Genomic DNA, 56,696 nt, shown 5'->3' with positions numbered 1-56,696 from the left:
GGTGCTGACGGCAGGGCAGGGCGACACGTCCCTCCGACTGGGGAATACCGTCAGCAGACCGCGATCAAAGCCACTTCCTGCGGCGGCTGAGGAATCCTGCCAGTCCCATCGTCAATCCGGACAGCAACAGCAGGCCCATGTCGGAGAGCGTCGGAATCGGCTGCTTGGTGGCGGGAGCGGGCGGCGCCGTGTAGGTACAGGCCAGGTCGGCCGTGGCTTCTCCGTTCAGTTGGCCCAGCGCCGTGGTGAACTGCGCTGGCGAGGTGATGGTGTTGCGCGCCGGGTTGCCGGTACGGCACGCCTGGATGCCGGCCGTGTCGTCGGGCCAGCGCACCTGGGCGGTAATGGTGCAGCCGGCGACGGGCATGGTCGCGCCGCGCAGAGAGATGGTGCCGCTGGTGGTGTTGGTGGTCAGCGCACCGCCCGTGCAACTGTGCTGGGCACTGACCAGTTTCAGCGGAGCGGGCAGCACGTCCGTCACGTTGACGTCCGGTACGACGCCGTTCAGGTCGGGATTTTTCAGTTGGATGGTCAGGGTGCTGGTGCCGCCGGGCGTGGTGCTGGCTGGAGCGAACGTCTTGCTGACGCTGGGAGCGTCTGCCATGAAGATGTCGCCGAAGGATGCGTCCACGCCGCCCGAACCGTACGCCGTCATCGTGATTTCACGGACATACGGGGGCAGATCGATGTAAGCGCCGTTGCTTTGCCGTCCCGAATCCGGGGTGTAGATGGTGAGCACCTTGGCATTCGAGTCCCAGGCGAACTGAGTGATGGAGTTGTAGAAGCCGGTGCCAGGGGCATTGCGTGTGCGTGGAAACCGGCTCTCGTCGCCGAAATCACAGGCTTCGACGATCTGGGTGGCAGGGTTCAGGCACTTGGCACTGATGTTCCGATAGGTCGAACTGCGCTGGTCGTTCGTGCTGATGCGGCTGGGAACCTTGGTCGAGGAAGGGGTCACAACGATGGTGACACCCTGACCGGGCAAGCTCACAAAGCTGGTGTGATCTGTCGGTACGTCAAAACCTCCGCCACCGGGCGGGGAGACGGCCATCGTGCCTGCACTGTTCGAATAGGTAGCCAGGTTGTTCGGCTGGCCGACGTACAAAAGCATGGCACTGTTTTCATAAGCCTGCGCTGTGCCCAAGGAAACGGAGCCAGCCAGCGCCAGTGACAAAGAGCCGGCGTGTGAGAGTTTGAGCATGGTGGCGGGGTGTTGATCGATCAGATGCCCGCAAGTTATCATTTACAAAAACTATTAGATATTGGTTAAAGATTTGGTTGGCCTTAGTTAACAATTGAGTTGACAGTCCCGGCTGTCAGAGGCGGCGGGCGATCGTTGGGGTCACCAGCGCCAGTCACGTTGGATGGATCGCTGGAACAAATCTTTGCGTGACGGCGGAGCACTCTCCGGCTTCCGCGCTGCGTGGTTCCTTTGCCACTGATGTCTTGCAGGTGGACCTGGAGCGGTGAGTTAGCCCCTAAGATGCCCGCCAACCGAGTTCTTCGTCTGATCGAGGACTAGTGAGCGCGCCTGGAAAGCGCCCGCCCAAGCACCTGCCCCGCTATTGTTTGATTGGCCTACCACCCCAAAGCACTCCTTCGCCATGCTGCGCTTCTTCGCACTCTTCCTCTTCCTGCAGCTGTCGCTGTTCGGGCTGAACATCCTGAACTGGGTGCAGGAGCACATCGTGCTGCCGTGGACGGCGTTGCTGGCTCACATCTGCGCCACGCTGGTCACGACCTTCGACAGCACGGCGGCCTCGCAGGGCAAGGTGCTGTGGAACCAGGCCACGGGCTTCGGCGTCTCCATCGAGGCCGGCTGCAACGGCATCGAGGCGTGCATCGTGCTGTTCGCCGCGATCATGGCCTTTCCCTCCACGTGGCGGCACAAGCTGGTGGGCATCCTGGCGGGGTTCGCCGCGGTGCAGGCGCTCAACGTGGTGCGGGTCATCAGCCTGTTCTACCTGGGCCAGTGGAACACGGCGGTGTTCGACTTCGCCCATGAATTCCTCTGGCAGGGGCTCATCATGCTGGACGTGCTGGTGGTCTGGCTGCTGTGGGTGCGCGCCGGCGCCCGCAAGGCACGGCTGAATGCGCCGCCGCCGCCTCCCGAGGAGCCGCCGGCGCCGCCGCTCGCGCCGCGTGCCCCGGTCCGGCCGTCCGGTGGCCCGGGTCAGGTCAGCTCGTCGCTCGATCTGTCCCCGCACGCCAAGCCGTCGGCCTGACCCCGAATCCCATGCGCGGCGCGCGTCGATGAACGAACGAGCACATGGTGCATTCGTCCACGCACCGACCCCGCCGCGCGCAGTGCCCCCCACCCCCCCTTTTGCCTGAACCCAAGGAATGCCATGCGACGCCCCTCGGTGCTGGTGACTTTCGCTCTCTCCGCCTTCTTGGGCGTGCTGGCGCTGACCTTGCTGTGGACCAAGGTCTCGCCGTGGACCTCCTACCCGGTGGCCGCGATCTCGCACGTGGTGCTCGAGCGCGTGACCCCGATGTGGGTGCGCACGGTGCGCACCTCTCCCGGCCACATCGAGGTGGACACCACCGTGGAGGTGCCGGTGGACAAGGCGGGCGGCCGGCGTGCCGAGGTCACGCTGGACGCCGACCCCGGCCGCTATGCCTATGGGCTGCCGATCTTCCTGGCGCTGCTGCTGGCCGCGCGCGTCTCGGCCAAGGCCGGGGGCCGGCTGCGCCGTGCCGTGATGGGCTACCTGCTGCTGCTGCCGGCGCAGGCGGCCAGCCTGGTGATGTTCCTGCTGATGCAACTGGCGCTCACGGCCCGCATGGACATGGCCGCGCTGCGGGTGGAGGGCTGGGAGCTGAACGTCATCGTCTATGGCTACCAGCTCGGCGTGCTGGTGCTGCCCACGCTGATGCCCGTGCTGGTGTGGCTCTGGCTGGACCGCCAGTTCTTCAAGACCGTGATCGTGCAGGGCTGGAAGGATTCGATGGCCCGGCGCTGAAGCGCCCCGCCCGGGCCCGTACCGGGCATGCCTCGGCGCACCGGGGCTTCAGGCCGCCAGCGGCTCCTCGCCCATCGCCTCGATCTGCTCGTGCAGCTGGTGCACCTGCCCGCGCCAGTAGTCGCTGCTGCCGAACCACGGAAAGTTGATCGGGAAGATCGGGTCGGCCCAGCGGCGCGCCAGCCAGGCGCTGTAGTGGATGAGCCGCAGCGTGCGCAGCGGCTCGATCAGCGCCAGCTCTCGCCGGTCGAAGGGGCGGAACTGCTCGTAGCCGTCCAGCAGGGCCGACAGCTGCTGCGTGCGCTGGCGGCGGTCGCCCGAAAGCATCATCCAGAGGTCCTGCACCGCCGGGCCGGTGCGGGCGTCGTCCAGGTCGACGAAGTGCGGCCCGCCCCGGCCGTATTCGTCCAGCGGCGTCCAGAGCACGTTGCCGGGGTGGCAGTCGCCGTGCAGGCGGATCGGAGTGGCCGTGTGCAGGCTGAATTTGGAGTCAAAAATGCCTCCGGCGCTTGATACATAAGCGCCTGATGCTATCAATTCAATAGCTTGCGCGCACGCGTCGCGCCAGGCGGATTGCTGGTCCAGCGGAATGATCCCCTGCTCCAGCAGCCAGGCCGACGGTTCGCCCGCCAGCGTGCGCACGTCGATGGCGGGGCGGTGCACGAAGGGGCGCGCCGCGCCCACGGTGTGGATGCGGGCGAGAAAGCGGCCGATCCATTCCAGCACCTCGAAGTCGTCCAGCTCCGGCGTGCGGCCGCCGCGCCAGGGGCTGACCGAGAACGCGAACCCCGCGTGCGTGTGCAGGGTGCGGCCGTCGATGGCGAGGGGCGCCACCATCGGCACCTCGGCCGCCTCCAGCTCGGCGGCGAAGGCGTGCTCCTCCAGGATCTGCGCCTCGTTCCAGCGGCCGGGGCGATAGAACTTCGCGACCACGCGGGCGCCGTCGTCCTCCAGCGTGGCCTGGTACACCCGGTTTTCGTAGGAGCCCAGGGCCATCAGCCGGCCATCTCCGTAGAGGCCCACGCTGGCCAGGGCGTCCAGCACCAGATCGGGCGTGAGCGTGGCGTAAGGGTGGGCGCCGCCCGGCGCGTCGGGGCCGAAAGGGGAGGGAGAAGATGAAGGAACTGAAGGCGTCTGCATGCGCGCATTGTCGGCGACCGGCCGGGCCGCCCCATGCCGCCGACCAGGCCGGGCCGGCAGCACGATACCCCATGAAAAAAGCCGCCAGCGCTGGTGGAAACGGCGCGGGCAGCTATGGTTTCGATAGCTGCCGCAGGGCGGAAGCGTCGAAACGGTGGGGCAGGGCTCAGACCAGCGTGATCGTCACGTCGATGTTGCCGCGGGTGGCGTTGGAGTAGGGGCACACCTGGTGGGCGGCGTCCACCAGTTGCTGGGCCTTGTCCTTGTCCAGGCCCGGCAGGCTGACGTTCAGGCGGGCGGCGATGCCGTAGGCGTTGGGGATCTGGCCCAGGTCCACTTCCGCATCCACCGACACGTCCTGCGGCACGGCGATGCCCAGCTTGCCGCCGACGGCCTTCATGGCGCCGATGAAGCAGGCGGAATAGCCGGCGGCGAAGAGCTGCTCGGGGTTGGTGCCGGTGCCGCTGGTGCCGGGGGCCGACAGCTTCACATCCAGACGGCCATCATCGGTGCGCGAGGCGCCGTCACGGCCGCCGGTGGTGTGGGCGCGGGCGGTGTAGAGAACTTTGTCGAGCGTGGTCATGGTGCGTTCCTTCAAGGGTGGGTTGCGGGAAAGGTGGCCGTAGCCGGGATGAAATCGGTGCGAATGGCTCAGCCTGCCGGCGCGGGCGGCCGGGCCAGCCGGTCGCGCAGCGTGGTGAGCTGGCGGGTGAGGGCGGTGAGCTCGGGCAGCGTGCATTGCGCGCTTTCCAGCACGCACTGCGGGATCGATTCGGCCTGCCGGCGCAGCGCCCGGCCCTGCGGCGTGAGGGTGATGCGCACGCGGCGCTCGTCCTGCACGTCGCGAAGGCGGGTGAGGTGGCCCGACGCCTCCAGCCGCTTGAGCAGCGGGGTGAGCGTGCCCGAGTCGAGGAACAGCCGCTCGCCCAGCTCGGACACCGTAAGGCCGTCGCGCTCCCACAGTGTGAGCATCACCACGTATTGCGGGTAGGTCAGGCCCAGGGCGCCGAGCAACGGCGCGTAGAGCTTGGTCATCGCCAAGGACGCGGAGTACAGCGCGAAGCAGACCTGGTTGTCCAGCCTCAGCAGTTCGGCGGCGGTGATGCCGTCGAGGGGCTGGAGGGCGGGGCGTGTTGGCATGGGTCGAATTGTGACTCGCAATTTAATTGCGTGCAATTCAATTGCTAAAAACACTGGCGCTGCAGTGGTTTTGCGGTGCGCCCTGCGGCAGGCAGTGGGCCTTCGCTCCGTTTGCTATTAAAATGATAGCTATCTGCGATTGCCGCACAAGCGCTGCAGGCCGTTTTGCTCTGAAATCGGGCTGCAGCGCGGAGGCGTCGGTCAGTAGCTGTACACACCCTGGCCCGTCTTGCGGCCCAGGCGCCCGGCCGCCACCATTTCCTTGAGCAGCGGGCAGGGGCGGTATTTGCTGTCGCCAAACTCTTCAAGGTAAACGTTCATCACCGCCAGGCACACGTCCAGGCCGATCATGTCGGCCAGCGCCAGCGGGCCGATGGGCTGGTTGCAGCCGAGCTTCATGCCGGCGTCGATGTCCTCCGGCGTGGCCAGGCCCTCGGCCAGCACGAAGAAGGCCTCGTTGATCATCGGCACCAGGATGCGGTTCACCACGAAGCCCGGCGCGTTCTTCACCGTGATGGGGCTCTTGCCCAGCGACTCGGCCAGGGCCTTCACGGCGTCGTGCGTGGCGTCGCTGGTCTGCAGGCCGCGGATGATTTCCACCAGCGCCATCATCGGCACCGGGTTGAAGAAGTGCATGCCGATGAAGCGGTCGGGCCGCGAGGTGGCGGCGGCCAGTTGCGTGATGGAGATCGACGAGGTGTTCGACGCGATGATGACGTCGGGCGCCGCGATCGCGTCCACCTGCTTGAGGATCTTCACCTTCAGCTCGTGGTTCTCCGTGGCGGCCTCGATGATGAGCTGCGCGGCCTTCAGGTCGTCGTAGTTCGTCGAGGTCTTGATGCGCGCGAGCGCCGCGTCCTTGTCGGCCGTGGTGATCTTGTCCTTCTTGATGAGCCGGTCCAGGCTGCCCGCCACCGTGGAGAGGCCCTTTTGCACGGCCGCGTCGGAGATGTCCACCATCACCGCGTCGATGCCGGCCACCGCGCAAGCCTGCGCGATGCCGTTGCCCATGGTGCCCGCGCCGATGATGCCGACGGTCTTGATCGTCATGTGATGTTCCTTGTGGTGAGTTGGAGGGTGCAGGGGCGCTGCAGAGCGCTGCCCGCGATGGTAGGGCCAATCGCCGCCGGGGCCTTCGTGGCCGTCGCCCGGGCGGTGGGCGCGGCGTGGGACGGTCGTGCAGGCGGCTCTGTGGCACGCGCGTTGCTTGGGGCCTGGGGCCCCTTCTTCACAGGAATCTTCTCCCCATGAACCGCAACGACGTCACCGAAAAGATCATCGGCACCAAGGTCGCCAAAGGCCTGCAGTGGCACGACATCGCCACCCAGGTCGGCCAGTCCAAGGAATGGACGACGGCGCTGTGCCTGGGCCAGATGACCGCCTCGCCCGAACAGGCCCGGGTGCTGGGCCGCATCTTCGATCTGACCGACGAAGAGCAGAAATGGCTGCAGGTGGTGCCGTACAAGGGCTCGCTGCCCACGCCCGTGCCCACCGATCCGCTCATCTACCGCTGGTACGAGATCGTGAGCGTCTATGGCACCACCATCAAGGAGCTGATCCACGAGGAATTCGGCGACGGCATCATGAGCGCCATCGACTTCAGCATGGACATCACCCGCGAGGCCGACCCCAAGGGCGACCGCGTGAACGTGGTGCTGTCGGGCAAGTTCCTGCCGTACAAGCAGTATTGAGGGCGGGCGGGACGAACGCCCCCGACTCTGGCTGGGCGGGCTGGACGCCAGCAGCCTGGCGAGGCCCGTGCCGCAGCGTGCCGGCGTGGCCTGCGCTGCGCCAAGGGGGATTGCGTTCGCGGGGCCGGCAAGCGCGGGAGCGCAGCGGCGCGCAGTCGCTCTATCATCGCCGGCTGCAGGGCCCGCATGCCGGGCCACTTTCCCGCCCACTTCACACCTTGCTCGTTCCGCCCATGACCACTCTTGGCACTCCCCTCTCGCCTTCCGCCACCAAAGTGATGCTGCTCGGCAGCGGTGAACTGGGCAAGGAAGTCCTCATCGCCCTGCAGCGCCTGGGCGTCGAAACCATCGCCGTGGACCGCTACGAGAACGCGCCCGGCCAGCAGGTGGCGCACCATGCGCGCACCATCACCATGAGCGATCCGGCGCAGCTCAAAAGCCTGATCGAGGCCGAGCGCCCGCACCTCGTCGTGCCCGAGATCGAGGCCATCGCCACGCCCATGCTCGAAGAACTGGAAGCCGCCGGCACCGTGCGCGTCATCCCGACGGCCCGCGCCGCGCGCCTGACCATGGACCGCGAAGGCATCCGCCGACTGGCGGCAGAAACCCTGGGCCTGCCCACCAGCCCGTATCGCTTCTGCGATTCGGCCGAAGAGCTGCAGGCCGCCATCGACGGCACCGACGGCCAGCCCGCCATCGGCTTTCCGTGCGTGGTCAAGCCCGTGATGAGCAGCTCCGGCAAGGGCCAGAGCAAGCTGGACGGCCCGGCCGACGTGCAAAAGGCCTGGGACTACGCCATGGCCGGCGGCCGCGTGAGCCATGGCCGCGTCATCGTCGAAGGCTTCATCGATTTCGAATACGAGATCACGCTGCTCACCGTGCGCGCCAAGGCCGCCGACGGCAGCATCCAGACCTCGTTCTGCGAACCCATCGGCCACAAGCAGGTCAGCGGCGACTACGTGGAAAGCTGGCAGCCCCAGCCCATGCCCTCGGTCGCGCTGCAGCGCGCCCAGGACATCGCCCGGGCGGTGACCGACGACCTCGGCCGCGGCCTGGACGGCCAGCCCTCGGGCCTGGGCCTCTTCGGCGTGGAACTGTTCGTGAAGGGCGACGAAGTCTGGTTCAGCGAGGTGAGCCCGCGCCCGCACGACACCGGCCTGGTCACGCTGGCCACGCAGCACCAGAGCGAATTCGAACTGCACGCCCGCGCCATCCTGGGCCTGCCGGTGGACACCAGCCTGCGCAACCCGGGCGCCAGCGCCGTGATCTATGGCGGCGTGGATGCGCACGGCATCGCCTTCGACGGCGTGGAGGAAGCCCTGGCGGTGCCGGGCACGGACCTGCGCCTCTTCGGCAAGCCGGAGAGCTTCACCAAGCGGCGCATGGGCGTGGCGGTGGCGCGGGCGGAGTCGGTGGACACCGCGCGCGCCAACGCCAAGTTGGCAGCGGGCAAGGTCAAGCCGCGGGTGGCTTGATCCCTCCAGAAGTGGGCATCTGATTTCGGGATCGCTGAAGCATCTCTGCGTCGTCCGAACGCATCGAAAGCGGCGGGAGATGGTGGGTCTCTCCGCTCATCCACAGCAGACGCTCGCCCATGGGCCTGCGTCTCAGCGCAGGCAGCGGCAAACACCCGGCCTTTTGCCCCTTCGCGGGCCATCCAGCGGGTCACGTGGTCGTTCTGCGTGAGACGAGCACGCGCGGAGTCGAAGGGAATCCGTGTCGGCGCGCCGACCAGGCGACGCAGAGACCGATCGCCAGGAGTGCCATCAGCGCCCAACCGAAGGACTGGGCTCCCCAACCATTCAGCAACCATCCTCCCAATAGGCCACCACCGGCGATCGCGCTGTTCCAGGCGACGACATTCATCGACAACGCCACGTCCGCACCGTCGCCGGCAGCATCGGCCAGCGCGGTTTGCAGCAAGGTGGCGGCGCCGCCGAAGCTCAGTCCCCAAACCGCCACTCCGCCATAGATCGCGACAGGCGCATCGGACAGGCCGACAAACCCAACGGCCACCACCACGAAGGCCAGCAGGCTGCCCAGAACCGCCGCGCGCAGATGCCGGTCCACCAAACGGCTGCTGATGGCGATACCCGCCAAGGCAGATACGCCGAAGACCAGCAGCACCAGGTCGACACGGTTGCCGAGCCCCGCCCTCGAAACGAACGGTGCGATGTAGGTGTAGAGGATGTTGTGGGCCAGCATCCATGCGATGACCACGGCCAGCACCGGTCGCACGCCCGGGGTGACGAGCACCCGGCCCAAGGGTAGCCGCTGCGTGCCGACCTGGCCCGGATAGTCCGGCACCTTGGCGATGACCCAGACGATGAGCAGCAGCGTCAGCGCCGACATGATCCCGAAAGCCGTGCGCCAGCCGACCGCGCTACCCAGCAGGGTTCCGAGCGGCACCCCGAGGGACAAGGCCAGTGGTGTGCCGATCATTGCCAGGGCCATCGCCCTGCCTTGCTGTTCTGGCTGGACCATGCGGCGTGCGTACGAACCCAGGAGGCTCCAAGCGAGCCCTGCTGCGGCGCCTGCGAAGAAACGCGCTGCCAGGGTCAGCGCAAAGCTGGATGAGACAGCGGTGATGGAGTTGAAGACCAGGAAGCCGGCGATGGTCAGCAGCAGCACGCTACGGCGTCGCCAGCGCTGGGTGGCCATGGTGAGCGGAATCGCAGCGAGGAGAGAGCCCAGGGCATAAGCCGTCACCATCTGCCCAGCTGCGGCCTGGGACACACCCAGGCCGGCACCGACCTGCGGCAGCAGTCCCGCTGGCAGCGTCTCGGTCCCGATGCAGATGAAGCCGGTCATGGCCAGCGCCAGTAGCGCAGCCACTGGCAGGCGATCTGCCTGCTGCGCCGGGTTCTTCAAAAGGTGAGGGGAGCCGTCCACCGGTTTACTTGACATGTCGAGCCTTTATATATCGATCGGTACAAATGTATGGGTGCGACCGATGGCTTGTCAACAAGTTTTGTACCGATTAGTATTTATGTGCTGAAGAAGAGGAGGCCGCATGGCTACGATGGGACGTCCGCGCAATTTCGACCGGGATACGGCAGTCGATCAGGCCATGTGCCTCTTTTGGGAGCACGGTTTCGACGCCACTTCCCTCGCGCAGCTGAAGGAAGGTCTGGGTGGCGGCATCACGGCACCGAGCTTCTACGCGGCCTTCGGTTCCAAGGAGGCGTTGTTTCGCGAGGCGGTCGATCGCTACATGGCGACCCATGGACGGGTCACGGCCTGCCTGCACGATCTAGCGATGCCACCCCGCGCGGCGATTGAAACGGCGCTGCGCCGATCGGCCGCCATGCAGTGCGAGCCCGGCCATCCGCGTGGCTGCATGGTGTCCCTGGGCGTGATGAGCGCACCGTCGCCGGGTCATGCTGCCGTCGCGCAGCCGCTTCACGATGCCCGCGCCATCGTGCGAGCAGGCATCTTGGCCTGCGTGCGACGGGGCGTGGCGTTGGGGGAGCTCCGCGCCGACATCGACACGGAGGCCCTCGCTGCCGTTTTCGACAGCTTCCTTACCGGCCTTTCGACATTGGCGCGCGACGGCGCCGATGGCGCTCAGCTGGATGCGGCCGTCACGCAGGTCATGCTCGTGTGGGACGCCTCCAGGCTCGTGAAGTCGACGAAGCGCAAACCGGCACCGAAGCCTTGATGGTTTCAGCGTCGGCGTATCGATGGTTCACGGCTTCATGCGAGGCGATAAGCTTCGATTCCAGCGCAGCCGTTGACATGGCTGTATCGAGCCATGCGCTCATCATGGGGCCAACGCACCCATCCATGCTCAACCTCAGATGAAGTTCGGATACACCATCGTCTATGTGCCAGACGTCGAGGCCTCACTATCGTTCTTCGAGCAAGCATTCGGTCTGCCTCGACGGTTCCTGCACGAGTCCGGAGCCTACGGCGAAGTAGAGACCGGGGCGACGACGCTTGCCTTCGCGCACCATGAGCTGGCGTCCACCAACTTCGAGGGTGGCCATGTCGCGGCTTGGGAGTCGACGAAGCCGTTGGGTGTAGAGCTCGGCTTGGTGACCGACAACGTTGAATCTGCGCATGCGCGGGCGCTGGCTGCCGGGGCCAGGGAAGTCGCCGAACCTCGTACGAAGCCTTGGGGGCATGTCGTATCGTATGTACGCTGCCCGGACGGCACGCTCGTGGAGCTTTGCTCTCCCATGGACGGCTGACCTCGGCCGGGTCGTTTCCATGCGGCAGCTCTGGGCCCAAGGCAGCTCTTCAAGTCACGAGGCAAGCAGAGTGGTGTCGGTTTCTTTGCGCATCCACGTTGCCGGCTTGGCCGATGCCACGTCGCCCCCCGCCTAACTTCGCCCCGCGCTCGACCCCCGCACCACCAGCGCCCCCTCCAACACCACCTGCCGCACCGGCCGCTGCGGGTCCTGCATGCGCTGCAGCAGCAGCTCCGCCGCCGTGCGGCCGATGTCGTAGGTGGGCTGGGCGACGGTCGTCACATCCAGCGCGGGCAGCGACGTCCAGTCGTTGTTGTCGAACCCCGCGACGCCGATGTCCTGCGGCGGGCGCAGGCCGGCGGCCTGCACGGCCTGCAGGGCGCCCAGCAGCAGCAGGCCGTTGGTGGCCAGCAGGGCGTCGGGCCGGTCGGGGCGGGAGAGTAGCTGGGCCGTGGCGCGCTCGCCGGCCTCACGCGTCGGGTCCATCCACACTGGCTGCGGCGCCAGGCCGTGGGCGGCCAGGGCTTCGGCATAGCCGGCGTGGCGCTGCTGGCCGGTGGTGCTGTGGGTGCCCGCCAGCAGGGCGATGCGGCGGTAGCCGTTGGCCAGCAGGTGGTCGGTGGCGCGGCGGGCGGCGGCGTGGTTGTCGAGCACCACGCGGTCGGCGCGGGTCGAATCCAGCGCCCGGTCCACCAGCACCAGCGGAAAGGGCCAGGCCTGCGGGCGCAGCTGCTTCAGGCCCGCCATGGTGGGCGACAGGATCACGCCACTGGCCTGCTCGTCGGCCATCAGTTCCAGGTACGACTGTTCCTTGGCCGGGTCTTCGTCGCTGTTGCAGAGGATGAGCCGCAGCCCGTGGCGGTAGGCGACGTCTTCCACGGCGCGGCCCACGTCGGTGAAGAAGGCGCTGCGGATGTCCGAGACGATCAGGCCCACCAGCGAGGCACGGCGCTGCCGCAGCCGGCGCGCCGCGAGGTTGGGGCGGTAGGCCAGTTCGGCGATGGCGCGCTCCACCTGCTCGCGCAGCGGGGCGCGCACCGCTTCGGGGGTGCTGAGCACGCGCGAGACGGTGGTGGTGGACACACCGGCGCGCAGCGCCACGTCCTTGATGCTGGCCAAGCGAAAACCTCCTGAATGGGGACAAAGGAAATGGTATCGATTCCAGGATGGCTTGCATAGTCATCCATCAAGGGCAGTGCCACGCCGCGGAAAAAACGTCCGGATTTCATGGTGTCGAGTCAGGGTTTTCCCTTGATTTGGCCGCATTTTCGGGGGTGACCGGCTTGCGGGACCAGAAACCCGCGACGGATAATCGGTTCTGGAATCGATACCAAATTTGCAGGAGACATTGCATGTCCACCATTCCGGTCGAAGTGCGCCTGGGCGCAGCGCCGCACAACCGCGAAGACGCCGTGCGCGCCGCGGGCGCCTTGCTGGCCCAGGCCGGCCACATCCAGCCCGCCTACGTCGACAGCCTGCTCCAGCGCGAGAAGGTGGCCAACACCTTCCTGGGCGAGGGCCTGGCCATTCCCCACGGCATGGTGGAAGACAAGCACCTGGTGCGCCGCACCGGGCTGGCCGTGCTGCAGGTGCCGGCTGGCGTGCGCTGGGGCGACGATGCCAAGCAGGCGCATCTGGTGGTGGCCATCGCGGCCGCGTCGGACGAGCACATCCAGGTGCTGCGCCGCCTGACCCGCCTGATGCAGGGCGGCGCGCTGATGCGGCGGCTGGCGACCACCACCGATGCGGACGAGATCGTGCGCGCCCTCACGGCCGACGAAGCGGCCGGCCCGGCGGCGGGCGGTGCCGCCAGCATTCCCGCGCTGGAAGACTTTCCGCTCGGCCGCGAGCTGTCCTTGAACTACCCCAACGGCCTGCACGCACGGCCGGCGGGCGAATGGGCGCGCGTCGCCGGCCGCTTCAGCGCCCGGGTGCACGTGCGCTGCGGCGACACGGTGGCCGACGCCAAGAGCGTGGCCGCGCTGCTGGGCCTGGGCGCGGGGCGCGGCGCGCAGCTGCGCCTGTCGGCCCAGGGCGCCGATGCGGCGGCGGCGCTCTCGACGCTGAACGCCACCATCCAGCGCCTGGGCGACGAGGAAAGCCGCCAAGCCGAACTGTCGGCCGCCCGCCAGGCGCAGGCGCAGGGCCTGGGCAGCGAGCTGGGCGACTGGCAGCCCACGGCCCGCCACACGTTCACCGGCATCGCGGCCAGCCCGGGCCTGGTGGTGGGCACGCTGGTGCAGGCCGAGGGCGCCGCGCTGGAGGTGGACGACCGCTTCACCACCATCGCCGAAGAAGCCGCGCAGCTGGACCGCGCCCTGGCAGCGGCGCTGGCCCAGCTGCAGCAACTGGCCGCCGATGCCCAGGCCGCCGGCCGCGCCGAGCAGGCCGCCATCTTCACCGCGCACCAGGGCCTGCTGCAGGACGCCGGCGTGCTGCAGGCGGTGAGCCGCAGCGTGGTGCAGGGCCACGGCGCCGCCTGGTCGTGGCGCCATGCCATGGCCGAGCGCGTGGCCGCGCAGCGGGCGCTGGCCGACGCCACGCTCGCCGCCCGCGCCGCCGACCTGCAGGACGTGGGCGAGCGCGTGCTGCGCCACCTGCTGGGCCGGGGCGACGAGGACGCCGCCGTGGCCGCCTGGCCGCACGACGCCATCCTGCTGGCCGACGACCTCTCGCCCTCGGTCACCGCGCAGATCGACACCAGCCGCGTGCGGGGCTTTTGCACCGCGCGCGGCGGCCCCACGGCGCACACCGCCATCCTGGCGCGTGCCCTGGGGCTGCCCGCCGTGGTGGCGGCCGGTCCGGGCGTGTTGCCCAGCGCCAGCGGCGACGCGGCAGCGCCCCACCTGGCGGGGGCCGTGGCCATTCTGGACGGCTACCGCGGCCGGCTCTACGTGGGCCCGAGCGAGACCGCGCTGATCGAGGCGCGCGAGCGCATGGCCCGGCTGGCCCGCCGGCAGGAAGAAGAAGCCCGCACCCGCCAGCAGCCCGCCACCACCACCGACGGGCACACGGTGGAGATCGCCGCCAATGCCAACCGCGCCGACCAGGCCGCGAAGGCGCTGGAAGCCGGCGCCGAGGGCGTGGGCCTGATGCGCACCGAATTCCTCTTCCTCGAGCGCGACACCGTGCCCGGCGAAGACGACCAGTACGAGGTCTACCGCGCCATGGTGGAGGCCCTGCAGGGCAAGCCCCTGGTCGTGCGCACGCTGGACATCGGCGGCGACAAGCAGGTGCCGCACCTGGATCTGCCGGTGGAAGAGAACCCCTTTTTGGGCGTGCGCGGCGCGCGGCTCGCCCTCAAGCGCGACGACCTGCTGGTGCCGCAGCTGCGGGCGCTCTACCGCGCCGCGCACCACGGCCCGCTGCAGGTCATGTTCCCCATGATCAGCACGGTGGAAGAGGTGCTGACGCTGCGCCAGCGCATGGAATCGGTGCGCGCCGAGCTGAACGCCCCGGCCGTGCCGGTGGGCATCATGATCGAGGTGCCCTCGGCCGCGCTCATCGCCGACCGGCTGGCCGCGCACGTGGATTTCTTCTCCATCGGCACCAACGACCTCACGCAATACACGCTGGCCGTGGACCGCCAGCACCCGGAGCTCGCCGGCATGGCCGACAGCCTGCACCCTGCCGTGCTGCGCCTGATCGAGCGCACGGTGGCGGGCGCCCGCCAGCACCGCCGCTGGGTGGGCGTCTGCGGGGGCCTGGCCGGCGAGCCGCTGGGCGCCGCGCTGCTGGTGGGCCTGGGTGTCGATGAACTGAGCATGAGCACCGGCGACATCGGCACCGTCAAGGCCCTGCTGCGGCGCCACGGCCTGGCCGAGCTGCAGGCCCTGGCACGGCGCGCGCTACAGGTGGACACGGCCGACGAGGTGCGTGCGCTGGGCGCCGAACTGCGCCCCGCCACCGCGCCATGACGGCCCGCACACCCGCCCATCGAGGATTGGCAATGATTGCTATCAAGTTAATAGCTGCATGCGTAGATGGATCAAGCGCTGGAGGCCGATTTGGCACCAAGAATGCGCTGGTGTCACCCGCAGGAGCCCGCCATGGCTGACGCCGCCCGCATCTTCACCATCACGCTCAACCCGGCCATCGACCACACCGTGCGCGTGGCCGCGCTGGTGCCGGGCGAGGTGCACCGCGCCCAGGGCGACCAGCGCGAGGCCGGCGGCAAGGGCGTGGGCGTGGCGGCCGTGCTGGCCGCGCTGGGCGTGCCCGTCACGGCCACCGGCTGGTTGGGCGCCGACAACGACGCCGTGTTCGTGACCGCCTTCGCGGCGCGAGGCATCGACGACGCCATGCTGCGCCTGCCCGGCGCCACCCGCACCAACATCAAGATCGCCGACGCATCGCGGGGCGACTCCACCGACATCAACCTGCCCGGCCTGTCGCTGGCGCCCGATGCGCTGCAGCAAGCCGAGTCCGGCCTGCTGGCCACGCTCGCCGGGCGCGTGCGCCCCGGCGACTGGTGCGAGCTGGCCGGCAGCCTGCCGCCCGGCGCCGATGCCGGCGCGTGGGAACGCATCGCCCGTGCGGTGCACGCGCAGGGCGCCCACGTCGCCATCGACACCGGCGGCGCCGTGCTGCTGCAGCTGCTGCGCGCCCTGGCCGACCCGGCACGCGGCACCGTGGTGCCGGTCGCCTTCATCAAGCCCAACCAGGCCGAGCTCGAAGAGCTGGCTGGCCGCGCCTTGCCCACGCGGGCCGACGTGGCCGCCGCGGCGCGGGGCCTGTGCCGCGACCACGGCGTGCGCCAGCTGGCCGTGTCGCTGGGCGGCGAGGGCGCCGTCATCGCCACTGCCGAAGGCTGCTGGCATGCCGCAGCGCCCCGCGTGCCCGTCGCCACCACCGTGGGCGCGGGGGACGCGCTGGTCGCCGGCACGCTGGCCGCGCTGTCGCAAGGCCAGCCCATGCCCGCGGCGGCCACCTTCGGCATGGCCTGCGCGGCCGCGCGCATCCAGCGCATCGCGCCCGGCCTGCCGCACCGGCCCGAGGTCGACGCCCTGGCCGCCGCCATCACCGCGCAGCCGATCTAATCAGGAGAGACAACCATGGCCCAACTCATCGCCATCGCCGCGAGCCAGGCCGGCCCGGCACACAGCTTCATGGTGGCCGAGGCGCTGCGCGCCGCCGCCGAATCGGCGGGCCACCGGCTCGCGCTCAGCGTGCACAGCACCCTGGGCACGCAGGGGGCTTTCAGCGATGCCGAGCTGGCCACCGCCGCCGCCGTCATCGTGGCCGCCGACATGCCGGTGGACCGGCAGGACCTGCTGGGCACCATCGACGTGCCCGTGCACGAGGCCACGCCCCAGGCCGTGCTGGCCGACGCGGCCGGCGTGGTGCGCGCGGCGCTGGCCGGCATGGGGGTGGGCGCTTCGCCAGACCTGCCGGCCAACGCGCCGGCCGAACTGCTGGACGACGTGCCGGATGGCCCCCTCCACATCGTCGCCATCACTTCCTGCCCCACCGGCGTGGCCCACACCTTCATGGCGGCCGAGGCGCTGGAGCAGGGCGCCCGCGCGCTGGGCCACACCATCAAGGTGGAGACGCAGGGCTCGGTGGGCGCGCAGAACACGCTCACCGCCGCCGAGATCGCCGCCGCCGACCTGGTGGTGATCGCCGCCGACACGCAGGTCCACCGCGACCGCTTCGTCGGCAAGCGCCTCTACGCCACCGGCACCAAGGCCGCCATCCACGACGCGGCGGCCGTCTTCGCCCAGGCCCGGGCGCAGGCCCTGGTGTGGGGCGCGGGTGCCGCCGCCGCCACCACCGAGGACGCGGCCGCCCCGGCAGCCGCGCCCGCCCGGCGCGAATCCACCGGCGCCTACAAGCACCTGATGACGGGCGTGTCCTTCATGCTGCCCTTCGTGGTGGCGGGCGGCCTGCTGATCGCGCTGGCCTTCGCGCTGGGCGGCATCTACGTGTATGACGACGCGCACAAGGGCACGCTGGGCTGGGTGCTGTTCCAGGTGGGCGCCAATGCCGGCTTCGCGCTCATGCTGCCGGCACTGGCGGGCTACATCGCCTACTCCATCGCCGACCGGCCCGGCATCGCGCCCGGCATGATCGGCGGACTGCTGGCCGGCACGGTGGGCGCGGGCTTCCTGGGCGCCATCGCGGCGGGCTTCATCGCCGGCTATGCGGTGCACTGGCTCAACCGCCTCATCCGCCTGCCGCGCGGGCTCGACGGCTTGAAGCCCGTGCTGATCCTGCCGCTGCTGGGCGCGGCCATCGTTGGCGTGCTGATGATGATGGTGATCGGCGCACCCATGGCCGCCGTGATGGGCGCGCTGACCGAATGGCTCAAGGGCCTGCAGACCGGCAGCGCCGTGCTGCTGGGCATCATCCTGGGCGCCATGATGGCCTTCGACATGGGCGGGCCGGTGAACAAGGCGGCCTACGTCTTCTCCACCACGCTCATCGCCAGCGGCGTGGCCAACCCCATGGCCGCGGCCATGGCGGCCGGCATGACGCCGCCGCTGGGCATCGCCCTGGCGTGCTGGCTGTTCAAGAGCCGGTTCTCGGCCGAGGAGCGCGAAGCCTCCAAGGCCGCCGCCGTGCTGGGCCTCGCCTTCATCACCGAAGGCGCCATTCCCTTCGTCGCCCGCGACCCGCTGCGCGTGATCCCGGCCTGCGTGCTGGGCTCGGCGGTGGCCGGCGGCCTGTCGATGGCCTGGAACATCGGCCTGCAGGCCCCGCACGGCGGCATCTTCGTGCTGGCCATTCCGAACGCCGTGAACCACGTGGTGCTGTACGCCGCCGCCATCGTGGCCGGCGCCGTGGTCACGGGCGTGGCGCTGGGCCTCTTCAAGAAGCGCGTGGCGGCGCCCGGAGCCGCCGCATGACGCTGCGGCTGACCCGGGACACGCGGCTGTGCATGTCGCTGGCCGCGCGGCCCAGCAACATCGGCACGCGGTTCCACAACTTCCTGTATGAAGAGCTAGGCCTGGACTACGTCTACAAGGCCTTCACCACCACCGACCTGCCGGCCGCCATCGCCGGCGTGCGCGCCCTGGGCGTGCGCGGCTGCGCCATCTCGATGCCGTTCAAGGAAGCGGTGATTCCGCTGGCCGATGCGCTCGACCCATCGGCCGAGCGGCTGCAATCGGTGAACACGCTGGTGAACGACGACGGGCGCCTCGTGGCCTACAACACCGACTACCTGGCCGTGCGTGCGCTGCTGCAGCGCCATGCCGTGCCGTCCGGCCTGCGGGTGGCGCTGCGCGGCAGCGGCGGCATGGCGCGTGCGGTGCTGGCAGCCCTGGTCGATGCGGGGTTGGCGCAAGGTGTCGTGATCGCACGCAACGAGTCCGCCGGCCGCGCACTGGCCGCCGCCAACGGCTACGGCTGGCAGCCCGAGGCCGGCCCCGTCGAGGCCGATGTGCTGGTCAATGCCACACCCATCGGCATGGCGGGCGGTGCCGATGCCGAGGCGCTGGCGTTCACGCCGGCCCAGGTGGCAGCTGCGGCCTGGGTGTTCGACGTGGTCGCGATGCCAGCCGAAACCCCGCTGATCGCCGAGGCGCGTCGCCAGGGCCGCCCGGTCATCACGGGCGCCGAGGTGATCGCGCTGCAGGCGGCTGAGCAGTTTGCGCTCTATACCGGGATGCGGCTGACGGATGAGCAGGTGGAGCGGGCATCGGCCTTCGCCCGCGGCGCTTGACGCCCACCCGGTTCGCGGCGGAGAGGCCGCGAACCGGGCAGGGGGCTGCCTACTGCCTGCCTACTGCCTTCCTACTGCGTCACGCAGCTGAAGCTCTCCGCCTTGTCCACGTCGCCCGCGCCCGCGTAGCGTGGCCAGCTGGGATATTCGCACAACGGCCGGGTGCGGCCCGGCACGCCGGCCGTGTCCGTCACTACCTGGGCCGTGGGGGCGGTGCCGCTGCCCACCCACTGGTCCAGCGCCTTGAGCCCATCCCAGTTGGCGTTGAAGGCGGTGCTGGCCGCATGGCCGTAGCCCGGCACTTCGTAGTAGCGCGCGAAGCCGCGCACCGCCGTGGCGCCCATGGTCTGCTCCAGCCGCTGCCAGTACTGCGCCGTGGCGCGGGTGCTGACGAGGGCGTCGGCCGAGCCGTGGGCCATCAGCAGCTTGCCGCCGCGCTTCTGGAAGGCGGAGAGGTCGGTGCTGTTGATGTCCTGCAGCCTGGCCAGGGTGTTGATGCGGTCGGTCCACGGGCCGGGGTTCTGCGGGTCCAGCGCCAGGCTGTTGTAGTTCGCGTCGCGCGTGACGAAGTAGCGCACCCACTGGTCCCAGAACACGGCCCAATACGGCGCGGTGAGCGGGGCGGGGCTGGCCGGCGCGGTGGTGTTCATCGCCAGCAGGTTCACGGTGGGCTGCAGCGGGCTGCTGCTTTGCTCGCCCAGCTCGGTGCCCCAGACGTTGAAGCCGGGGTACTGGGTCTCGCCGCTGCCCAGGGGCGCGCTGAACTGGATCGCCGTCGAATAGGTCTTGAGCGCCGAGATCATCGCGTCGGACAGGCACTGGTCGCCCTCGTTGCCGCCGCTCGCGCAGCGCAGCGGCTGGCCATTGAAGCGGGCGATGGCGGGGTCGAACTGCGCGTTGCAGGCGGCCACGTTGCTGACCACGCCGTCCTGCAGGCCGTCGAGCCCGTCGCACTGCGCCAGCGCCGCCTGACGCAGCAGCTTGCGCTGGCCCAGGCTGGGGTAGGCGCCCGGCTGGGCGAAGGCGCGGCTGATGCGGCCGAACTGCAGGTCCAGGCTGGCGGCGTTCCAGGCCGGGTACCAGGCGAGCACGCCGTCCCAGTCGGCCGGCCACTTCTGCGCGACGGCCAGGGCTTCACGCCCGCCGGTCGAGCCGCCCAGGAAGTAGCGCTTGCCGGGCTTTTCGCCATAGAAGCGGCTGACCAGCACGTCGGCGACGTCGCTCACTTTCTTCAGCGCGGCGCCCGAGAAGTTGGTCACCGCCTCGTCGTTGGTGCCGAAGCTGCCGTCGCGGCTGCCGGCCGCGCCCGCCTGGTGGCCGGAGTCGCTGGCGAACACGGCGTAGCCCTGGCTCAGCAGCGGGTAGGCGCCCTGGCTGGCGGGGGCCGCCGGGTAGGTGTAGAGGCTGGGCAGCACACCGTTGTAGCCGCCGCCTCCCAGCATGACGACCTTGCCGTTCCACTCCTTGGGCAGGAGCAGCCCCATCTTGATGGCCGGCGCGGCCGGGTCCACCGGCCGGATGGAGATGTTGGCGCGCACCGAGGCGGGCGGCTGCGCGCCGCTGGCGGCCGTGGGCGTCTCCACCGACGTGACCGTCGCGCCGTTGGTGGGCAGGCCGATCTGGCTGGCGGCGACCTGCTGCTGGGCGAGCTCCTTGCTGGCGTCTTCGAAGTTGTAGCCGTGCGAGCCGGCGCTGCCGCAGGCCGTAAGGGCTGCGGCAGCGCCGGCCGTGGCCAGCAGGCGCCAGGCGGGTCGGGCGATGGGAGTGGTGGTGAAGGTGCGCGTCACGTTGTCTCCTGTGGTGGGATGTGGGTCGAGAAGCCCACCGACCATTGTGGAAGTGGCGCGGCGCCTGTCACTCGGCGTTTGCAGCTAGGTAGTAGTCCATACGTGAAAAAGCCAGCACGGTGGTGCTGGCTTTGGTGTAGCAGTGGGGCCCCGCACGGCCCGCGTGGCAATGCCGCCGGCTACTGGAACGCCACCTCGGCAAAGCTGCGCAGCTTGCGGCTGTGCAGACGGCTCACGCCGCCTTCGCGCAGGATCTCGATGGCGCGCATGCCGATGCGCAGATGCTGGTCGACCCGCTCGCGGTAGAAGTGGTTGGCCATGCCGGGCAGCTTGATCTCGCCGTGCAAGGGCTTGTCGGACACGCACAGCAGCGTGCCGTAGGGCACCCGGAAGCGGAACCCGTTGGCCGCGATGGTGGCGCTTTCCATATCCAGCGCCACGGCGCGGCTCTGGCTGAAGCGGCGCTGGGGCATGTTGTCGGGCAGCAGCTCCCAGTTGCGGTTGTCGGTGCTGGCGACGGTGCCGGTGCGCATGATGCGCTTCAGGTCGGCCTCGGGCACCTGGCTCACGTCGGCCACGGCCTGCTGCAGCGCCAGCTGGATCTCGGCCAGCGCGGGAATGGGCACCCAGAGCGGCAGCTCTTCGTCCAGCACGTGGTCTTCGCGCACATAGGCGTGGGCCAGCACGTAGTCGCCCAGCTGCTGGCTGTTGCGCAGGCCGGCGCAGTGGCCCAGCATCATCCAGGCATGGGGCCGCAGCACGGCGATGTGGTCGGTGATGGTCTTGGCATTCGACGGGCCCACGCCGATGTTGACCATGGTGGTGCCGCTGCGGTCGGCGCGCACCAGGTGGTAGGCGGGCATCTGCGGCAGGCGGGGCGGGGCCACGCCCAGGTCGTCGCCGGCCTCGGCGGCCAGGCCCTTGCGGCGGGTGACCACGTTGCCGGGCTCGATGAAGGCGATGTATTCGCTGTCCGGGTTGGCCATCTCGGCATGGCCCAGGCGCACGAACTCGTCGATGTAGAACTGGTAGTTGGTGAACAGCACGAAGTTCTGGAACCACTCGGGCGCCGTGCCGGTGTAGTGGCGCAGGCGGTGCAGCGAATAGTCCACCCGCGGCGCGGTGAAGAGCGACAGCGGCTGCGCCTCGCCCGCCCGTGCCGCCCAGGTGCCGTTGGCGATGCCGTCGTCCATGGCCGCCAGGTCGGGCAGGTCGAACACGTCGCGCATCAGCATGCGCCGCTCGGGCGTGAGCGAGCCTTCGATGTGGTCGTGCTCGGCGAACGAGAAGTGGATCGGAATGGGCTGGTTGCTGATGCCGACCTCCAGCTCCACGTTGTGGCTGGCGCGCAGCAGGCGGAACTGCTCGGCGTAGTAGCGGGCGAACAGGTCGGGCCGGGTGAGCGTGGTCTCGTAGCGCCCCGGGCCCTCGACGAAGCCATAGGCGAGCTGCGTCGCGGCCCGCGCCACGGTCAGGGTCTGCACCCGAACGAAGGGGTAGAACGCCCGGACGTGGGAGGGAGGCGTTTCTCCGCCGACGAAGCGCTGCATGGCGTCGCGCAGGTGGCCGATCTGCTGCTGGTAGATGCGCTGGACCTGCGCCAGCGCATCGGCGGGATCGGTGTGGAACGTGGGTTCGGTGAAGTCAGGAATCTGGGCCATGGCGCTATTGTCATGCAGCGCCGTGGCGTCGGCAGGATCGGGCCGCGCCTGCCCTGGGCGTATCGGTCAGGTGGGCAGATCCTGCATCCAGCGGCGCGCGCGGGCGCCGTCCATCGGCCTCGAAATGCCGTAGCCCTGCGCCAGATCGCACCCCAGCTGGCGCAACAAGGCCAGCTGCTCGGGCGTTTCCACGCCCTCGGCCACCGTCCTGAGCTGCAGACTGCGCCCCAGCTGCACGATGGCGGTGACGATCGCCACGTCGTCGTCGCTGCCGGGCGTGTCCATGACGAACGAGCGGTCGATCTTGAGCTTGTCGATCGGATAGCGCTTGAGGTAGGCCAGCGACGAGTAGCCGGTGCCGAAGTCGTCGATGGAAATGCCCACGCCCAGCGCGCGCAAGGCGCCCAGGGTTTCGCGGGCCTGGTCGGCGTCCTGCATCAGCACCGATTCGGTGATCTCGATCTCAAGGAAGCGCGCCTCCAGGCCGGTCTGCTGCAGCACGCTGGCGATCTCGCGGGCCACGTCGCGCTGGCGGAACTCCAGCGCAGACAGGTTGACCGCCACCGGCACGCGCTGCAGGCCGGCGTCGTGCCAGGCCTTCATCTGGCGGCAGGCCTCGTGCATCACCCACCGGCCGATCGGCGTGATGAGCCCGCGCGACTCGGCGATGCCGATGAAGTCGGCCGGCCCGACCAGGCCGCGTTCCGGGTGCTTCCAGCGCACCAGCGCCTCGAAGCCCACCAGCCGGCCGTCGTCCACCCGGACCTGCGGCTGGTAGTGCAATTCGAACGCGCCTTCGAAGATGGCGTCGCGCAACAGCCGCTCCTGCTGCAGGATCTCGGTGGCGCGCACTTCCATGCCGGGGGCGTAGAACTGCCGGTTGCCCCGCCCGCTGTGCTTGGCGGCGTGCATGGCGGCATCGGCGCGGCGCATCAGCTCGTCGGGCGCGCGGCCGTCCTCGGGGAACACGCTGATGCCGATGGAGGGCGAGAGCGAGAGTGGTGTGCCGTCCACGTGGAAGACCTGGCGCATGTCGGCCAGCAACTGGTCGGCCACGGCGGCGGCGTCGCCCCGGTTGTGGATGTCGGGCAGCACCACCGCGAACTGGTCGCCGCCCACGCGCGCCACCAGGTCGGACGGGCGGACCGCGCCCTGCATGCGCCGGGCCATCTCGCACAGCAGCAAGTCGCCCGCTTGGTGGCCGAGCGAGTCGTTCACGGTCTTGAAATGGTCCAGGTCGAGGAACAGCACCGCCGCCCGCGCGTGCCGCCGCTGCGCGGTGTCCAGCGTCTGGCCCAGCTGGCCCATCAGGTGCCGGCGGTTGGGCAACTGCGTGAGGGAGTCGTGCTGCGACAGGAATTCCAGCCGCGCCTGCGCCTGCTTGCGCGCCGTGATGTCGCGCAGCACCGCGATGCGGTAGTCGCCGCCCGGCTCCGGCATGTTCTTGCCGATGATCTCGACCGGAATGCGCCGGCCGTCCTTGTGCAGCACGGTCGCTTCGTAGGAATGCTCGCGGCCGGCCATCACGTAGTCCTCGGCCTGCGCGCGGTACTCCTCGCTCACGAATCCCAAAATGCCGCGGCCCTGCACCTCGGGCAGGGTGTAGCCCAGCAGCCGCGTCACGGCGTCGTTCATGTCCACCACCCGGCCGTCGCGGTGGAAGACGATGGCCTCGTCGGTGGCGAGCGAGAACTTGCGCATGCGCTCTTCGCTCAGCAGCACCGCCTGCTCCGACAGCCAGTGGTGGGTGATGTCGTTGACCAGCACCAGGATGACCCGCTGCCCGCCGGCCAGGACGTGCGGCGTGAGCGTGACCTCGACCATGCGGCTGTCGTGCCCGGGCATCTCCAGCCGGCGCGTGTATTGCACCCGCTCGCCGGCGGCCACCCGCCGCGCGTGCGATTGCACGTCCTTCCAGGCGTCTTCGCCCACGATCTCCTGCGCCGTGCGGCCCAGCATGGCCTGCACCGCGAACCCATGGGCCTCGGCGTAACCCGCGTTGGCGAACACGCAGCGCAGATCGGGGAGCGTGTAGCAGGCCAGCAATGCCGGAACGGAATCGGCCACCATGCGCAGCAGGGACTCAGGGGTCCAGCCTTGCAGGTCGGCGAGCGTGTCGGCGTGGGGAATGTCGGACATGGAGGGTTCGGTCTGCCGGACTTATAGCCCATCGCCCCGCGGCTGTGCACCGTGCAAGCCCTCGAATCCGCCCGGCGGCACGCCGGAGCGTGCGGGCGGCACCGGGTGCGCGCCGGATAATCGGCCGATGACTACCCCTTCCGCCGATTTCGGCACCCTGCCGCTGTCCCCCGCCACGCTCGCCAACCTCCAGCAGTTGGGTTACGCGCAGATGACCGCCATCCAGGCCGCCGCCCTGCCGGCCGCGTTGCAGGGGCGTGACCTCATCGCCCAGTCCAGCACCGGCAGCGGCAAGACGGCCGCCTTCGGCCTGGCCCTGCTGGACCGGCTCAACCCGCGCCACTTCGGCGTGCAGGCCCTGGTGCTGTGCCCCACCCGCGAGCTCGCCGACCAGGTCACCACCGAGATCCGGCGCCTCGCCCGCGCGCAGGACAACATCAAGGTCGTCACCCTCTGCGGCGGCGTGCCGCTGCGCGGGCAGATCGCCAGCCTGGAGCACGGCGCGCACGTCGTCGTCGGCACGCCCGGCCGGGTGATGGACCACCTGGAGCGCAACACGCTCGACCTGCAGGGCCTGAAGACCCTGGTGCTGGACGAGGCCGACCGCATGCTGGACATGGGCTTCTTCGACGACATCGCCCAGGTGGCGCGCCAGTGCCCGGCCGACCGGCAGACGCTGCTTTTTTCTGCCACCTACCCGGAAGGCATCGAGCGCATCGCCCGGCAGTTCATGAAGTCGCCCCAGCAGATCACCGTGCAGGCGCAGCACGGCGCCGGCAAGATCGCCCAGCGCTGGTACGAGGTCAAGGAAAGCGAGCGCCTGCATGCCGTGTCGCAGTTGCTGGTCCACTTCCGGCCCGAATCGGCCATCGCCTTTTGCAACACCAAGCAGCAGTGCCGCGACCTGGTGGACGTGCTGCGCGGGCAGGGCTTCAGCGCCCTCGCGCTCTACGGCGACCTGGAGCAGCGCGACCGCGACCAGGTGCTGGTGCAGTTCGCCAACCGCAGCGCCACGGTGCTGGTGGCCACCGACGTGGCCGCACGCGGGCTGGACATCGCCCAGCTGCAGGCCGTCATCAACGTGGACGTGACGCCCGACCCGGAAATCCACATCCACCGCATCGGCCGCACCGGCCGTGCCGACGCCGAGGGCCTGGCTTTGAGCCTGGCGAGCCTGCCCGAGATGGGCAGCGTCGGCAAGATCGAGCAGCTGCAGGAGCGGGAATGCGAGTGGCACCCGCTGGCCGAGTTGACCCCCGCGCCCGGCGGCCCGCTGCTGCCGCCCATGGCCACGGTGCAGATCGTGGGCGGGCGCAAGGAAAAGATCCGCGCCGGCGACGTGCTGGGCGCGCTGACCGGCGAGATGGGCTTCACCCGCGAGCAGGTCGGCAAGATCAACGTGAACGAGTTCTCCACCTACGTGGCGGTGCAGCGCGACATCGCCGCCGAGGTGGCGCGGCGCCTGTCGGCTGGCCGCGTCAAGGGCAAGCTGGTGCGGGCCCGCCTGGTGGGCGACGAGCAGTGATCTGATTCCCCGGGGGCGTCGGCGGCCCCCGGGTTAGCCCGGGTATGCCGCCCCGCCCGGCAGAATAAACTGCAACTCATCTAGAGGAGTAGATGAATGCAGCAGTCCGACACCGACCTTGGCGTGGTCGAGCACCCTGGCCTGGCCCGCTATGCCGCGTTGGCCGCCGCCCTGCGCCAGCGTGTGGTGCGTGGCGAGTGGCCGCCCGGCACCGCGCTGCCGGCCGAGCAGGCCCTGGCGGCCGAGCACGGCGTGGCGCTCGGCACGCTCCGGCGGGCGCTGGAGCTGCTGGTGGAGCAGGGGTTGATCGAGCGCATCCACGGCAAGGGTACTTTCGTGCGCAGCGGCATCGCGGGCGCCTCGATGCTGCGCTTCTTCCGCTTCGGCGACGGCGTGGCGGGACAGCTGCCGGCATCACGCATCCTGGGGCGCACCGTGCTGGCCGCACCCGTGGAAGCCGCCCGTGCGCTGGGGCTGGCACCCGGCGAAAGCGCATTGCGCCTGCAGCGCCTGCGTCTCATCGACGGCGAACCCTGCCTCCTGGAGCACATCTGGCTGCCGCTGGACCTTTTTGGTGCGCTGGCGCCGCAGGAAGGGGCGGCAGCCACCGATGGCTCGGAGGCTTCCCGCGACTGGCCCGCGCTGCTGTACCCCTTCTACGCCAGCCGCTGCGGCGTGCACGTGCAGCGCGCGGTGGACGACATCGGCTTCGGCGTGCTGACCGCGCCGCAGGCACGCAGCCTGGAGCTGGCGGCCGGGCACCCCTGCGCCGTGGTCACCCGCCGTGCCACCGACCTGACCGGGCGTTGCGTCGAATGGCGCGTCACGCGCGGCGACGCCCACGCCTTCCATTACAGCGTCACGCTGACCTGACCAGACAACCGCATCCCCATCCCCATTCCAAGGAGCCTCGCATGCCCGTCCCATCCCACCTCCCCACCCGCCGCCTGGTGCTGGGCGCGGCCGGCGCCGCGCTTGCCGCACCCTGGATCGCCACCCGCGCCCAGCCCGCGCAAGGCATCGCCGGCGGCCGGCCCATCACCCTGGTGGTGTCGTACCCGGCCGGCGGCGGCGCTGACCTGATGGCGCGCATCATCGCTCCGCGCATGGGCGAGGCGCTGGGCCAGAGCGTGGTGGTGGACAACAAGCCCGGCGCCAGCGGCCAGATCGCGGGCGCCCATGTGGCCCGCGCCACGCCGGACGGTGCCACGCTGCTGCTGGATGCATCGTCTTTCGCCGTCAACCCGTCGCTTTATCCCAAGATGGCCTACGACTCCGCCAAGGCCTTCACGCCGCTGGCGGTGCTGGCCACGTTTCCGAACGTGCTGGTGTGCTCGGCAGGCTTCGAGGCGCGCAGCGTGCAGGACGTGATCGCCATGGCGCGCGGCAAGCCGGGCAGCGTGGCCTACGCCTCGTCGGGCAACGGCTCGGCCCAGCACCTGGCCGGCGCGCTGTTCGAAGAGCGCGCCGGCGTGCAGCTCTCGCACATTCCCTACCGCGGCGGCGGCCCGGCCATGAACGACGTGATGGCCGGCCAGGTGCCGCTCTTCTTCGCCAACGTGGCGTCTGCGCTCGGCCACATCCGGGCGGGCAAGATGCGGGCGCTGGCCGTCACCTCCGCGCTGCGCGCCCGTTCGCTGCCGGACGTGCCCACCATGGCCGAAGTGGGCGTGCGCAAGTACGAGGTGCTGGAGTGGAACCCGGTGCTGGCCCCTGCCGGCCTGCCGGCGGATGTGCAGGCGAGGCTGGCGGACGCCATCCGCCGGGCGCTGGCCGATCCCGAGGTGCTGTCGCGCGTTCGCTCCCTGGGCGGCGACGTGTTCCCCGATGCCTCGCCGGCGGCGGCCGCCCGCTTCATCCAGGGCCAGCGCGCGCTGTGGGCCGACGTGGTGCGCGACCGCAAGATCTCGGTCGGGTGACCGATGGCGGCGACACTCGACACGACTGCGCCGGCGGATGGCGGCCTGTGGGATGCCCATGTCCACGTCTTCAGCCCCGATGCGCCCGTGCAGGCCGGCCACTATCGGCCCCGGCACTTTCCGCTGGAGCGCATCGAAGCCGAGGCCGCTGCCTGCGGCGTGCAGCACCTGGTGCTGGTGCAGCCCAGCGTCTACGGCACCGACAACACCGTGATGCTCGAGGCGCTGGCCTCCCGGCCCGGCCGCCACCGCGGCGTGGCCGTGGTCGACGCTGCAGTCACCGATGCCGAACTGGACCGCATGCACGCGCTGGGCGTGCGGGGCGTCCGCTTCAATCTCGTCTCCCCGGTGGGCAACGGACCGGCGGCCTTCCAGGCGCTGGCGCCGCGCCTGCGGGACCGGAGCTGGCACGTGCAGTGGTATGCATCGCCGCGGCATCTGGCGGAGATCGCGGCGCTGCATGGCGCGGCCGGGGCGTCTGGGGCGCCCATCCCCTGTGTGCTCGACCATCTGGCCGGCATGCACGCCGGGCTGGCCGACGGCGACCCGGCATGGGGCCATCTGGCCGCGCTGGCGGAGCAGGGCACCTGCTGGGTGAAGCTCTCCGGCTGGTACCGGCTGGACTGTGCGGCGCCCTACACCGCGCTGCACGCCGCCATTCGCCGCGTGGCCGCGCTGGCGCCGGGGCGGCTGGTGTGGGGCTCCGACTGGCCGCACACCGCGTTCGAGCCCGACGCGCTGCCGGCCTATGCCTCGGTCTGGCAGCCCGTGGCCGAGGCGCTGGCGCCGCACGAAGCCGCCGCCGCGCGCCGCGACGCGGTCGGGCTCTACGGCTGAGGGGCGCCCGTCGCGGCCCTCGCGGCCCGATGGCGCAGGCAAAATAGCGCCCCGCGCCGCCGTCTCTGGAACCCCCCCATGTCTTCTTCCGCCCCTTCCGCGCCTCCAGCCGGCGTCGCCGCGCTCGCGCCGCGCACGCTGCTCTGGGCCTCGGTCGGCGTGGCGCTGGTCACCATCGTGATGAAGACCATGGCCTGGCATCTCACCGGCTCGGTGGGCCTGCTGTCCGATGCGCTGGAATCGTTCGTTAACCTGGCGGGGGCGGTGTTCGCCCTGGCCATGGTGACGGTGGCCGCGCGCCCGGCCGACGACGACCATCCCTACGGCCACCACAAGGCCGAATACTTCTCGTCGGGCTTCGAGGGCATCCTCATCGTCGGCGCGTCCATCGCCATCTTCTGGGCGGCGGCGCATCGCCTGACCGAGCCGCAGCCGCTGGAGCAGGTCGGCTGGGGGCTGGCGCTGTCGGTGGCCAGCTCGGCGCTCAACGGGGGCCTGGCGTGGCTCATGTTCCGCTCGGCGCGGGTGTACCGCTCGGTCGCGCTGGAAGGCGACGCCCGCCACCTGGTGACCGACGTGTGGACCTCCGCCGGCGTGGTGGTCGGCATCGGCGCGGCCGGCTTGACGGGCTGGCTGTGGCTGGACGCGGTCGTGGCCATGGCCGTGGCGCTCAACATCCTGAAGGAGGGCGCCCACATGGTCTGGCGCGCCTCGCAGGGCCTGATGGACGCTGCCGTCGAGCCCGAGGCGCAGGCCGCCATCGATGCCGCGCTGCAGACCTTCGCGCAGCGCGAGCCCGCCCTGCGCTTCGACCACCTCGTGACGCGCCAGGCGGGCCAGCGCCGCTTTGCCGGCCTGCACCTGCATGTGCCCGCGGACTGGAGCCTGGGCCGTGCGGCCCGGCTGCGCGGCGCGGTGGAGGCGGCGCTGATGCACGCCGTGCCCGGCCTGCGCGTGACCATCGAGCTGCTGCCCGTGGGCGTGGAGGCCTACCGCGACGGCGACCCGCCCCAAGACCCCTTGCATCCCCAGGAGCGCGAATGATCAGTGTGCTGCAACGCGTGCGCGAGGCGCGCGTGGACGTAGAAGGCGCCACCATCGGCCGCATCGGGCCCGGCCTGCTGGTGCTGGTGTGCGCCGAGCGGGGCGACACGGAGGCCGAGGCCGACCGCCTGCTGGCCAAGCTGCTGAAGCTGCGCATCTTCTGCGACGCCGCCGGCAAGATGAACCGCAGCGTGCAGGACGAGGGGGGCGGCCTGCTGCTGGTGAGCCAGTTCACCCTGGCGGCCGACACCAGCGGCGGCAACCGTCCCAGCTTCACCCAGGCCGCCGCGCCCGACGAGGGCCTCCGGCTGTACGACTATCTCGTCGCCCGCGCCCGCGCGTCGCACCCCCTGGTGGAAACCGGCCGATTCGCCGCCGACATGCAGGTCCATCTGGTCAATGATGGGCCGGTGACGATTCCGCTGCGCATCGCGCCGTCGGCGGCTGATTAATCAAAAATGATAGCAACAGGCTCAGGTGGATCAAGCGCTGCGGCCGTTTTTCGTTCGGAACGGGTGCGCGGCTGCCGCCCGATGCCTCTCGACATGGGTCTTTCTTGACTGATACCGCCGTCCCAGCCCATCCGCCCACCGGGCCCACCGGGCCCACCGGGCCGGCCTCGCCCTCGCGCGCGCTCTGGGGCATGTTCCTCTGCCTGCTGTCGGGCTTCGCGCTCAGCCAGGCGTTTCGCACGGTGACCAGCATCATCGCGTCCGGGCTGCAGTCGGACTTCGGCATCTCGCCCGATTCCCTGGGCGCGTTCGCGGGGCTGTTCGGGCTGTCGTTCGGCGTGACCCAGCTGTTCATGGGCATCGGCATGGACCTGTACGGGCTGCGCCGCACCGTGCTGGCGGCGTTTCCGCTGGCCGTGCTGGGCTCCGCCGTCTCCGCGCTGGCGCCCAGCTACGGCTGGCTGATGCTGGGGCAGCTGCTGATCGGCGTGGGCTGCTCGCCCGCCTTCCTGGCGTGCACGGTGTTCATCTCGCGGCACTTTCCGGCACAGCGCTTCGCGTTCTTCTCGGGCGTGGGCATGGGCGTCGGCGGCCTGGGGCTGCTGTTCACCGGAACGCCCCTCGCCTGGCTGGTCCAGCATGGCGGGTGGCGGCTGGGCTTCTGGGTGCTGGCCGTGCTGTCGCTGCTGTCGTGGCTGCTCATCTACGTGCGGGTGCACGAGCCGCCGCTGCCGCAGGCCGCTGCTCGCCCGCGCGAATCGTGGGCCCAGGCCGCCGGCCGCTTCGGCGACCTGTTCCGCGTGCCGCACACCTGGGGCATCCTGATCCTGGGCATGTGCTGCTACGCGGCGTTCCTCTCGATGCGCGGGCTGTGGCTCGGGCCGATGCTGATGGGGCGCTACGGCTTCTCGCTGGTGGACAGCGGCAACGTGGCCCTGGTGCTGTCGATGATCGCGCTGTTCGTGCCGGCCTTCTTCGGCCGCCTCGACCCGGGCCCCGCGCGCCGGCGCCGCTGGATCACCGCGTTCTCGCTCTCGATGAGCGGGCTCTTCGTGGTGCTGGCGTTCATGCACCACGCGGCCGCCAACGTCGTGCTGATCTTCCTGATGGGGCTGCTCTCGGGCTACAGCGTGCTGCAGTACGCCGATGTGCGCTCGTCCTACCCCGCCGAGCTGACGGGCCGCGCCCTGTCGCTCTACACCATGTCGATGTTCCTGGGCGTGGCCCTGATGCAGTGGCTCACCGGCCTGGTGGCCGCCTGGGCGCAGCACCAGGGCCACGAGCCCTACCAGACGGTCATGCTCTGCATCGCCGCCATGCTGGGCGCTGCATCGACCGCCTTCCGCTGGTTGCCGAGTTCGCCGCTGCTGCGCGCGCCCGCGCAGCCGCCCAGGCCGCGAGGCTGATCCTGCCCGGCGCGCCGCAGGTCAGATCAGGCTGGCCTGCAGCGAGGCATGCGCCAGGGGCCGCAACCGCGCGAAGTCCAGCAGCTCGGCCAGCCGCGCGCCCTTGCCGTGCCACTCGTACACCATGTCTTCGCCCAGCAGCACGTAGTGCCAGGCCGGCCCCCCGCGCTGCGCCGGTGTCAGTGCATTGATGCGCTCGCACCAGGCCAGGGCGGCCTTGAGCTTGCGCTGCACGTCGGGGTGAATGGTCTGCTGCTGCGCCTTCGTCTCCACCAGGTACACGGCGTCTTCGGTGCGCACCAGGAAGTCCGGTGAGTAGAAGGCAGGCAGTCCGTCTTCCTTCACGTAGCGCAGCCGGGCGAACGCGTGCCGGCTTTCGCTGATCTTGCAGAAGGCCCGCACCTGCGAGTCGGCCTGCGCCCAGTGGATCACGCTGCGCTCCAGTCCGCCGTTGCGGGCCGGCCACCCCAGGCGCGGGTAGATGCACTTGCTCACCTCCACGGAGCAGCTCTCGCGCATGACCAGCCGCGGCACCTCGCTCAGGCGGCGCAGGCGGACCTCGGTCTGCCCGGTCGCGTGCCTTCGTTCGGAATCCAGCAGGGCGACGGCGAATACCTTGCTGATGTGGTCCACCACCGGCTGCAGCAGCAGCACGCGCCAGCTCTCCCCCTCCAGCGGGTTGAACGCGTGACCGAACAGGTGGGTCCAGATGTAGTCGTCGAGCCAGCCGGTCAGCTCGGCCTGGTGGACCTGCATGTAGGGCTTGGCCAGGTGCGTGGCGACCTTGTTGCCCTGGGGCACCGGCTCGCTCAGGGCCTGGCCGATGCGCCGCGTCAGGCGCGACAGGTATTCGTTGTAGCCGCCGACGTTCATCACCACGCCGTCCACGCGGTAGTCGCCGAACAGCGTGGCGCTTTGCAGGTCTTGCGAGACGAAGTGGTCGCCCTGGCCCAGCAGGCCGGTCAACTGCAGCACCGTCAGCGTGGTGAAGGCCGGCAGGGTGGCGACGTCCAGTCCGTCGTGGGTGCGGACTTCGTCCCGCTCCTGCAGGATGAAGGGGATGCCGAAGTCGAACGCCTCGAAGCCATCGCGCAACTCCACCGTCATCGCGTCACTGGTGCTGGAGGTGTCGTCGCTGCCGTCGCCAGTGGTGCCCGCGAGCCCTGCGGTCAGCAGGTCGTCGTAGAACGACTGGAACGCCGGGTGCTCGATGATGGACAGCACGTCGATCAGGCTGTCCGGCTCCTGGCCGGCATCGATCCGTTCGCGGTTCTCCCGCTTGATGTCGGCGAATTCCTCGTCGCGCCACATCAGGCGCAGGCCCCGGCCGATGGTCTGCTCCAGCAGGATCTGCGCCTGGCTCGACCGCAGCGGCACGATGACGCAGATGTTGTTCACGTCGAAGCCCTCGCGCAGCATCAGGACGCTCACGATCACGCGCGGCGTGGCGTGGCTGTCCACGCTGAACAGGCGCTCCCGCACGGGCGCCCATTCCTTTTCGCCCAACTCGGCCTTCTTGCCCGAGTCGATGGTCATCACCTCGTCGCCGTTCAGTCCTTCCTGCTCGCACAGAAACGCCGCCACCAGGGGGGACACCGTGGTGTCCTCGCACACCACCAGCATCTTGGGATGGCGGTGCGGATCGATCCGGGCGAAGTCCGCCTCCAGCTTGCGCAGCTTCTTCAGGCCGGCGCGCAGCATCACGCGCTGGCCTTCGCTCAGCGTGGTGTTGCCCGATTCGTCCCGCCGGGCCGTGAATTCCAGGGGCAGCGCACCGATCTCCTTGCGCCGGTCCAGCACCAGCGACTTCACCAGTCCGGCGCGCATGGCGCTCTTGAGGTCGAAGTCGACCACGATGTGCGGGAAGTACACCTTGCGCTTGTGCTTGCCGCCGCCCACGTCGTTGTAGGGCGTGGCGGAGAAGTCCACCTGCACGAAGCGGCGGCCCTTGGTGGTCGCGATCCGGCTCAGGCTCTTTTGCCACTCCACTTCCGAGGTCTCGCCTTCGCGCTTGAGTTCGTGGATGTGGTGCGCCTCGTCGTTGAACACCATCAGTTCGGGCAGGGCCGCGAGAAACTCCAGCACGTTGCCTCGCGCATGGCGGCGGTCCAGCACGTCCAGGCTGTTGCCGTTGGCGCGGCCGGGCGTGAGCGGCAGCACGGATGCGACCACCTCGTGCGGCTCCCGCGGCGCTCCGGGCGCCTGCACGCCCGGGGAGCCATCGTCGGCCTCTCCTTCGGCCAGCAGGTGCCAGTTGGTCAGGGCGATCATGCCGTTGCCCGTCGTCTTCAGCCCGATCTCCGCCTTGCCGCACACATTGCCGCGCACGAAGGCGAACACCGCCTCGCGGTGCGATTCCGGCAAGAATAGGTCGGCGAACTTGCACAGATCCGAGGTGTGGAAGTCGCGCCCCGCGCCACCCGCCACCCGCTTGCCGCAGAAGGCGTCCAGCAGCCGCTCGTAGACGATCAGGCCCGGCGCCACCACCATGAAATGCCGCGTGAAGCGCCCGTCGTCCGTGCCCTCTTGCAGGGCGGCGGTCTTGTTCAGCAGCTGCCAGACCATCAGTGCCTGCATCACCCAGGTCTTGCCCGTGCCGGTGGCCATCTTGAAGCAGTACTTGGGGTGCGCGTGCTTCGGGCTGGCGACTTCGGCCAGGCGGCCGCCCGTCAGCAGCGCCTCTGGCGCGCACGCTTGGTAGAGGTCCAGCAGGGTCCAGTCTGGCCGCCCTTGCCCCAGCACTTCGTGCGCGACGATGGCATTCAGGATGGCCTGCTTCTGCCCGGCATGGAAGTTCAGCCCGCCGTGGCCCGCGGCCGTGGCGCCCCGGGCCAGCACCATGTCGTCGCCGAACCACCAGCGCAGCAGCTCGGCGGTGGTGGGCGTGACCTGCTCCAGGATGTCCGCCGCCCCCGACTCCAGCCCCAGGCACAGCCGCCGCGTGAGGGCCGTCAGGCCCGTGGCCAGGGCCAGCGTTGCATCGGGCTGGGCGCTCATGCGGCCTCCACGGTGGCGACCACCTCGGCCTCGAAGCCGAAAACATCCACGACCCGCACGCACACCTTGCGCGGGCCTTCGATGGCTGGCGCCGTCACCGTGGCCGTCGTCACCACGCGCAGCGCATCGGCGCCGCTCGCCGTGTTGCCCCGGTAGTCCTGCCACACCGAGCGGAACACTTTCCCGTCGTAGTCCGGGTCCACGGCCCAGTATTCGATGAGCGCCAGGGGCTCGGCATTGGCGATCTGCTGCAGCTTGGCGCGGTTGGCGTCGTCGAGGTTGATGGCCTCCGGGGAGAGCAGCACATAGTTCTTGAGCCGCACCGTCAAGGCTTCCTGCGCCTTGCTCGCTGCCTGTGTGCCGGTGGTCGACGGCCTGCGTTCGACGGGGTGGATCGTCAGGTACTGCAGGCTGGAAAAGCGCACCTGGCCGCGCAGCTTGTCGATGCCGCCCTTTTTCTTCAGGCGGTCCATCAAGTCGGGTGGAATGACCAGCACCTCCAGGCGCGAATCGTTCAGCGCGGTGATGGTCTCGCCGATGCTGGGCTCGAAGTTCCAGCCCAGCACCACCACCCGGTCCCAGCCGCCCAGCAGGTTGTCGCGCTGGGCGATGGCTTTCTTGAGCGTGGACATGCCCGTGAGCTTGTTGGGCGAGTCGGCGAGCACGAGCGTCTTGCTGCCGCGTTGGCCGCGTACGTCAATGCCAGCGATCTGACCAAGGTTCCGCTGTGGACTGGCTTCGATGGGAAGAGGCAGGGCGCCGTACAGCGAAAGGACAATCTGCGACAGGTCGCCCATGCGGAAATCCCGGCCAAGGGCAGCCTTGACGGCCTCTACTTGATAGTCGCCTATCGCTTGGTACAGAAACTCCTTCGCTTCCAAGTCGATGAGACGCTTGCGCATGATCATGCATGCAGGTTTTCCCAAGTCGGCGGTTATCCAGCGGCGACCGGTCTTCTCTGCGACAGCTGCTGTGGTGCCCGAGCCGCCGTTGAAATCGATGATCAGCCCTGTGCTGGGACACGATGCGTTGATAATCCGCTCTAGTAGTTTTTCTGGTTTTTGAGTTTCGTACCCGGTTCTGGGGTCGGCACTGCGAAAAATCATTTCAATATCCTGCCAAGTATCATCTAGCACCGCATCCTTAATTATCTTGTTTCCCGATCTGCGGACGAAATACTTAATCCTTACTGCTCCGCTCGACGTTCTCTCGATTCGGCCAGCTGCTTCCAAAGCGTCTATGCTGGTATCTGAGTAGTCACCCTTCGGTGAGGTCCAGTAGTACCTTCCCTGGCTGTCTATCTTTATGCCTGCGGGAAGTCGTTCTATTCCGTTGATCCATTCGATATGGCTGATCTGTTCCCTCAACTGTGGTTCGAAATGAAAGTCTTCAGTTTTTGAGTAGAAAAGCAGCTGATCCTGGTTTCTTGGAAACTGGGTTGCACGTGATTTGGCTCCAAGGCTGTTTTTAATCCAGGCGATTTGGTTTCGAAAATTATCCCTCCCAAAAACTTCATCTAACACGATCTTCACGTAATGCCCCACGTGCCAGTCCAAATGCACGTAAATGGAGCCTGTGTTCGCCAGCAGCTCTTTCATCAAGATGAGTCGGGGTGTAATCATGGCCAGATAGGAAGCCGTGCCTTCGCTCCAAGTATCGGAATAGGCAAACTGTTCGATGACCGTAGGCTTTTGCTCCAACTCCAGCCCTGGCAACATGACCTTGGTGCGGTAATCAGCCTTGCTGTCAAAGGGCGGATCGATGTAGATCAGATCCACCTTGCCGCGCAGGCTAGGCGTCTGTTCATCGCCTGCGAGCAGAGCCGCCATGGCGAGCAGGTTGTCACCATAGATCAGGCGATTGGTCCAGTCAGTTGCACCGTTGCCGTGGCCCCCTGTGTCTCGACGAGCTTGCTGCGTGACCCAGTCAGGAGCTGCCGTGTCCTTCGCTGGCAGCACCAGCTCGCGCGTCTGCAGGCTGATGCGGTTGCGACCTTCCAGACCTTCCAGGATTTTTTCGGCTTCCTTGCGGCCTTGCGTCACGATTTCAGGGAGTTGTTCGAGCAGGGACTTGGACATACGGCTACACGGAAACGCCTTTGAGCATCTCCTTCGGTTGAACAGTTGAATCAACAAATGATTGAATGAATTGTGCAACAGGAAGTGGATGCCCCGTGCCACCGGCTCTTACGGTCGGCGCATGGACAACAAGATGGAATTCGCCGAACGCCTGCGGGCCGCCATGGTGCAAGCGGGCATGGAGCCGCGCCCTGGCGTGCTGCTGCAGGTGTTCAACAGCCACTACTGGGGCCGGTCGGTGACCTTCCAGGCGGTGTCCCGCTGGCTCAAAGGCGAGGCGATTCCGGCGCAGGACAAGTTGCTGGTGCTGGCCAGCCTGCTGGGCATCGAGCCCGAGGTGCTGCGTTTCGGGCCGCAGGCGCGTCAGGCGCTGAACGAGCGCCGCGAACGGTGGGAGACGGGGGTGAGCTACCTGGAGCGAGAGACTTTCGACGCCTTCCTGCAACTGCCGCCCGAGCAGCGCAGGCTGATCCGGGAGGTCATCCTGACCTTCCATCAGGTGCACGCTGCGGGGCAGTCAGCCGGCGGTGCGGAGCGATCCGCCCCCCGCGCCGGCAAGTAGCCCGCGACTTTCCAGGGCGCGGTTCTGCCAGTGCCCCGACCGACCGCCCCGCGCTGGGCCTATTGCCGCCAGAAGAACAACGCCGCCATCACCAGGCCGGTCGCGACGATGCCCCAGCGCAGCCACGCCGCCGGTATGCGCCGCGCCACGCGGGCGCCGGCGTAGCCGCCGGCCGTGGCGGCCACCATCATCAGCAGCGCCTGAGGCCACAGCACCACGCCGCCGGCCGCGTAGAGCGCGACGGCGATGCCGGTGAGCACGGCCGACACGAGGTTCTTCAAGCCGTTCATGGCGTGCAGATGCGTTTGCCCCAGCAGCCCGAACAGCGCCAGCAGCAGAATGCCCAGCCCGCCGTTGAAGTAGCCGCCGTAGGCCGCCACCGCCAGCAGGCCCGCAGTGGCCCGGGCGGTGGAGGGCGTGCCGCCCGACAGGGCCTGGCGCAGCTTGGGGCCGAAGGCGAACAGCGCCGTCGCGGCCAGCAGCAGCCAGGGCACCACGCGGCGGAAGGTGGCTTCGGGCGTGACCAGCAGCAGCAACGCCCCGGCCGCGCCGCCCAGCACCGACAGCACCAGCAGGCGCCGCATCGACAGCCCGGGCGGCGGCGCCGTGTCTTCACGGAAGCCCCAGGCGCCCGCCAGGTAGCCGGGCAGCAGCGCGACCGTGCCGGTGGCGTTGGCCACCACGGGCGGCACACCGGTGAAGACGAGCGCGGGCAGGGTCAGGAAGCTGCCGCCTCCGGCGACGGCATTGAGCGCGCCGGCCACGAAGGCGGCGCCAAGCAGCAGGGCGGTGTCGAACATGGTGTCTCCTGGCCAAGCATGGTAGGGGCGAAGGCGGCGGCCATTACCCGCACGGGGCGCGGAAGTGTTGTGTGCGCGACGCGCCGGGCGCCCCGGGGCGATCGCCGTGCTGCGGGAATGGCGGCCGGGACAGCCTGTCGAGACGCTCGAGGCGAACGGGTCGAATCAAACGGCAGTGCCTGGCCGGGGCGGCGCGATCAAGCCGCGTAGGGGTCGGCGAAGCCCAGCTCCTGCATGATGGCCGTCTCGTAGGCTTCCATCTCGTCGGCGTCTTCCGGGCTCGTTTCGTGGTCCCAGCCCTGGGCGTGCAGGGTGCCGTGCACCAGCAGGTGGGCGTAGTACTCGCGCAGCGGCTTGTTCTGCTCGCGCGCCTCGCGCTCCACCACGGGGGCGCACAGCACCAGGTCGGCCACCACCACGGGCTCCTGCGCGTAGTCGAAGGTGAGCACGTTGGTGGCGTAGTCCTTCTGGCGGTAGTCGCGGTTCAGGGCCTGGCCTTCTTGCGCGCCCACGATGCGCACGGTGATCTCGGCGTCGGCGGCCAGCGCGTGGCGGATGAAGCGGGCGGCGGCGTGCCTGGGCAGGGCGGCGCGGTGTTCGGCCACCCCGTCGAAGCGGGCGAATTGCAGCGACAGAGTGAGTTGGTTCAGTGCCATTTCGGCCTCCAGCGCTTGATGATCAAGCGCCACTAGCTATAAAAATAATAGCAATAACGTCAGTGGGAGGCGCCGCGGGTGCGCTGGGCGTCGTACGCGTCCACGATGCGGGCGATGAGCGGGTGGCGCACCACGTCGGCGGTGGTGAAGCGCGTGACGGCGATGCCCTTGACGCGTTTGAGCACGCGCTCGGCGTCGATCAGGCCACTGAGGGCCCCCTTGGGCAGGTCGATCTGGCTCACGTCGCCCGTCACCACCGCGCGCGAGCCGAAGCCGATGCGGGTAAGGAACATCTTCATCTGCTCGGGCGTGGTGTTCTGCGCCTCGTCCAGGATGATGAAGGCGTTGTTGAGCGTGCGGCCGCGCATGAAGGCCAGCGGGGCGATCTCCAGCGCATTGCGCTCGAAGGCTTTCTGCACCTTCTCGTAGCCCATCAGGTCGTAGAGCGCGTCGTAGAGCGGGCGCAGGTACGGGTCCACCTTCTGCGTCAGATCGCCGGGCAAAAAGCCCAGGCGCTCGCCCGCTTCCACCGCCGGGCGGGTGAGCACGATGCGCTGCACGTTGCTGCGCTCCAGCGCATCGACCGCGCAGGCCACGGCCAGGTACGTCTTGCCGGTGCCGGCCGGGCCGATGCCGAAGGTGATGTCGTGGCTGGCGATGTTGTCCAGGTAGGCGCCCTGCGTGGCCGTGCGCGCGCGCAGGTCGGCGCGGCGGGTGGTCAGCTGGGTGGCGGTGCCTTCCGGCGCGGCCACCAGTTCGCTGTCGCCGGCCAGCATCAGCTGGATGTGGTCCTCGGCGATGGGGCGCTCGGCCATTTCGTAGAGCGCCTGCAGCAGCTCCATCGCCTGGGTGGCGCGCGCCTTGGTGCCGTCCACCTTGAACTGCTCGTGCCGGTGGGCGATGCGCACCTCCAGCGCGGTCTCGATCTGGCGCAGGTGGGCGTCGGCCGGGCCGCACAGGTGGGTCAGGCGGTTGTTGTTGTGGGGGGTGAAGGTGTGTCGCAGGATCACGCGGATAATTCCGATCAGAAGGCCGGCAGACGCGCGGCGAAGGACACCCATGATAGGCAAATTGACCGGCACGCTGCTGGAGAAGAACCCCCCGGAGGTGCTGCTGGACTGCCACGGCGTGGGCTACGAGGTGCAGGTGCCGATGAGCACCTTCTACAACCTGCCGGCCACCGGCGAACGGGTGGCGCTGCTCACGCACTTTATCGTGCGCGAGGACGCGCAGCTGCTGTACGGCTTTTCCACCCACGGCGAGCGCCAGGCGTTTCGCGAACTCATCAAGATCAGCGGCGTCGGCCCGCGCACGGCGCTGGCCATCCTGTCGGGCCTGGGCGTGACCGACCTGGCCCAGGCCGTCACCCTGCAGGAGGCCGGCCGGCTGGTGAAGGTGCCCGGCATCGGCAAGAAGACGGCCGAGCGCCTGCTGCTGGAGCTCAAGGGCAAGCTGGGCGCCGACATGGGCGCCGCCGTGCACGCCAGGAACGATGCGCAGGCGGATATCCTGCAGGCCCTGCTGGCGCTGGGTTACAACGACAAGGAAGCCGCCGCCGCGCTGAAGGCGCTGCCCGCCGACGTGGGTGTGAGCGAGGGCATCAAGCTGGCGCTGAAGGCGCTGGCCAAATAGGTCGCCCGCCGCGCCCGCGCCCGGCGCCTTCCGCGCCACACCGTTTTCCAGGGATTCATTCCGCTCGAGGCTTTAGACCAATGAGGACTACCGCATGAACGCCATCAAACCCTGGGTGCCCGCCACGGCGGCCCTGCTCATTCTCTCCGCCTGCGGCGGGGGCGGCGGCAACAGCTCGACGCCCGCTCCCGCGGCGCCCGCGCCTGCACCCGCGCCCGCGCCCGCGCCTGCCCCGACACCCGCGCCGCCACCGATCTCTACCGGCTCCGACCGCATCGAGCCCTACGACCCGAGCGCGGTCGCGACGGCTTCCGCGCCCGCCGCCAAGGACGCCCTCGTGCAGGCCAGCTCCACCACGGCCGGCCAGGGCATCGCACCTGCCCCGGCGGTGCGCCGGGTGGCCCTTGGCGCCCTGGCCCCGGCCGTCGCCGACAAGACCGCTGCCGCCGCCGCGGCGCCCGCCCCGGGCGAGCCCCGCCAGATCGGCGTGGCCCGCGGCGTGGCGGACACCGCCACCGTCGCCGCCACGCAGGCCCTGCTGCGTTGGAGCGCGACCGACCGTGGCACCCAGGTGGCCGCGCTGGCCTTCGATTCCCCGGCCGCGCATGGCGTGCGCCTGGGCGTGCTGGTGCGCGGCCTGCCGCAGGGCGCCGTGCTGCGCTTCTACGGCGGCGACGCATCGGCCGCCGTGCAGATCTCGGCGCAGGAATTGGCCGCCGTCGCGGCGCGCAACGCCCAGGGCGGCGCCGATGCCGACACGGCCCGTACCTACTGGAGCCCCGATTTCGGCGGTGCCACCGCCACGGTGGAAGTCGAGATCCCGGCAGCGGCCGCCACCTCGGCCGTGCAGGTCGCCGTGCCGCGCCTGTCGCACTTCGGGGTCGCGCCCGATGCGGTGGAAGGCGCCTTCACCACCAAGGTGGGCGAATCCGGCAGCTGCAACATCGACGCCACCTGCCGGCCCGAGTTCAGCAGCGAGAGCCGCTCGGTCGCCCGCATGATCTTCGTGCGCGACGACGGCAAGGCCTACCTGTGCACCGGCACCTTGCTCAACGACGCCCGCTCGTCCACCACGCCGTACTTCCTGAGCGCCAACCACTGCCTGTCGTCGCAGTCTGTGGCCTCCACGCTGACGACCGACTGGTTCTACCGCTCCAGCGCGTGCAACACCAGCAACGTCAACCCCGGCGCCGTCCGGCTGACCGGCGGCGCCACGCTGCTGCACGCCACGGCCACCACCGACACCGCCTTCATGCGGCTGAACAACCCCGCGCCCACCGGCGTGGTGTATGCCGGGTCGTACTTCGGCGGCGTGGCGACGCAGTCCCCGGTGCTCGGCGTGCACCACCCCGCGGGCGACCTGCAGAAGATCAGCGTCGGCACCGTGCAGCGCTACAGCACCTGCGTCGACAACTTCTGCCAGACCAGTACGTCGGACAACGGCACCTTCCTGGCGACCACCTGGCAGCAGGGCACCACCGAAGGCGGCAGCAGCGGCTCGGCGCTGTTCCTGGGCATCGGCAGCCGCCGCTACGTGGTCGGCCAGCTGCTGGGCGGCGATGCGAGTTGCGGGAACCCGGGCGGCGCTGACCAGTACGGCCGCTTCGACCAGCCCTACCGGTCTACGCTGCGGCAGTGGCTGAACCCGGGCAGCAGCCAGTAACGGCAGGGCCCCACAAGTACGATGCATGGCGCCGCAGAAGCGCCAGTGCCGAGCGGGCCTCGAATCCATTCAACCGACAAGAGGGCGAACGTCATGAAACGACTTCGTGCGTGGGGGCGCGGCAGCGCGGGCATTTCTCTGGTGGCCAGCCTGTTGCTGGCGGCGTGCGGGGGCGGTGGCGACTCCGGCGTTTCCGCGTCGGCGGCGCCGGCGGTCGCGCCGCCCGCGCAGGTGCTGAAGGTGGAGCCGCACGAGCAAGCCGCATCGGTGGTGCAGGACGTGGCCCGCACCAAGCTGCGCCTGCTCTCCGCCGCCGACACCGTCGCCCCCAGCCGCATCGCGCTGGGCCCGCTGGTGCAACCCAAGAGCGCCGCGCCCGAGGGCAGTGGCCCGTTCACGCCGCTGCAGATCGGCGCGGCGCGCCCGGTGCCGGCCACCCGCACCGCCGCCGACCTGCAGCGCCAGTTGCGGTGGCGTGCGTCCGCCACCGGTGGCCTGGTGGCGGCCGTCAGCGTGGATGCCGAGGGCGCGCACGGGCTGCGCCTGGGGCTGCTGGTCACGCAGTTGCCCGGCGGGGCGAGGCTGCGGGTCTACAGCCAGTTCAAGCCGGACGCCGTGTACGAAGTGTCGGGCCATGAGGTGCTGCAGCTGATCGAGCGCAACCTGCAGGCCGGCGACGGCACCGATGCCGCCCGCACCTGGTGGACGCCCGACACCGGCGGCAGCGAAGCCACGCTGGAGATCGAGCTGCCCCCCGGCACGCCCGCCAGCGCCCTGCAGGTCGCCATTCCCCAGGTGTCGCACGTGTTCGTCGACCTGTCGTTGCCCCTGGAAGGCGGCCTGGTCACCAAGGACGTCGGCGACTCCAGCAGCTGCCAGCTCGACGCCACGTGCTACAGCCAGTCCGCTCCGGTGCGCAACGCCGTGGCACGCATGATCTATGTGAAGGACGGCGGCGGCTATCTGTGTACGGGCACGCTGCTCAACGACAGCGGCTCCACGGGCACGCCTTACTTCATCACCGCCAACCACTGCATCTCGACGCAGACGGTGGCCTCCACGCTGCAGACCGACTGGTTCTTCCGCGCGCCCTCGTGCAACAGCCGCACGCTGGCCGCGACCACCGTCAAGCGGACCGGCGGCGCCACCCTGCTGTACGCCACGGGCGACACCGACACCTCCTTCATGCGCCTGAACGACACACCGCCCGCAGGGGCCACGTTCGCAGGCTGGGACGCCACGTCCCGCATGCTCGATTCCGCCGCCATGGGGGTGCACCATCCACGGGGCGATCTGCTGAAGGTCAGCTTCGGCCAGTTGTTCGCCACCGCGAACTGTGCATCGACGGGAGGCGCCGGGTTTGCCTGTTCGCAGGCGTCCGGCGTGTCCGGCAGCTTCTATGCCATCTCGTGGACGCAGGGTCTGACCGAGGGCGGCAGCAGCGGCTCCGGCATATTCCAGTCCAATTACCTGGTGGGAACGCTTTACGGCGGCACCAGCGCCAGCTCCAACGCCTGCACCGAATCCACCTTGTCGGTCTACGGCCGGTTCGACAGGCCCTATCAGGCGGCGCTCAAGCAGTGGCTGTCCCCCACGCCCGTCGCCACGCCCGCTCGCACGGCGGTGTACCGCTTCTTCAACACCGCCACGGGGGCGCACTTCTTCACGTCCAGCGCGGGCGAGCGCGACTTCGTCATCCGCACCTACCCGACGTTCAACTACGAAGGCACGGCCTTCTACGCCTATGGCAACCCCACCGCCGGGCAGAACACGGTGTTCAGGTTCTTCAACCGCGTCACCGGCGCGCACTTCTACACCATTGACCAGGGCGAGCGCGACTACGTGATCGGCAACTACCCCGCGTTCCAGTACGAAGGGCCCATCTGGTACGCGCAAACCGCGGCCGGCAATGGGTCGATTCCCATCTACCGCTTCTTCAACCGGAGAACCGGGGCACACTTCTACACCGTGAGCGCCGCGGAGCGTGACTTCGTCATCGCCACCTACACCGACTTCCAGTACGAAGGCATCGCCTACAACGTCTGGTCCAGTGCCCGGTGACGGCGGGGGGCGGCGCCCGCTGACCCGCCTGCGCCGCTCGCCCTGACCCCTTCCGCATTCCCATGAGCATCCAGACCGACGACTTCGCACCCATCCCACCGCCCAAGCGCGTGGTGTCCGCCGCCCCGGCATCGCCGCAGGAAGAGGCGCTAGAGCGCGCCCTGCGCCCCAAGCTGCTGCAGGAATACGTCGGCCAGGCCAAGGCGCGCGAGCAGCTGGAAATCTTCATCGGCGCCGCCCGCAAGCGCGAAGAGGCGCTCGACCACGTGTTGCTCTTCGGCCCGCCGGGGCTGGGCAAGACCACGCTCAGCCACATCATCGCGGCCGAGCTGGGCGTGAACCTGCGCCAGACCAGCGGCCCGGTGCTGGAAAAGCCCAAGGACCTCGCGGCGCTGCTCACCAACCTGGAAAAGAACGACGTCCTCTTCATCGACGAGATCCACCGCCTCTCGCCCGTGGTCGAGGAAATCCTCTACCCCGCGCTGGAGGACTACCAGATCGACATCATGATCGGCGAAGGGCCGGCCGCGCGCAGCATCAAGCTCGACCTGCAGCCCTTCACCCTGGTCGGCGCCACCACCCGCGCCGGCATGCTCACCAACCCGCTGCGCGACCGCTTCGGCATCGTCGCCCGGCTGGAGTTCTACACGCCCGAAGAGCTGGCCCGCATCGTCATGCGCAGCGCGGGGCTGCTCAATGCCCCCATCGACGCGGAAGGCGGCTTCGAGATCGCCCGCCGCTCGCGAGGCACCCCGCGCATCGCCAACCGCCTGCTGCGCCGCGTGCGCGACTACGCCGACGTGAAGGGCGACGGCCGCATCACCCTCGACATCGCCCAGCGCGCCCTCACCATGCTCGACGTGGACCCCCAGGGCTTCGACGTGATGGACCGCAAGCTGCTCGAAGCCGTCATCCACCGTTTCGACGGCGGCCCCGTGGGCCTGGACAACATCGCCGCCAGCATCGGCGAGGAGTCCGGCACCATCGAAGACGTGATCGAGCCCTATCTCATCCAGCAAGGCTATCTGCAGCGCACGCCGCGCGGGCGGGTGGCCACGCTGGCCGCGTTCCGGCACCTGGGGGTGACGCCGCCGAAGGCGGGTGGGGCGGATCTGTTCAATCTTTGAGCGGTTCTGGCCATCCGCCGCATCGCAGGGAGCATGGGCAGTGGGGGCAGTGGGGCAGTGTGCGGCAACGACGCCAGAAGGCTTCCGTACGCCGCGCTCAAGAATGCAACTCGTCCCGCGCCCCCGCCTCCAGATGCCCCACATCCCCCCATCCCACCAGCGTCAGCCCGTCGGGCGTCCACAGCAGCCGGTTGATGGCAGCGTTGCCGAGGTGCCAGGTGCGGGGGGATTGGGTGTCCTGCCCGGTAGCCAGGCGGTAGAGGGCGTCCAGCACGCCGCCGTGGGCCACCAGGACCATTTGCTCGCCGGTGTGGCGGGCGGCCAGGCGGTGCACGGTCTGGGCGATGCGGGTGCGCAGGGTGGTCAGCGACTCGCCGCCCGCGGGAGCGTAGTCGGGCTCGCGCTGGCGCCAGCGTCGGGCTTCGTCGGGGAGCTCGGCCTCGATCTCGCCGAACGTGCGGCCCTCGAAGTGCCCGAACCCTCGCTCCCGCAACCCCGTCTCCAGCGTCAGCGGCGCGCCGGTGGTGTCCGCCACGGCCTGCGCGGTCACGCGGGCGCGTTGCAGGTCGCTGGTGTAGATGGCGGCCACCGGCTCGTCGGCCAGCGCGGCGCCTACGCGGCGGGCCTGCCAGAGGCCGGTGTCGTTCAGCGGGATGTCCAGATGGCCCTGGATGCGGGTGTCGACGTTCCAGGCGGTTTCGCCGTGGCGGATGGCGATGATGCGGGTGGCTTGCATGCGGTGCGGTGCGGTGCGGGGGGTGCGGGTGGTCGGAGCTCAGGGCCTGACCACCACGCCGGGCGTGGCGGCGGGCGCGGCCGGGGCCACGGTGATGGTGGAGGTGGCAGCCCCGCCCGGGGCGCCCGGCGTGATGGTGGTGCGCACCTGGCGGGTGCCGGCCGGCGGTGTCGGAAAGCCCGTCAGCGCGGCGTCGAACAGCAGGCCGAAGATGGCCGGGTCGTCGGTCCACACGTCTTCGTACACGGCGGAGGTCTCATACACGATCTGCTGCGTGGTGGCGTCGCGCAGCACCAGGCTGACGGAGCGGCGGTGCAGGGTGGGCGGGCGGTCCATCATCCAGCCGCCGCCCAGGCCCCAGCCGTGGCGGCCGCCGTAGCCGAAGCCCCAGCCGAAGCGGCCGTAGAACGGGTCGGCGTAATAGGGTGCCCAGGCGGGCGTCACGTAGCTGCCGTGTGCAGCGATCTGCAGCACCAGGCGTGCGTTGGCGTCGTCGCGCTGCAGGCCGACGCGGGCCAGCGACTGCTGGGCCAGCGCCTCGATGGCGTTGAACGACGCGGCGTGCGCGGCCTGCGAGGGCAGGCGCTCCAGCCGGTAGGTGGCCGGCTGGGGCACTGCGGGCAGGGTGGAATAGCTGCGCACGTCGCTGTCCACCACGCGGGTGGAGGCACAGCCGGCCAGCACGGCTGCCGCCGCGCACAGCACCAGGGGTCGAAGCCAGCGCACGATCGTCATAGGGGTCTCCTCGTCGGAAATGAGAGTGAACAAGCGGGCTGGCTGGCTGGCGAAGACGGCGGCGGTGGGGGTGCTGCGGCCGCCGCCTTGGCTGGCGCCGCCTTCAGGACGACAGGCTCACCACCTGCAGGCCGGGCAGGCCGGCCGGGGTGCCGGCGGCGGGGAATGCCTCCGGGTCGAATGCCTTGTCGCCGTCTTCGCTGGCCACGCCCGTGGCTTTCAGACCCCGGAAGTCGTGCAGCGTTCCATCGAGCAGGTGCGAAGGCACCACGTTCTGCAGGGCGTTGAACATGTTGTCGACGCGGCCGGGGAAGCGCTTGTCCCAGTCGCGCAGCATTTCGCCGACCTGCTGGCGCTGCAGGTTCTCCTGGCTGCCGCACAGGTTGCACGGAATGATCGGGAAGTTCTGCTGCTGCGCCCAGCGGGTGGTGTCCTTTTCGGTCACGAAGGCCAGAGGGCGGATCACCACGTGGCGGCCGTCGTCGCTGACCAGCTTCGGCGGCATGGTCTTGAGCTTGCTGCCGAAGAACATGTTCAGCAGCAGCGTCTGCATGATGTCGTCGCGGTGGTGGCCCAGCGCGATCTTGGTGCAGCCCAGCTCGTCGGCCACGCGGTAGAGGATGCCCCGGCGCAGCCGGCTGCACAGGCCGCAGGTGGTCTTGCCCTCGGGCACCACCCGGCGGACGATGCTGTAGGTGTCCTGGTTCTCGATGTGGAACGGCACGCCGGTGGTGGCCAGGTATTCGGGCAGGACGTGTTCGGGAAAGCCGGGCTGCTTCTGGTCCAGGTTCACGGCCACCAGGTCGAAGTGGATGGGCGCGCGCTTTTGCAGCTTGATGAGGATGTCCAGCAGGGTGTAGCTGTCCTTGCCGCCGGACATGCACACCATGACCTTGTCGCCTTCCTCGATCATGTTGTATTGCACGATCGCCCGGCCGGTCTCGCGGCAGAGGCGCTTTTCCAGCTTGTGGGCCTCGCGCTCGATCTTGGCGGCGGCGGCGGTGGCGGCGGCCGTGCCGGCGGCGGGTGCGGCGTCGGCGGTCCAGTCGGTGGCGATGGAGGAGGGCAGGGCGGTCATGGGCGAGGGCGGAACGGTGCGGGGACGAGCGAGGAACGAGCGGGCGAGGTGCGGGCGAGGTGAGGGGTGAGGCGGCAGGCGGGCCGGCGAAGCCAATCGCCCTGGCCGGCGCGCGGGCGTCACGGGGGAAAGGGCCGCAATTTTAGGGGAACCCCCATTTCCGCGGCGTCCGCTGGCTTTGCGCGGCCGCCGTGGCGTTCACCAGTCCCCGCATTCCATGCGGATGGCGACCTCGCAGTCCTCGAAGATCTCCAGCTTGGCGATCTTCACCCGCACGCCGATCACGCCGGGCAGCTGCATCAGCCGACGCGTGAGCTTGCCGATCAGGCTTTCCAGCAGGTTGACGTGCTCGGCGGTGCATTCGTCGATGATGATCTGGCGCACCTTGCGGTAGTCCAGCACGTGGCCGATGTCGTCGTCGTGCGGCAGCAGCGGCTGGCGGCCCTGGTTGAGTTCGGCATCCACCTGGATGGGCTGGGGCGCCGTCTTCTCGTGGTCGAGGATGCCCAGGTTGGCGTCGAAGCGCAAACCGGAGAGGGTCAGGATTTGCAGGCCGCCGTCGTGTTGCATGGGCATTGCGTCAGGTCAGTGAAGGGGACGTGGAAGGAACAGGCGCAGGCCGCCGGTCACATGAGCGAGAAGTCGCGCTCGAAGCGCATCAGGTGCTGGCCGCCATCGACCAGCAGCGTGGTGCCGGTGATCGACGCGGTCTCCAGCGCGAACTTCACCGTCGCGGCCACGTCGGCGGGGGTGGACGAACGGCCCAGCGGGCTCAGCGTGTGCAGGCGGCGGAACCGTTCGTCGTCCAGCAGGTGGCTGGTGAGCGTGAGCCCGGGCGCAACGCCCACCACCCGCACGCGCGGCGCCAGGGCCAGCGCCAGCATGGTGCCGGCCGCTTCCAGCGCGGCCTTCGACAGGGTGTAGCTCAGGAAGTCGGGGTTCTGGTTCCAGAGCTTCTGGTCCAGCAGGTTGACCACCGCGCCGTGCGGGTCGGCCTCGCCGCGTTCGGCGCGGGCCTGCAGGTGATCGTGCAGCGCCTGGGCCAGCAGCACGGGCGCGGCGGTGTTGCTGCGCAAGTGCTTTTCCAGCGCGGCGAAGCCGAAGCTCGCCGCGTCGTCCTGCTCGAAGAGCGACGCGCTGTTGACCACCGCATCGACGCCGCCGAAGTGCGCCGCCACGCGCGGCAGCAGCCCGCGCACCTGGCCCTCGTCCTCGAAATCTGCATCGAAATGGGCGCTGGCGCCCGCCAATTCTGCGCATGCAGCTACGGTTTCGATAGCATCCTGCTGCGACTGCCGGTAGTGCACCGCCACCTGCCAGCCGCCTGCCGCCAGGGCCAGCGCGATCTCGCGGCCCAGGCGCTTGGCCGCGCCGGTGACCAGCACCGTGCGAGGGCGCGGGGTGCCAGGGCCGGAGGCCGAAGCGGGGGATGCAGGGGGTGCGGAAGGGGCGGGGGGCATGGGGGACAATCGGCGGGTGACCAACAAGACAGACAACCAGGCGCAAGCAGCCAGCACGGAAACGCCCAGTGTAACGAGCGCCCCCGCGCCGTCCGGCCCCCGCTCCAGCGCCACGCCCGCCCTCGAGCAGCCTTTTGCGCCGCTGGCCGCGCACATCGCCCGAGCCATCGCAGCGGCCGGCGGCTGGATCGGCTTCGACCGCTTCATGGAGATGGCGCTCTACACGCCGGGGCTCGGCTACTACGCCAACGAGTCGCCCAAGTTCGGCACCTTGCCGGGCTCGGGCAGCGACTTCGTCACCGCGCCCGAGCTCTCGCCCGTCTTCGGCCAGGCCCTCGCCGCGCAGGTGCGCGAGGCGCTGGACGCCACCGGCACCGACGAGGTGTGGGAATTCGGCGCAGGCTCCGGCGCCCTGGCCGCGCAGCTGCTGCAGGCGCTGGGCGACCGCGTGCGGCGCTACACCATCGTCGACCTGTCGGGCAGCCTGCGCCGCCGCCAGCAGGCCGCGCTGGCCGAGTGGGAAGGGCGCGTGGCCTGGGCCGACCGCCTGCCCGAGCGCTTCGAGGGCGTGGTCGTCGGCAACGAGGTGCTGGACGCCATGCCCGTGCAGCTGCTGGCCCGCCACGGCGGCGCGGCCGGCGGCGTGTGGCACGAACGCGGCGTGACGACGACCGCTGCGGGCGATCACTTCGCCTGGGCCGACCGCCCGACCGCGCTGCGCCCACCGGCCGAGCCCGACGGCCCGCAGGACTACCTGACCGAGATCCATGCCCAGGGCGAAGGCTTCATGCGCATGCTGGCCCAGCGCCTGGCGCGGGGCGCGGCCTTCCTCATCGACTACGGCTTTCCCGAGGCCGAGTACTACCACCCGCAGCGCCACATGGGCACGCTGGTCTGCCACCAGGCGCACCAGGTCGATTCGGACCCGCTGGCGGAGGTGGGCGCCAAGGACATCACCGCCCACGTCAACTTCACCGCCATGGCGCTGGCGGCGCAGGACGCGGGGCTGGACGTGCTGGGCTACACCACCCAGGCGCACTTCCTCATCAACTGCGGTTTGCTATCGATTTTGGAGCGACTACCCCAGGCGGAACGGGCGCAGGCAGCCAAGTTGATGATGGAGCACGAGATGGGCGAACTCTTCAAGGTGCTGGCGGTGGGCGCGGGCGTGCCGGCCTGGACGCCCACGGGCTTCGCGCGCGGCGACCGCACGCACCGGCTTTGAATTGATCTTGGCGGATGCGGTGATGTAGGGGCGGAAGGCTGAGGCGGCTGACCTCAGCCTTCTGATGCCCTGGTGGTCACAACCCTTACTAACGCATGAGTCCCGCCAGATTCCGTGCCAAGCTGAGACAGCTCACGACCAGTTGGCCGCTATCACGTTGGATAGATGGTGTCTGTATTCCGGCGTCAACGTCGTCTGGCCAGGCGGTGGAGGTTCAAACGAGGCCATGGCGGAAACCAAGGCTTCCACTTGACTGCTCGCCAACGCTTGTCCGTTGGATGTTCGGAACTGCTCCACCTGATAGGCGCTGTCCTCATACCAGTTGCTGATGGTGCTGGCATCAGCCGTGCCGATGATGCTGACTTCGAGCGAATTGCCGACGCGTCGGAACCACAACTGTTCTGTCGTCACTTCCGCGCCGAACTGCAGGGCATCCGTGTTGGTTGAAGGGTCATGGTCGAAAACGATGTCCTGGCCATCACCGCGCCCAAAGAGATAGGTGTCGTTGCCCTCGCCGCCGCTCAGGTAGTCGTTGCCCGCACCGCCCTCGAGGGTGTCGTCGCCGGCATCACCGTAGAGGTAATCGTTGCCCTCACCGCCGGCGAGCTGGTCGTTGCCGGAATTGCCATTGAGACTGTCATCACCTGCGCCACCTGCGATCTGGTCATCGCCATCATTGCCGTACACATAGTCGTTACCTGCGAGGCCATCCATGATGTCGTCTGCGCTGGAGCCCGTCAGACTATCGTCCCCCTGGGTTCCCATGCGCGACCGGGCTGCCAGCGTATCGCTGTCCCAGGTGGTGCCATCGTCGAACACCACCTGCTGGATGGGGTTGTAGGCATTGGCGGGGTTGTTCTCGTTGAAGAAGTAGCCCACCGAGATCTCATCGGTGGTGCCGGCGATCGAGAGGATCAGCTGGTCACCCGATCGGCGCACGGTCACCTCCGAGGCACTCACCCCTGGCTTGAAGCGAAGCACGTTGAGCTTGTCCGGCTGCGTGCCCCAATCGCTGCCGATGGTGTCCTGGCCATCACCGCGCCCAAAGAGATAGGTGTCGTTGCCCTCGCCGCCGCTCAGGTAGTCGTTGCCCGCACCGCCCTCGAGGGTGTCGTCACCAGCATTGCCATAGAGGTAATCGTTGCCCTCACCGCCGGCGAGCTGGTCGTTGCCGGAATTGCCATTGAGACTGTCATCACCTGCGCCACCTGCGATCTGGTCATCGCCTTCGTTGCCCCAGAGCTGGTCGTCTCCCTCGCCGCCTGCCACCATGTCGTCGCCCAAACGGCCATAAAGCACATCGTTGCCGGCCAGACCTTCCAGGCTGTCATCGCCATCGGTGCCGGTGAGCGTGTCATCCCCTTCAGTTGCCACCCGGCTCATGGCTGCCAGCGTATCGCTGTCCCAGGTGGTGCCATCGTCGAACACGACCTGCTGGATGGGGTTGTAGGCATTGGCAGGGTCGTTGTCGTTGAAGAAGTAGCCCACCGAGATCTCATCGGTGGTACCGGCGATCGAGAGGATCAGCTGGTCGCCCGAGCGACGCACGGTCACCTCCGAGGCGCTTACCCCTGGCTTGAAGCGCAGCACGTTGAGCTTGTCCGGCTGTGTGCCCCAGTCGTATGCGATGGTGTCCTGGCCATCACCGCGCCCGAAGAGATAGGTGTCGTTGCCCTCGCCGCCGCTCAGGTAGTCGTTGCCCGCACCGCCCTCGAGGGTGTCGTCGCCGGCCTCGCCGTGGAGGGAATCGTTGCCCTCGCCACCGGTCAGGCGATCGTTACCTCCGCCAGCATAAAGGTAGTCGTTACCTTCACCGCCCTCCAGGGTGTCGTCGCCGGCCTCGCCATAGAGCGAATCGTCGCCCTTGCCACCATCCAAAAGGTCGGTACCTGTCCCTCCATACAGGGAGTCATTTCCCTCTCCACCACGCAACATGTCGTCACCTGCACCAGCGGTAAAACTGTTGTCTTGGGCATCGCCTAAGTAGATGTCACTCACTGCAGAACCACTACTTGCAGAATCGGCGTAAACGCGCAGAGCTGTCAGATCTGCACGAAGCTCCGAAGTCGCGGGTAGTGAGTCGACCCATTGACTTAAAACCTCCAATCCATTGAAGCCCACCGCCGCCAGTGTGGCGCCTTGATAACGGTTAAGGTCCACCAAATCTAAGAGCGCTGCACGTTCGTTTGTCGCCCTGCTGTTGGCGATGAGAGCCACCAGATCAGTTGTGTCGAAATGAACCCCGTTCTCATCAATTGTCAGTGCCACGCTATCGAGATAAGGTTGAAGTCTGGTTTGTACGACAAGCGCGCCGTAAACACTTTCGCGTAAAGCTTCATAAGCGTCTTTCAGCAAATCCATCACAGGACCTGGCATCGATATATCACCGGAGTGGTGGACATGGTTCATGTTGTCCAGCAACGTGAGCTGATCAGTAATCAAGTCTCCGTTGAATGCTTCCAGCACCCTGATGAAATTGGCATTGGGGACGACTTCAGCAAAATGATCCCATGCGGTCTGCGACCAAGTTACCAAACTGACGCCGCCGCCATCAGCTGTCTCATGCCAATACCCTTTGACGATGCCGGCCTGGACCAGCATATCGCCCAGCGCCTCGACTGATCCGTCCGTGGCACGCCAGTCGTATCCTTTGGCATCCAGTTCGCTGCCAAATGTGCTGGCAAAGTCCGCTTGATCGTCAACAGCAAGTGAAGCAAATCGGCGGCCCCAAATACTTATTTCTTGATCTGCCCGTCTGGGCTTCTGTTCAGCAGTATTTGCCCAAGCCTCGATGACCTGGTCAAGCAATAACATCTGCTGGTCCCCGGAGCCTGCGGCAGCGAATGCTGCCACACTGTCACGCAGCATCTGTGCAGAGGCAGCATCCAGACTCATCGCCTCCCTCAGGTCCCGCACCCAGCCGCTGCCTCCCATCTGCGGTAAAGCGCGCGCTGCCGCGCTTACTTCCGGATCGTCAGAGAAATCCCGATAGAAGTTGTTGCTGGCCAACAACAGGCTCCCCGAAACTTCGGCCACGCCGCTGGTGCCAGCACTGCCGTCAATCCGTGTGAACGTACCGCTCCATGGCTGGGTGTTACCGTTGCCGAGGTCAATATTGCTTGCTGCACCTGCTACTCCAATGCTGGCAATGCCAGATTCTGCAAGCGAACGCAATTCGCTGGCTTGGCTGATGCCGTCTTGATTGGCATCTCTCCAAATCCGTAGTTGCGAATAAGCGGCATCATTGGAGTCGATGACTCCATCACCGTTATCGTCTTGCCCTGCCAGTGCCTCATAGCCGTTGGCATAGGTTTGTGGACGTCCATCACTCCCCAGGCCTGGCTTCAGGGTCTGATCGCCAAAGAGTTCACGGCCCGAATCGATAAGCCCGTTGCCGTTGCGATCAAGCACCACGATGCCGTCATCTCCACTGACCCAACCCGTGGCATTCCGGGTTCCGTCGCCGTCGTGGTCGAAGAGAATGGGGCGGGATGGATTAATGCCGGTGGCTTCTATGCCGTCGCCGTCGAGATCTAGGATCAGGGGGTCGCGAGGGGCTACCCAATTTCGAGCTAAATTGAAAAAATTATTTATGGAAATATCTAGTGGCAAATTTCCGGATCTTAAGTATGGAATGACGGGTGTGGAGGATAAGGGTGTTACGTTGTCATAGCCATTTTCCTTTGCATATCTTATTCCTTCAATTATTGCTTCCTGATCGAGTGGGTCATCTCCATTCGACGGTGAGATAAATGGTAAACCCCATATGGTAATTCGCGAGGTGTCGGCATTGATGCTTGCCGCACCGGCTAATGCCAGCAAAAAAGATTCAGGGATGCCCATGGCAGTTCCCGCGGCCCCGTAATTGAAATTACCAAAACCTTCATACTCTGGGTGTCCCTGTTTGTAGTCCCATGATTCTTCTCCTCCCTCTCGGTTATTTCTAACCATTTCGTAGAACCAACGGTATCCATACAAAGGATTGTCCGGCCTTGCGTGCCCTGCTGCAAGTGCCATATTATCTAAAACAGATACACCAGGAGGGGAGATGTAGCCTCCAACACTAGGATCGGTGGGGGAAATAACGGACATCACTTAACCTTTCTTTCGAAAAAAAGAAAGCCAGATAAAGAAAAATAACAGAACTATCAATGTAGTAGCATCTAAGATAATTACTATAAATCCAAATCCGTAGTCTTCGCTTAAGTCTATTCTTTCTGCTACACCAAAATAATGCATATAAAAGTATACAAATATTTCATTGACCAGCCAAACTCCTAGAATGGAATATATAAATATTGCAAATAGTCGGATGATTATCATCATTTTTATGCTAACATTTCAATTCCGTGGAATGAAGTTATGCCAAATTTTGTGATTTAAAATCGCTCATCTATGATCGGTAATTTGTAGCATCCAGATTTTGGTTAATTTAGTTCCTGGTGTTGATTTGAAATTATTTTTTATAGATCACCGTTCTCTCAAGCTCTCATTGCTTGCTTTCTGAATAGGGCTCAAAAGATATTCAATCATTCGACGCCTGCCAATTATTACCTCTGCGGTCAAATTCATTCCTGGCATCAAGCGAATTTTTTCTCCATCCACATAAATAAAATTTTGATTTATAGCAATAATGGCTGGGAAGGTGGCGCCGCGCTTTTCGTCAATCACAGCATCTCGCGTTACTTTGTCAACCGTACCCCTCACAGTCCCGTACCGAGTAAATGGGAAGGTTTCCAACTTGATGGTCACGTCCTGCCCGGGAACAACAAACCCGATATCCTTGTTCTCTAGGGTGGCATCCGCAATGACATGCGCGCTGTCGGGCACGATGACCATGAGCGCCTGCGCTTCGGTGACCACGCCGCCTTCGGTATGGGTGGCCAGTTGCTGAACAGTGCCGGTGACCGGGGCCCTGAGAGTGGCGAGTTGCTCGCGCTGGGTAGCCTTGTTCCATTCCTGCGCCGTTTGCTGGCGCTTCAAATCGGCTTGGGCCTGGCGGTCGCTCAGGGCGCGGCGGGTTTCGGCCAAGTAGGCGTGGCGGGTTTGCTCGGCCTCGCGCAATGCGGCTTGCGCTTCGTTCAGCCGCGCGTGCTGGGTAGCCAAGTCGCGCTCCAATTCGATGCGCTCGCGGGTGCGGTCTTGATTGGCATGGCTGGACATGAAGCCCTGGTCTGCCAATGCCTTGAAGTCTTGCTCGCGCTGACGGGCGATAGGCACCGTAGCGTCCAACTTGCCGATCATGGCGCGCACGGTGGCCATTTCGGCCAAGCGGCGCTGGTGCTCGGACGCCAGGCGAGCCAAGCGGGCTGTGATGTCGCTCCACTCGGTTGCCAGTTGCGCCTGGGCGTCCGCGGTGTCTGCGGCCTTCCAATCGGGCGGCAGATCCTTCGAAGCCAGATAAGGCTCCAGCGCATGTTTCGTCTGCGTTGTCCGCTCTGGATTCAATAGCATCTGCTGCAGCGCCCGGCTGCGCGTCCATTCCGAATACGCAGCGCGACGCGCTTGCGCAAAGCTGGCTCTGTCTGCACTGGCTGCAGTAGGGTCGAGTTCGACCAACGGCTGGCCGGCTTCCACATGGTCGCCCTCTTTGACCAGAATGCGGCGGACCACACTGCTCTCCAGCGGTTGCACGAGCTTGGTCCGGTCGCTGACGATGATGCGCCCGGGCGCCACGGCCACGATGTCGATCTTGCCAAAGATGGACCATAGCAGCGTGATGACAAAAAGCGCCATCAATACGTAGGCGATGCGCAGCGGGGCAGGGTGCACCGGGGTTTCCTGCAGGCTCAGCGCTGCGGGTAGAAAGGCGTTTTCATCGGCCAGGCGCGCTGGGCCCGCAAGCTCGGTCCGGTGCTGCCAGGCTGCCTTGAACACTGCGCGGTAGCGGGCCAGTAGTTCGATGGCAGGGTGGCGAGGGCGCGAGACCCTGGTCGGTGCTCCGTTAACAACCGAATGCGCTGCGGGTGCAGGCCCGACAGCAGCCATGGGGACGGATTCTGCTGTCATGTGCTTGCCCCGTCCGTCGCGGGCGCGGCAGCGGCATTGGGCCCGCTAGGCCTGGTGCCTCTGCCCCCGTCCTGCATGCGCCACAAATGCGCATACAGGCCCTGCGGGCGCTGAATGAGCGCGTCGTGCGGGCCCGCCTCGACGATGCGGCCCCTGTCCATGACGATGATGCGATGAGCATGACGCACGGCACTGAGCCGGTGGGCAATGATGAGCACAGTGCGCCCCTTGCAGATGTGCGCCATGTTGCGTTGGATGATGGCCTCGCTCTCGTAGTCGAGAGCGCTGGTCGCTTCGTCCAGGATGAGGAT

The 56,696-nt window shown here is 68.2% G+C and carries 46 protein-coding genes (1 of these 46 running past the window's edge); 23 read left to right on the top strand and 23 right to left on the bottom strand.

The features are described 5' to 3' along the window. Window positions 1–64 precede the first annotated feature (64 nt). The gene (locus ABWV53_RS13790; protein WP_353366656.1) at window positions 65–1,201 is read right to left on the bottom strand and encodes an IPTL-CTERM sorting domain-containing protein; all 1,137 of its coding nucleotides are present in this window, start codon (window positions 1,199–1,201) and stop codon (window positions 65–67) included. A gap of 403 nt (window positions 1,202–1,604) precedes the next feature. Here ABWV53_RS13790 and xrtH point away from each other — a divergent pair, with 403 nt between their 5' ends. Further along, window positions 1,605–2,225 carry an exosortase H gene (gene xrtH, locus ABWV53_RS13785; protein WP_353366655.1) on the top strand — a complete coding sequence of 207 codons (621 nt, stop codon included), beginning with the start codon at window positions 1,605–1,607 and terminating at the stop codon, window positions 2,223–2,225. A 123-nt stretch (window positions 2,226–2,348) separates the two neighbouring features. Next, window positions 2,349–2,966, top strand: coding sequence for an exosortase H-associated membrane protein (locus ABWV53_RS13780; RefSeq protein WP_353366654.1), 618 nt, complete (start codon window positions 2,349–2,351; stop codon window positions 2,964–2,966). A 48-nt stretch (window positions 2,967–3,014) separates the two neighbouring features. Here the strand turns inward: ABWV53_RS13780 and ABWV53_RS13775 are convergent, their stop codons facing one another. The 4 genes from ABWV53_RS13775 to ABWV53_RS13760 form a co-directional block, all read right to left on the bottom strand. Then, on the bottom strand, window positions 3,015–4,106 hold the full coding sequence (locus ABWV53_RS13775; RefSeq protein WP_353366653.1) for a serine/threonine protein kinase: 1,092 nt from the start codon (window positions 4,104–4,106) through the stop codon (window positions 3,015–3,017). Window positions 4,107–4,272: 166 nt separating this feature from the next. Next, entirely contained in the window at window positions 4,273–4,689 is a 417-nt protein-coding gene (locus tag ABWV53_RS13770; protein WP_353366652.1) for an organic hydroperoxide resistance protein, read from the bottom strand. A 68-nt stretch (window positions 4,690–4,757) separates the two neighbouring features. After that, window positions 4,758–5,246, bottom strand: coding sequence for a MarR family winged helix-turn-helix transcriptional regulator (locus tag ABWV53_RS13765; protein WP_353366651.1), 489 nt, complete (start codon window positions 5,244–5,246; stop codon window positions 4,758–4,760). A gap of 201 nt (window positions 5,247–5,447) precedes the next feature. Next, entirely contained in the window at window positions 5,448–6,296 is an 849-nt protein-coding gene (locus ABWV53_RS13760; RefSeq protein ID WP_353366650.1) for a 3-hydroxybutyryl-CoA dehydrogenase, read from the bottom strand. 197 nt (window positions 6,297–6,493) lie between these two features. Here ABWV53_RS13760 and cynS point away from each other — a divergent pair, with 197 nt between their 5' ends. Both cynS and purT read left to right on the top strand, forming a co-directional pair. Beyond that, window positions 6,494–6,937, top strand: a complete 444-nt coding sequence (gene cynS, locus ABWV53_RS13755) for a cyanase (RefSeq protein ID WP_353366649.1) — start codon at window positions 6,494–6,496, stop codon at window positions 6,935–6,937. Between the two features lie 233 nt (window positions 6,938–7,170). Beyond that, window positions 7,171–8,412, top strand: a complete 1,242-nt coding sequence (gene purT, locus ABWV53_RS13750) for a formate-dependent phosphoribosylglycinamide formyltransferase (protein ID WP_353366648.1) — start codon at window positions 7,171–7,173, stop codon at window positions 8,410–8,412. Between the two features lie 190 nt (window positions 8,413–8,602). On the opposite strand, the gene ABWV53_RS13745 is transcribed toward purT, so the two are convergent. After that, on the bottom strand, window positions 8,603–9,844 hold the full coding sequence (locus tag ABWV53_RS13745; RefSeq protein WP_353366647.1) for an MFS transporter: 1,242 nt from the start codon (window positions 9,842–9,844) through the stop codon (window positions 8,603–8,605). 106 nt (window positions 9,845–9,950) lie between these two features. Here ABWV53_RS13745 and ABWV53_RS13740 point away from each other — a divergent pair, with 106 nt between their 5' ends. Then, the gene (locus ABWV53_RS13740; protein WP_353366646.1) at window positions 9,951–10,598 is read left to right on the top strand and encodes a TetR/AcrR family transcriptional regulator; all 648 of its coding nucleotides are present in this window, start codon (window positions 9,951–9,953) and stop codon (window positions 10,596–10,598) included. Window positions 10,599–10,737: 139 nt separating this feature from the next. Then, window positions 10,738–11,130: a VOC family protein gene (locus ABWV53_RS13735; protein WP_353366645.1), complete on the top strand. Its 393-nt coding sequence runs from the start codon at window positions 10,738–10,740 to the stop codon at window positions 11,128–11,130. A gap of 132 nt (window positions 11,131–11,262) precedes the next feature. Here ABWV53_RS13735 and ABWV53_RS13730 read toward each other — a convergent pair whose 3' ends face one another. After that, a complete protein-coding gene (locus ABWV53_RS13730) occupies window positions 11,263–12,249 on the bottom strand; it encodes a LacI family DNA-binding transcriptional regulator (RefSeq protein WP_353366644.1) in 987 nt (328 codons plus the stop codon). A gap of 233 nt (window positions 12,250–12,482) precedes the next feature. Here ABWV53_RS13730 and ptsP point away from each other — a divergent pair, with 233 nt between their 5' ends. The 4 genes from ptsP to ABWV53_RS13710 all read left to right on the top strand — a co-directional run bounded on the left by ptsP (window position 12,483) and on the right by ABWV53_RS13710 (window position 18,796). Further along, on the top strand, window positions 12,483–15,047 hold the full coding sequence (gene ptsP, locus ABWV53_RS13725; protein WP_353366643.1) for a phosphoenolpyruvate--protein phosphotransferase: 2,565 nt from the start codon (window positions 12,483–12,485) through the stop codon (window positions 15,045–15,047). 132 nt (window positions 15,048–15,179) lie between these two features. Next, entirely contained in the window at window positions 15,180–16,169 is a 990-nt protein-coding gene (locus ABWV53_RS13720) for a 1-phosphofructokinase family hexose kinase (protein WP_353366642.1), read from the top strand. A gap of 15 nt (window positions 16,170–16,184) precedes the next feature. Beyond that, window positions 16,185–17,978, top strand: coding sequence for a fructose-specific PTS transporter subunit EIIC (locus ABWV53_RS13715; RefSeq protein ID WP_353366641.1), 1,794 nt, complete (start codon window positions 16,185–16,187; stop codon window positions 17,976–17,978). After that, entirely contained in the window at window positions 17,975–18,796 is an 822-nt protein-coding gene (locus tag ABWV53_RS13710) for a shikimate 5-dehydrogenase (RefSeq protein WP_353366640.1), read from the top strand. The genes ABWV53_RS13715 and ABWV53_RS13710 overlap by 4 nt, the downstream gene beginning before the upstream one ends. 71 nt (window positions 18,797–18,867) lie before the next feature. On the opposite strand, the gene ABWV53_RS13705 is transcribed toward ABWV53_RS13710, so the two are convergent. From ABWV53_RS13705 to ABWV53_RS13695, 3 genes are all read right to left on the bottom strand, one after another. Then, window positions 18,868–20,583, bottom strand: coding sequence for a tannase/feruloyl esterase family alpha/beta hydrolase (locus ABWV53_RS13705; RefSeq protein WP_353366639.1), 1,716 nt, complete (start codon window positions 20,581–20,583; stop codon window positions 18,868–18,870). 179 nt (window positions 20,584–20,762) lie between these two features. Beyond that, on the bottom strand, window positions 20,763–22,244 hold the full coding sequence (locus tag ABWV53_RS13700; RefSeq protein ID WP_353366638.1) for an AMP nucleosidase: 1,482 nt from the start codon (window positions 22,242–22,244) through the stop codon (window positions 20,763–20,765). Between the two features lie 66 nt (window positions 22,245–22,310). Beyond that, the gene (locus ABWV53_RS13695) at window positions 22,311–24,383 is read right to left on the bottom strand and encodes a putative bifunctional diguanylate cyclase/phosphodiesterase (RefSeq protein WP_353366637.1); all 2,073 of its coding nucleotides are present in this window, start codon (window positions 24,381–24,383) and stop codon (window positions 22,311–22,313) included. A 127-nt stretch (window positions 24,384–24,510) separates the two neighbouring features. Between ABWV53_RS13695 and dbpA the strand changes: the two genes are divergently transcribed. The 7 genes from dbpA (at window position 24,511) to ABWV53_RS13660 (ending at window position 31,566) form a co-directional block, all read left to right on the top strand. Beyond that, window positions 24,511–25,908, top strand: a complete 1,398-nt coding sequence (dbpA, locus tag ABWV53_RS13690; protein WP_353366636.1) for an ATP-dependent RNA helicase DbpA — start codon at window positions 24,511–24,513, stop codon at window positions 25,906–25,908. 96 nt (window positions 25,909–26,004) lie between these two features. Continuing rightward, complete coding sequence (locus tag ABWV53_RS13685) at window positions 26,005–26,781, top strand: GntR family transcriptional regulator (RefSeq protein WP_353366635.1); 777 nt, start codon at window positions 26,005–26,007, stop codon at window positions 26,779–26,781. Between the two features lie 41 nt (window positions 26,782–26,822). Then, on the top strand, window positions 26,823–27,827 hold the full coding sequence (locus ABWV53_RS13680; RefSeq protein WP_353366634.1) for a tripartite tricarboxylate transporter substrate binding protein: 1,005 nt from the start codon (window positions 26,823–26,825) through the stop codon (window positions 27,825–27,827). Between the two features lie 3 nt (window positions 27,828–27,830). After that, window positions 27,831–28,664: an amidohydrolase family protein gene (locus ABWV53_RS13675; protein ID WP_353366633.1), complete on the top strand. Its 834-nt coding sequence runs from the start codon at window positions 27,831–27,833 to the stop codon at window positions 28,662–28,664. Window positions 28,665–28,742: 78 nt separating this feature from the next. Continuing rightward, window positions 28,743–29,708: a cation diffusion facilitator family transporter gene (locus tag ABWV53_RS13670; RefSeq protein ID WP_353366632.1), complete on the top strand. Its 966-nt coding sequence runs from the start codon at window positions 28,743–28,745 to the stop codon at window positions 29,706–29,708. Next, window positions 29,705–30,160 (top strand): D-aminoacyl-tRNA deacylase, encoded by a 456-nt coding sequence (dtd, locus tag ABWV53_RS13665; protein ID WP_353366631.1) that lies wholly within the window; start codon window positions 29,705–29,707, stop codon window positions 30,158–30,160. Before ABWV53_RS13670 ends, dtd begins: the two co-directional genes overlap by 4 nt. Before the next feature lie 191 nt (window positions 30,161–30,351). Next, window positions 30,352–31,566: an MFS transporter gene (locus ABWV53_RS13660; protein WP_353366729.1), complete on the top strand. Its 1,215-nt coding sequence runs from the start codon at window positions 30,352–30,354 to the stop codon at window positions 31,564–31,566. Window positions 31,567–31,587: 21 nt separating this feature from the next. On the opposite strand, the gene ABWV53_RS13655 is transcribed toward ABWV53_RS13660, so the two are convergent. Then, window positions 31,588–34,563, bottom strand: a complete 2,976-nt coding sequence (locus ABWV53_RS13655; RefSeq protein WP_353366630.1) for a DEAD/DEAH box helicase family protein — start codon at window positions 34,561–34,563, stop codon at window positions 31,588–31,590. Continuing rightward, complete coding sequence (locus ABWV53_RS13650; protein ID WP_353366629.1) at window positions 34,560–36,641, bottom strand: site-specific DNA-methyltransferase; 2,082 nt, start codon at window positions 36,639–36,641, stop codon at window positions 34,560–34,562. Before ABWV53_RS13650 ends, ABWV53_RS13655 begins: the two co-directional genes overlap by 4 nt. A gap of 121 nt (window positions 36,642–36,762) precedes the next feature. Here ABWV53_RS13650 and ABWV53_RS13645 point away from each other — a divergent pair, with 121 nt between their 5' ends. Next, complete coding sequence (locus tag ABWV53_RS13645) at window positions 36,763–37,203, top strand: transcriptional regulator (RefSeq protein WP_353366628.1); 441 nt, start codon at window positions 36,763–36,765, stop codon at window positions 37,201–37,203. A 59-nt stretch (window positions 37,204–37,262) separates the two neighbouring features. On the opposite strand, the gene ABWV53_RS13640 is transcribed toward ABWV53_RS13645, so the two are convergent. The 3 genes from ABWV53_RS13640 to ABWV53_RS13630 form a co-directional block, all read right to left on the bottom strand. Beyond that, window positions 37,263–38,003: a sulfite exporter TauE/SafE family protein gene (locus ABWV53_RS13640; protein ID WP_353366627.1), complete on the bottom strand. Its 741-nt coding sequence runs from the start codon at window positions 38,001–38,003 to the stop codon at window positions 37,263–37,265. Between the two features lie 197 nt (window positions 38,004–38,200). Then, on the bottom strand, window positions 38,201–38,659 hold the full coding sequence (gene ybeY / locus ABWV53_RS13635; RefSeq protein WP_353366626.1) for an rRNA maturation RNase YbeY: 459 nt from the start codon (window positions 38,657–38,659) through the stop codon (window positions 38,201–38,203). Between the two features lie 59 nt (window positions 38,660–38,718). Continuing rightward, on the bottom strand, window positions 38,719–39,669 hold the full coding sequence (locus ABWV53_RS13630; protein WP_353366625.1) for a PhoH family protein: 951 nt from the start codon (window positions 39,667–39,669) through the stop codon (window positions 38,719–38,721). Between the two features lie 49 nt (window positions 39,670–39,718). Here ABWV53_RS13630 and ruvA point away from each other — a divergent pair, with 49 nt between their 5' ends. The 4 genes from ruvA to ruvB all read left to right on the top strand — a co-directional run bounded on the left by ruvA (window position 39,719) and on the right by ruvB (window position 45,142). Further along, a complete protein-coding gene (gene ruvA / locus ABWV53_RS13625; protein ID WP_353366624.1) occupies window positions 39,719–40,291 on the top strand; it encodes a Holliday junction branch migration protein RuvA in 573 nt (190 codons plus the stop codon). A gap of 94 nt (window positions 40,292–40,385) precedes the next feature. After that, entirely contained in the window at window positions 40,386–41,954 is a 1,569-nt protein-coding gene (locus ABWV53_RS13620) for a trypsin-like serine protease (protein ID WP_353366623.1), read from the top strand. A gap of 93 nt (window positions 41,955–42,047) precedes the next feature. Next, window positions 42,048–44,015, top strand: a complete 1,968-nt coding sequence (locus ABWV53_RS13615; RefSeq protein WP_353366622.1) for a serine protease — start codon at window positions 42,048–42,050, stop codon at window positions 44,013–44,015. A 62-nt stretch (window positions 44,016–44,077) separates the two neighbouring features. Beyond that, window positions 44,078–45,142 (top strand): Holliday junction branch migration DNA helicase RuvB, encoded by a 1,065-nt coding sequence (gene ruvB, locus ABWV53_RS13610; protein WP_353366621.1) that lies wholly within the window; start codon window positions 44,078–44,080, stop codon window positions 45,140–45,142. A gap of 97 nt (window positions 45,143–45,239) precedes the next feature. Here the strand turns inward: ruvB and ABWV53_RS13605 are convergent, their stop codons facing one another. From ABWV53_RS13605 to ABWV53_RS13585, 5 genes are all read right to left on the bottom strand, one after another. Further along, a complete protein-coding gene (locus ABWV53_RS13605; RefSeq protein WP_353366620.1) occupies window positions 45,240–45,878 on the bottom strand; it encodes a histidine phosphatase family protein in 639 nt (212 codons plus the stop codon). A 39-nt stretch (window positions 45,879–45,917) separates the two neighbouring features. Further along, the gene (locus ABWV53_RS13600; RefSeq protein ID WP_353366619.1) at window positions 45,918–46,613 is read right to left on the bottom strand and encodes a DUF4136 domain-containing protein; all 696 of its coding nucleotides are present in this window, start codon (window positions 46,611–46,613) and stop codon (window positions 45,918–45,920) included. 103 nt (window positions 46,614–46,716) lie between these two features. Further along, entirely contained in the window at window positions 46,717–47,691 is a 975-nt protein-coding gene (gene ttcA, locus ABWV53_RS13595) for a tRNA 2-thiocytidine(32) synthetase TtcA (RefSeq protein WP_353366618.1), read from the bottom strand. A gap of 198 nt (window positions 47,692–47,889) precedes the next feature. Further along, a complete protein-coding gene (locus ABWV53_RS13590) occupies window positions 47,890–48,261 on the bottom strand; it encodes a dihydroneopterin aldolase (RefSeq protein WP_353366728.1) in 372 nt (123 codons plus the stop codon). A gap of 56 nt (window positions 48,262–48,317) precedes the next feature. Next, the gene (locus ABWV53_RS13585; RefSeq protein WP_353366617.1) at window positions 48,318–49,151 is read right to left on the bottom strand and encodes an SDR family oxidoreductase; all 834 of its coding nucleotides are present in this window, start codon (window positions 49,149–49,151) and stop codon (window positions 48,318–48,320) included. Here ABWV53_RS13585 and ABWV53_RS13580 point away from each other — a divergent pair. After that, window positions 49,150–50,376: a class I SAM-dependent methyltransferase gene (locus ABWV53_RS13580; protein WP_502903882.1), complete on the top strand. Its 1,227-nt coding sequence runs from the start codon at window positions 49,150–49,152 to the stop codon at window positions 50,374–50,376. The genes ABWV53_RS13585 and ABWV53_RS13580 overlap by 2 nt on opposite strands. 132 nt (window positions 50,377–50,508) lie before the next feature. Here ABWV53_RS13580 and ABWV53_RS13575 read toward each other — a convergent pair whose 3' ends face one another. From ABWV53_RS13575 to ABWV53_RS13565, 3 genes are all read right to left on the bottom strand, one after another. After that, on the bottom strand, window positions 50,509–54,468 hold the full coding sequence (locus tag ABWV53_RS13575) for an SPM autocatalytic domain-containing protein (RefSeq protein WP_353366616.1): 3,960 nt from the start codon (window positions 54,466–54,468) through the stop codon (window positions 50,509–50,511). 378 nt (window positions 54,469–54,846) lie between these two features. Next, on the bottom strand, window positions 54,847–56,385 hold the full coding sequence (locus ABWV53_RS13570; protein WP_353366615.1) for an HlyD family type I secretion periplasmic adaptor subunit: 1,539 nt from the start codon (window positions 56,383–56,385) through the stop codon (window positions 54,847–54,849). Then, window positions 56,382–56,696 carry the final stretch of a type I secretion system permease/ATPase gene (locus ABWV53_RS13565; protein ID WP_353366614.1) on the bottom strand. It continues 1,989 nt past the right edge of the window, so only the last 315 of its 2,304 coding nucleotides appear in the window; its start codon lies off the right edge, out of view; it ends in the stop codon at window positions 56,382–56,384. Before ABWV53_RS13565 ends, ABWV53_RS13570 begins: the two co-directional genes overlap by 4 nt.

The organism is Acidovorax sp. FG27 (assembly GCF_040365715.1).
In the GTDB taxonomy this organism is placed as follows: domain Bacteria; phylum Pseudomonadota; class Gammaproteobacteria; order Burkholderiales; family Burkholderiaceae_C; genus Paracidovorax.
Note: the sequence above shows the minus strand (reverse complement) of the source record. Positions and strands in the feature narration are given on the sequence as shown.

Excerpts from the sequence above, each read along its gene's own strand:
- ABWV53_RS13790 (WP_353366656.1), bottom strand. The coding sequence starts at position 1,201 with ATGCTCAAACTCTCACACGCCGGCTCTTTGTCACTGGCGCTGGCTGGC.
- xrtH (WP_353366655.1), top strand. The coding sequence starts at position 1,605 with ATGCTGCGCTTCTTCGCACTCTTCCTCTTCCTGCAGCTGTCGCTGTTC.
- ABWV53_RS13780 (WP_353366654.1), top strand. The coding sequence starts at position 2,349 with ATGCGACGCCCCTCGGTGCTGGTGACTTTCGCTCTCTCCGCCTTCTTG.
- ABWV53_RS13775 (WP_353366653.1), bottom strand. The coding sequence starts at position 4,106 with ATGCAGACGCCTTCAGTTCCTTCATCTTCTCCCTCCCCTTTCGGCCCC.
- ABWV53_RS13770 (WP_353366652.1), bottom strand. The coding sequence starts at position 4,689 with ATGACCACGCTCGACAAAGTTCTCTACACCGCCCGCGCCCACACCACC.
- ABWV53_RS13765 (WP_353366651.1), bottom strand. The coding sequence starts at position 5,246 with ATGCCAACACGCCCCGCCCTCCAGCCCCTCGACGGCATCACCGCCGCC.
- ABWV53_RS13760 (WP_353366650.1), bottom strand. The coding sequence starts at position 6,296 with ATGACGATCAAGACCGTCGGCATCATCGGCGCGGGCACCATGGGCAAC.
- cynS (WP_353366649.1), top strand. The coding sequence starts at position 6,494 with ATGAACCGCAACGACGTCACCGAAAAGATCATCGGCACCAAGGTCGCC.
- purT (WP_353366648.1), top strand. The coding sequence starts at position 7,171 with ATGACCACTCTTGGCACTCCCCTCTCGCCTTCCGCCACCAAAGTGATG.
- ABWV53_RS13745 (WP_353366647.1), bottom strand. The coding sequence starts at position 9,844 with ATGTCAAGTAAACCGGTGGACGGCTCCCCTCACCTTTTGAAGAACCCG.
- ABWV53_RS13740 (WP_353366646.1), top strand. The coding sequence starts at position 9,951 with ATGGCTACGATGGGACGTCCGCGCAATTTCGACCGGGATACGGCAGTC.
- ABWV53_RS13735 (WP_353366645.1), top strand. The coding sequence starts at position 10,738 with ATGAAGTTCGGATACACCATCGTCTATGTGCCAGACGTCGAGGCCTCA.
- ptsP (WP_353366643.1), top strand. The coding sequence starts at position 12,483 with ATGTCCACCATTCCGGTCGAAGTGCGCCTGGGCGCAGCGCCGCACAAC.
- ABWV53_RS13720 (WP_353366642.1), top strand. The coding sequence starts at position 15,180 with ATGGCTGACGCCGCCCGCATCTTCACCATCACGCTCAACCCGGCCATC.
- ABWV53_RS13715 (WP_353366641.1), top strand. The coding sequence starts at position 16,185 with ATGGCCCAACTCATCGCCATCGCCGCGAGCCAGGCCGGCCCGGCACAC.
- ABWV53_RS13710 (WP_353366640.1), top strand. The coding sequence starts at position 17,975 with ATGACGCTGCGGCTGACCCGGGACACGCGGCTGTGCATGTCGCTGGCC.
- ABWV53_RS13700 (WP_353366638.1), bottom strand. The coding sequence starts at position 22,244 with ATGGCCCAGATTCCTGACTTCACCGAACCCACGTTCCACACCGATCCC.
- ABWV53_RS13695 (WP_353366637.1), bottom strand. The coding sequence starts at position 24,383 with ATGTCCGACATTCCCCACGCCGACACGCTCGCCGACCTGCAAGGCTGG.
- dbpA (WP_353366636.1), top strand. The coding sequence starts at position 24,511 with ATGACTACCCCTTCCGCCGATTTCGGCACCCTGCCGCTGTCCCCCGCC.
- ABWV53_RS13685 (WP_353366635.1), top strand. The coding sequence starts at position 26,005 with ATGCAGCAGTCCGACACCGACCTTGGCGTGGTCGAGCACCCTGGCCTG.
- ABWV53_RS13680 (WP_353366634.1), top strand. The coding sequence starts at position 26,823 with ATGCCCGTCCCATCCCACCTCCCCACCCGCCGCCTGGTGCTGGGCGCG.
- ABWV53_RS13675 (WP_353366633.1), top strand. The coding sequence starts at position 27,831 with ATGGCGGCGACACTCGACACGACTGCGCCGGCGGATGGCGGCCTGTGG.
- ABWV53_RS13670 (WP_353366632.1), top strand. The coding sequence starts at position 28,743 with ATGTCTTCTTCCGCCCCTTCCGCGCCTCCAGCCGGCGTCGCCGCGCTC.
- dtd (WP_353366631.1), top strand. The coding sequence starts at position 29,705 with ATGATCAGTGTGCTGCAACGCGTGCGCGAGGCGCGCGTGGACGTAGAA.
- ABWV53_RS13660 (WP_353366729.1), top strand. The coding sequence starts at position 30,352 with ATGTTCCTCTGCCTGCTGTCGGGCTTCGCGCTCAGCCAGGCGTTTCGC.
- ABWV53_RS13655 (WP_353366630.1), bottom strand. The coding sequence starts at position 34,563 with ATGAGCGCCCAGCCCGATGCAACGCTGGCCCTGGCCACGGGCCTGACG.
- ABWV53_RS13650 (WP_353366629.1), bottom strand. The coding sequence starts at position 36,641 with ATGTCCAAGTCCCTGCTCGAACAACTCCCTGAAATCGTGACGCAAGGC.
- ABWV53_RS13645 (WP_353366628.1), top strand. The coding sequence starts at position 36,763 with ATGGACAACAAGATGGAATTCGCCGAACGCCTGCGGGCCGCCATGGTG.
- ABWV53_RS13640 (WP_353366627.1), bottom strand. The coding sequence starts at position 38,003 with ATGTTCGACACCGCCCTGCTGCTTGGCGCCGCCTTCGTGGCCGGCGCG.
- ybeY (WP_353366626.1), bottom strand. The coding sequence starts at position 38,659 with ATGGCACTGAACCAACTCACTCTGTCGCTGCAATTCGCCCGCTTCGAC.
- ruvA (WP_353366624.1), top strand. The coding sequence starts at position 39,719 with ATGATAGGCAAATTGACCGGCACGCTGCTGGAGAAGAACCCCCCGGAG.
- ABWV53_RS13620 (WP_353366623.1), top strand. The coding sequence starts at position 40,386 with ATGAACGCCATCAAACCCTGGGTGCCCGCCACGGCGGCCCTGCTCATT.
- ABWV53_RS13615 (WP_353366622.1), top strand. The coding sequence starts at position 42,048 with ATGAAACGACTTCGTGCGTGGGGGCGCGGCAGCGCGGGCATTTCTCTG.
- ruvB (WP_353366621.1), top strand. The coding sequence starts at position 44,078 with ATGAGCATCCAGACCGACGACTTCGCACCCATCCCACCGCCCAAGCGC.
- ABWV53_RS13605 (WP_353366620.1), bottom strand. The coding sequence starts at position 45,878 with ATGCAAGCCACCCGCATCATCGCCATCCGCCACGGCGAAACCGCCTGG.
- ABWV53_RS13600 (WP_353366619.1), bottom strand. The coding sequence starts at position 46,613 with ATGACGATCGTGCGCTGGCTTCGACCCCTGGTGCTGTGCGCGGCGGCA.
- ttcA (WP_353366618.1), bottom strand. The coding sequence starts at position 47,691 with ATGACCGCCCTGCCCTCCTCCATCGCCACCGACTGGACCGCCGACGCC.
- ABWV53_RS13590 (WP_353366728.1), bottom strand. The coding sequence starts at position 48,261 with ATGCAACACGACGGCGGCCTGCAAATCCTGACCCTCTCCGGTTTGCGC.
- ABWV53_RS13580 (WP_502903882.1), top strand. The coding sequence starts at position 49,150 with ATGGGGGACAATCGGCGGGTGACCAACAAGACAGACAACCAGGCGCAA.
- ABWV53_RS13585 (WP_353366617.1), bottom strand. The coding sequence starts at position 49,151 with ATGCCCCCCGCCCCTTCCGCACCCCCTGCATCCCCCGCTTCGGCCTCC.
- ABWV53_RS13575 (WP_353366616.1), bottom strand. The coding sequence starts at position 54,468 with ATGTCCGTTATTTCCCCCACCGATCCTAGTGTTGGAGGCTACATCTCC.
- ABWV53_RS13570 (WP_353366615.1), bottom strand. The coding sequence starts at position 56,385 with ATGACAGCAGAATCCGTCCCCATGGCTGCTGTCGGGCCTGCACCCGCA.